General features: G+C 71.1%; 53 protein-coding genes, 1 tRNA gene and 2 riboswitches (1 of these 56 only partly in view). Of the genes, 25 read left to right on the top strand and 29 right to left on the bottom strand.

All coding sequences use genetic code 11. The features are described from left to right. Nucleotides 1–301: the 5' portion of an aminoacyl-tRNA deacylase gene (locus H576_RS0108865; protein WP_036320146.1), read on the bottom strand. 221 nt of this gene lie to the left of the window's left edge; the window shows 301 of its 522 coding nt (coding positions 1–301); its start codon is at nucleotides 299–301; its stop codon lies beyond the left edge, outside the window. Between the two features lie 64 nt (nucleotides 302–365). Beyond that, nucleotides 366–881, bottom strand: coding sequence for a hypothetical protein (locus H576_RS0108860; RefSeq protein WP_051172492.1), 516 nt, complete (start codon nucleotides 879–881; stop codon nucleotides 366–368). Nucleotides 882–998: 117 nt separating this feature from the next. On the opposite strand from H576_RS0108860, the gene H576_RS0108855 reads away from it, so the two are divergent. The 3 genes from H576_RS0108855 (at nucleotide 999) to H576_RS16885 (ending at nucleotide 6,713) form a co-directional block, all read left to right on the top strand. Next, nucleotides 999–1,553 carry a peptidylprolyl isomerase gene (locus H576_RS0108855; protein ID WP_029150641.1) on the top strand — a complete coding sequence of 185 codons (555 nt, stop codon included), beginning with the start codon at nucleotides 999–1,001 and terminating at the stop codon, nucleotides 1,551–1,553. A gap of 42 nt (nucleotides 1,554–1,595) precedes the next feature. Next, nucleotides 1,596–2,492 carry a rhomboid family intramembrane serine protease gene (locus H576_RS0108850; RefSeq protein ID WP_029150640.1) on the top strand — a complete coding sequence of 299 codons (897 nt, stop codon included), beginning with the start codon at nucleotides 1,596–1,598 and terminating at the stop codon, nucleotides 2,490–2,492. 399 nt (nucleotides 2,493–2,891) lie between these two features. Continuing rightward, complete coding sequence (locus tag H576_RS16885; RefSeq protein WP_036320144.1) at nucleotides 2,892–6,713, top strand: prealbumin-like fold domain-containing protein; 3,822 nt, start codon at nucleotides 2,892–2,894, stop codon at nucleotides 6,711–6,713. A 231-nt stretch (nucleotides 6,714–6,944) separates the two neighbouring features. Here the strand turns inward: H576_RS16885 and H576_RS0108840 are convergent, their stop codons facing one another. The 15 genes from H576_RS0108840 to H576_RS0108770 all read right to left on the bottom strand — a co-directional run bounded on the left by H576_RS0108840 (nucleotide 6,945) and on the right by H576_RS0108770 (nucleotide 22,916). Next, a complete protein-coding gene (locus tag H576_RS0108840) occupies nucleotides 6,945–7,847 on the bottom strand; it encodes an ABC transporter substrate-binding protein (RefSeq protein ID WP_029150639.1) in 903 nt (300 codons plus the stop codon). A gap of 74 nt (nucleotides 7,848–7,921) precedes the next feature. After that, a complete protein-coding gene (locus H576_RS15065) occupies nucleotides 7,922–9,289 on the bottom strand; it encodes a sodium/glutamate symporter (protein ID WP_036320141.1) in 1,368 nt (455 codons plus the stop codon). A 33-nt stretch (nucleotides 9,290–9,322) separates the two neighbouring features. Next, nucleotides 9,323–10,189 (bottom strand): LysR family transcriptional regulator, encoded by an 867-nt coding sequence (locus tag H576_RS15060; protein WP_036320138.1) that lies wholly within the window; start codon nucleotides 10,187–10,189, stop codon nucleotides 9,323–9,325. Continuing rightward, on the bottom strand, nucleotides 10,186–11,322 hold the full coding sequence (solA, locus tag H576_RS0108825) for an N-methyl-L-tryptophan oxidase (protein ID WP_029150638.1): 1,137 nt from the start codon (nucleotides 11,320–11,322) through the stop codon (nucleotides 10,186–10,188). The genes H576_RS15060 and solA overlap by 4 nt, the downstream gene beginning before the upstream one ends. Before the next feature lie 92 nt (nucleotides 11,323–11,414). After that, the gene (locus H576_RS0108820; RefSeq protein ID WP_029150637.1) at nucleotides 11,415–12,086 is read right to left on the bottom strand and encodes an ABC transporter permease; all 672 of its coding nucleotides are present in this window, start codon (nucleotides 12,084–12,086) and stop codon (nucleotides 11,415–11,417) included. After that, a complete protein-coding gene (locus H576_RS15055) occupies nucleotides 12,083–12,721 on the bottom strand; it encodes an ABC transporter permease (RefSeq protein ID WP_036320135.1) in 639 nt (212 codons plus the stop codon). The genes H576_RS0108820 and H576_RS15055 overlap by 4 nt, the downstream gene beginning before the upstream one ends. Continuing rightward, the gene (locus H576_RS0108810) at nucleotides 12,718–13,530 is read right to left on the bottom strand and encodes an ABC transporter ATP-binding protein (RefSeq protein WP_029150636.1); all 813 of its coding nucleotides are present in this window, start codon (nucleotides 13,528–13,530) and stop codon (nucleotides 12,718–12,720) included. The genes H576_RS15055 and H576_RS0108810 overlap by 4 nt, the downstream gene beginning before the upstream one ends. A gap of 17 nt (nucleotides 13,531–13,547) precedes the next feature. Then, nucleotides 13,548–13,790, bottom strand: coding sequence for a cell division protein CrgA (locus tag H576_RS0108805; RefSeq protein WP_029150635.1), 243 nt, complete (start codon nucleotides 13,788–13,790; stop codon nucleotides 13,548–13,550). Nucleotides 13,791–13,809: 19 nt separating this feature from the next. Beyond that, a complete protein-coding gene (pknB, locus tag H576_RS15050) occupies nucleotides 13,810–15,597 on the bottom strand; it encodes a Stk1 family PASTA domain-containing Ser/Thr kinase (protein WP_281167311.1) in 1,788 nt (595 codons plus the stop codon). Between the two features lie 89 nt (nucleotides 15,598–15,686). Next, a complete protein-coding gene (locus H576_RS15045) occupies nucleotides 15,687–17,543 on the bottom strand; it encodes a serine/threonine-protein kinase (protein ID WP_084502594.1) in 1,857 nt (618 codons plus the stop codon). Then, nucleotides 17,540–19,009 carry a peptidoglycan D,D-transpeptidase FtsI family protein gene (locus H576_RS0108790; protein ID WP_029150634.1) on the bottom strand — a complete coding sequence of 490 codons (1,470 nt, stop codon included), beginning with the start codon at nucleotides 19,007–19,009 and terminating at the stop codon, nucleotides 17,540–17,542. Before H576_RS0108790 ends, H576_RS15045 begins: the two co-directional genes overlap by 4 nt. After that, nucleotides 19,006–20,391 carry an FtsW/RodA/SpoVE family cell cycle protein gene (locus H576_RS0108785; RefSeq protein WP_029150633.1) on the bottom strand — a complete coding sequence of 462 codons (1,386 nt, stop codon included), beginning with the start codon at nucleotides 20,389–20,391 and terminating at the stop codon, nucleotides 19,006–19,008. Before H576_RS0108785 ends, H576_RS0108790 begins: the two co-directional genes overlap by 4 nt. Further along, nucleotides 20,388–21,638, bottom strand: coding sequence for a PP2C family protein-serine/threonine phosphatase (locus H576_RS0108780; RefSeq protein ID WP_029150632.1), 1,251 nt, complete (start codon nucleotides 21,636–21,638; stop codon nucleotides 20,388–20,390). The genes H576_RS0108785 and H576_RS0108780 overlap by 4 nt, the downstream gene beginning before the upstream one ends. Nucleotides 21,639–21,645: 7 nt before the next feature. After that, complete coding sequence (locus H576_RS0108775) at nucleotides 21,646–22,185, bottom strand: FHA domain-containing protein FhaB/FipA (RefSeq protein ID WP_029150631.1); 540 nt, start codon at nucleotides 22,183–22,185, stop codon at nucleotides 21,646–21,648. Continuing rightward, nucleotides 22,182–22,916, bottom strand: a complete 735-nt coding sequence (locus H576_RS0108770; RefSeq protein ID WP_029150630.1) for an FHA domain-containing protein — start codon at nucleotides 22,914–22,916, stop codon at nucleotides 22,182–22,184. The genes H576_RS0108775 and H576_RS0108770 overlap by 4 nt, the downstream gene beginning before the upstream one ends. Before the next feature lie 159 nt (nucleotides 22,917–23,075). On the opposite strand from H576_RS0108770, the gene H576_RS0108765 reads away from it, so the two are divergent. Continuing rightward, a tRNA-Leu gene (locus H576_RS0108765) sits at nucleotides 23,076–23,159 on the top strand. A 307-nt stretch (nucleotides 23,160–23,466) separates the two neighbouring features. After that, the gene (locus tag H576_RS0108760) at nucleotides 23,467–23,673 is read left to right on the top strand and encodes a cold-shock protein (RefSeq protein ID WP_029150629.1); all 207 of its coding nucleotides are present in this window, start codon (nucleotides 23,467–23,469) and stop codon (nucleotides 23,671–23,673) included. A gap of 64 nt (nucleotides 23,674–23,737) precedes the next feature. Here H576_RS0108760 and H576_RS0108755 read toward each other — a convergent pair whose 3' ends face one another. From H576_RS0108755 to H576_RS0108730, 6 genes are all read right to left on the bottom strand, one after another. After that, complete coding sequence (locus H576_RS0108755; RefSeq protein WP_029150628.1) at nucleotides 23,738–24,982, bottom strand: hypothetical protein; 1,245 nt, start codon at nucleotides 24,980–24,982, stop codon at nucleotides 23,738–23,740. 9 nt (nucleotides 24,983–24,991) lie between these two features. Then, the gene (locus H576_RS0108750) at nucleotides 24,992–25,660 is read right to left on the bottom strand and encodes an HAD hydrolase-like protein (RefSeq protein ID WP_036320131.1); all 669 of its coding nucleotides are present in this window, start codon (nucleotides 25,658–25,660) and stop codon (nucleotides 24,992–24,994) included. 51 nt (nucleotides 25,661–25,711) lie between these two features. Further along, nucleotides 25,712–26,407, bottom strand: coding sequence for an endonuclease NucS (nucS, locus tag H576_RS0108745; RefSeq protein ID WP_029150626.1), 696 nt, complete (start codon nucleotides 26,405–26,407; stop codon nucleotides 25,712–25,714). A 94-nt stretch (nucleotides 26,408–26,501) separates the two neighbouring features. Continuing rightward, nucleotides 26,502–27,521, bottom strand: coding sequence for a zinc-dependent alcohol dehydrogenase family protein (locus H576_RS0108740; RefSeq protein WP_029150625.1), 1,020 nt, complete (start codon nucleotides 27,519–27,521; stop codon nucleotides 26,502–26,504). Nucleotides 27,522–27,548: 27 nt separating this feature from the next. After that, on the bottom strand, nucleotides 27,549–28,283 hold the full coding sequence (gene pepE, locus H576_RS0108735; protein WP_029150624.1) for a dipeptidase PepE: 735 nt from the start codon (nucleotides 28,281–28,283) through the stop codon (nucleotides 27,549–27,551). A gap of 14 nt (nucleotides 28,284–28,297) precedes the next feature. Then, nucleotides 28,298–29,131, bottom strand: a complete 834-nt coding sequence (locus H576_RS0108730; protein WP_029150623.1) for an IclR family transcriptional regulator — start codon at nucleotides 29,129–29,131, stop codon at nucleotides 28,298–28,300. Nucleotides 29,132–29,319: 188 nt separating this feature from the next. Here H576_RS0108730 and H576_RS0108725 point away from each other — a divergent pair, with 188 nt between their 5' ends. The 7 genes from H576_RS0108725 to H576_RS0108695 all read left to right on the top strand — a co-directional run bounded on the left by H576_RS0108725 (nucleotide 29,320) and on the right by H576_RS0108695 (nucleotide 37,528). Continuing rightward, nucleotides 29,320–30,330 carry an ABC transporter permease gene (locus H576_RS0108725; protein WP_029150622.1) on the top strand — a complete coding sequence of 337 codons (1,011 nt, stop codon included), beginning with the start codon at nucleotides 29,320–29,322 and terminating at the stop codon, nucleotides 30,328–30,330. Beyond that, nucleotides 30,320–31,183, top strand: coding sequence for an ABC transporter permease (locus tag H576_RS0108720; RefSeq protein ID WP_051172488.1), 864 nt, complete (start codon nucleotides 30,320–30,322; stop codon nucleotides 31,181–31,183). Before H576_RS0108725 ends, H576_RS0108720 begins: the two co-directional genes overlap by 11 nt. Before the next feature lie 50 nt (nucleotides 31,184–31,233). Next, nucleotides 31,234–32,808 (top strand): ABC transporter substrate-binding protein, encoded by a 1,575-nt coding sequence (locus H576_RS0108715; protein ID WP_029150620.1) that lies wholly within the window; start codon nucleotides 31,234–31,236, stop codon nucleotides 32,806–32,808. 104 nt (nucleotides 32,809–32,912) lie between these two features. Further along, nucleotides 32,913–34,193, top strand: a complete 1,281-nt coding sequence (locus tag H576_RS0108710; protein WP_029150619.1) for a M20 family metallopeptidase — start codon at nucleotides 32,913–32,915, stop codon at nucleotides 34,191–34,193. A gap of 6 nt (nucleotides 34,194–34,199) precedes the next feature. Beyond that, nucleotides 34,200–35,870, top strand: coding sequence for an ABC transporter ATP-binding protein (locus tag H576_RS15040; protein ID WP_051172486.1), 1,671 nt, complete (start codon nucleotides 34,200–34,202; stop codon nucleotides 35,868–35,870). 8 nt (nucleotides 35,871–35,878) lie between these two features. Then, nucleotides 35,879–36,550: an AroM family protein gene (locus H576_RS0108700; protein WP_211215793.1), complete on the top strand. Its 672-nt coding sequence runs from the start codon at nucleotides 35,879–35,881 to the stop codon at nucleotides 36,548–36,550. A gap of 42 nt (nucleotides 36,551–36,592) precedes the next feature. Further along, a complete protein-coding gene (locus tag H576_RS0108695) occupies nucleotides 36,593–37,528 on the top strand; it encodes a DUF1177 domain-containing protein (RefSeq protein WP_029150617.1) in 936 nt (311 codons plus the stop codon). A gap of 36 nt (nucleotides 37,529–37,564) precedes the next feature. Here the strand turns inward: H576_RS0108695 and H576_RS15035 are convergent, their stop codons facing one another. After that, complete coding sequence (locus H576_RS15035; protein WP_156888186.1) at nucleotides 37,565–38,101, bottom strand: NADPH-dependent FMN reductase; 537 nt, start codon at nucleotides 38,099–38,101, stop codon at nucleotides 37,565–37,567. Between the two features lie 213 nt (nucleotides 38,102–38,314). Further along, nucleotides 38,315–39,694, bottom strand: a complete 1,380-nt coding sequence (locus H576_RS0108685; RefSeq protein ID WP_029150616.1) for an amidohydrolase family protein — start codon at nucleotides 39,692–39,694, stop codon at nucleotides 38,315–38,317. A 196-nt stretch (nucleotides 39,695–39,890) separates the two neighbouring features. On the opposite strand from H576_RS0108685, the gene H576_RS0108680 reads away from it, so the two are divergent. The 8 genes from H576_RS0108680 (at nucleotide 39,891) to H576_RS0108645 (ending at nucleotide 47,796) form a co-directional block, all read left to right on the top strand. Next, complete coding sequence (locus H576_RS0108680) at nucleotides 39,891–40,706, top strand: ABC transporter ATP-binding protein (protein ID WP_051172484.1); 816 nt, start codon at nucleotides 39,891–39,893, stop codon at nucleotides 40,704–40,706. Then, the gene (locus tag H576_RS0108675; RefSeq protein ID WP_029150614.1) at nucleotides 40,703–41,461 is read left to right on the top strand and encodes an ABC transporter permease; all 759 of its coding nucleotides are present in this window, start codon (nucleotides 40,703–40,705) and stop codon (nucleotides 41,459–41,461) included. The genes H576_RS0108680 and H576_RS0108675 overlap by 4 nt, the downstream gene beginning before the upstream one ends. Next, nucleotides 41,458–42,213, top strand: coding sequence for an ABC transporter permease (locus H576_RS0108670; RefSeq protein WP_051172482.1), 756 nt, complete (start codon nucleotides 41,458–41,460; stop codon nucleotides 42,211–42,213). The genes H576_RS0108675 and H576_RS0108670 overlap by 4 nt, the downstream gene beginning before the upstream one ends. A gap of 28 nt (nucleotides 42,214–42,241) precedes the next feature. Further along, complete coding sequence (locus H576_RS15030; RefSeq protein ID WP_036320124.1) at nucleotides 42,242–43,303, top strand: ABC transporter substrate-binding protein; 1,062 nt, start codon at nucleotides 42,242–42,244, stop codon at nucleotides 43,301–43,303. A gap of 30 nt (nucleotides 43,304–43,333) precedes the next feature. Continuing rightward, nucleotides 43,334–44,353 (top strand): adenosine deaminase, encoded by a 1,020-nt coding sequence (gene add, locus H576_RS0108660; protein ID WP_211215792.1) that lies wholly within the window; start codon nucleotides 43,334–43,336, stop codon nucleotides 44,351–44,353. Further along, on the top strand, nucleotides 44,350–45,741 hold the full coding sequence (locus tag H576_RS0108655) for an NtaA/DmoA family FMN-dependent monooxygenase (protein WP_036320121.1): 1,392 nt from the start codon (nucleotides 44,350–44,352) through the stop codon (nucleotides 45,739–45,741). Before add ends, H576_RS0108655 begins: the two co-directional genes overlap by 4 nt. Nucleotides 45,742–45,761: 20 nt before the next feature. Next, nucleotides 45,762–46,343, top strand: a complete 582-nt coding sequence (locus H576_RS0108650; protein WP_156888185.1) for a TetR/AcrR family transcriptional regulator — start codon at nucleotides 45,762–45,764, stop codon at nucleotides 46,341–46,343. An 88-nt stretch (nucleotides 46,344–46,431) separates the two neighbouring features. Further along, complete coding sequence (locus tag H576_RS0108645; RefSeq protein ID WP_029150609.1) at nucleotides 46,432–47,796, top strand: NtaA/DmoA family FMN-dependent monooxygenase; 1,365 nt, start codon at nucleotides 46,432–46,434, stop codon at nucleotides 47,794–47,796. Nucleotides 47,797–47,862: 66 nt separating this feature from the next. On the opposite strand, the gene H576_RS0108640 is transcribed toward H576_RS0108645, so the two are convergent. Continuing rightward, on the bottom strand, nucleotides 47,863–48,396 hold the full coding sequence (locus H576_RS0108640; protein WP_245559151.1) for a flavin reductase family protein: 534 nt from the start codon (nucleotides 48,394–48,396) through the stop codon (nucleotides 47,863–47,865). Between the two features lie 350 nt (nucleotides 48,397–48,746). After that, nucleotides 48,747–48,833, top strand: a riboswitch (glycine riboswitch). A 2-nt stretch (nucleotides 48,834–48,835) separates the two neighbouring features. Further along, a riboswitch (glycine riboswitch) is annotated at nucleotides 48,836–48,916 on the top strand. 44 nt (nucleotides 48,917–48,960) lie between these two features. Here H576_RS0108640 and H576_RS15025 point away from each other — a divergent pair. The 3 genes from H576_RS15025 to H576_RS0108625 are packed head-to-tail and all read left to right on the top strand — an operon-like array spanning nucleotide 48,961 to nucleotide 51,950. After that, a complete protein-coding gene (locus H576_RS15025; RefSeq protein ID WP_036320119.1) occupies nucleotides 48,961–49,701 on the top strand; it encodes a DUF5058 family protein in 741 nt (246 codons plus the stop codon). Between the two features lie 24 nt (nucleotides 49,702–49,725). Further along, entirely contained in the window at nucleotides 49,726–50,490 is a 765-nt protein-coding gene (locus H576_RS15020) for a hypothetical protein (protein ID WP_245559150.1), read from the top strand. Continuing rightward, nucleotides 50,487–51,950, top strand: coding sequence for an amidohydrolase (locus H576_RS0108625; RefSeq protein WP_051172479.1), 1,464 nt, complete (start codon nucleotides 50,487–50,489; stop codon nucleotides 51,948–51,950). Before H576_RS15020 ends, H576_RS0108625 begins: the two co-directional genes overlap by 4 nt. A gap of 33 nt (nucleotides 51,951–51,983) precedes the next feature. Here the strand turns inward: H576_RS0108625 and H576_RS0108620 are convergent, their stop codons facing one another. Further along, nucleotides 51,984–53,423 carry an amidohydrolase gene (locus H576_RS0108620; protein ID WP_029150606.1) on the bottom strand — a complete coding sequence of 480 codons (1,440 nt, stop codon included), beginning with the start codon at nucleotides 53,421–53,423 and terminating at the stop codon, nucleotides 51,984–51,986. Further along, on the bottom strand, nucleotides 53,420–54,037 hold the full coding sequence (locus tag H576_RS15015; RefSeq protein WP_036320117.1) for an FMN-binding negative transcriptional regulator: 618 nt from the start codon (nucleotides 54,035–54,037) through the stop codon (nucleotides 53,420–53,422). The genes H576_RS0108620 and H576_RS15015 overlap by 4 nt, the downstream gene beginning before the upstream one ends. A gap of 183 nt (nucleotides 54,038–54,220) precedes the next feature. Here H576_RS15015 and H576_RS0108610 point away from each other — a divergent pair, with 183 nt between their 5' ends. Further along, entirely contained in the window at nucleotides 54,221–55,840 is a 1,620-nt protein-coding gene (locus tag H576_RS0108610; RefSeq protein WP_036320115.1) for a peptide ABC transporter substrate-binding protein, read from the top strand. Beyond that, nucleotides 55,837–56,241, top strand: a complete 405-nt coding sequence (locus tag H576_RS0108605; protein ID WP_029150604.1) for a M14 family zinc carboxypeptidase — start codon at nucleotides 55,837–55,839, stop codon at nucleotides 56,239–56,241. The genes H576_RS0108610 and H576_RS0108605 overlap by 4 nt, the downstream gene beginning before the upstream one ends. Here the strand turns inward: H576_RS0108605 and H576_RS0108600 are convergent. Continuing rightward, nucleotides 56,238–56,565: IS5/IS1182 family transposase (locus tag H576_RS0108600; protein ID WP_029150603.1), on the bottom strand; the 328-nt coding region annotated here is incomplete at its 5' end. The two genes, H576_RS0108605 and H576_RS0108600, sit on opposite strands and share 4 nt — an antisense overlap.

Below are 56,565 nucleotides of genomic sequence, written 5' to 3'. Positions count from 1 at the left end.
GCGCGAGCGACGCCTCGGGAAGGCGCAGCTTGTTGACCCCGATGAGGGCGCGCAGCTTGCCCCACGCGATCGCCCGGTCACCCGGCACGAGGGCGAAGTAGTACTGCTCGCCCTTGCCCTTGACGACGAGCGTCTTCACGATGTCGCTCGGGTCGATGCCGCGCAGCGTCGCGGCCTCCTCGAGCGACCCCGCGCGCGGCGAGGTGCGGACCTCGACGTCGACGCCGAGCTCGGCCGCGTGGTCGCGCAGGCGGCGCGACGGATCCTCGGGGCCGGTGTCGGGTGCGATCTCGGTTGTCATGGATCCTCCGGGGGAGAGAAAAGAGGCGGGATCCGCATTTGCGGATCCCGCCTCGAAGGGGGTCTTACGCGTCGGGCGACGCGACCGGCTCGTCGGCGACCCAGAGCTCGTCGTCGGCGCTCAGCGCGCGATACGCGGCGACGAAGATGCCGACCGCGGCGGCGATGCCGAGAACCGCGGCGATGACCGCGCCGGCGTTCGACTTCTTCTTCGGCTCCTCGATCACGATCGTGCGCGCGCCGAGCTTCGTCGCCGTCGCGTCGTAGGCGCCGGCGAGGCGACCCACGACGCTGCCGGCGGCGGGGATCACGCGGCCATCGAAGAACTTCTTGCCCTTCGCGTAGCCGGCCTCGGCGTAGGGGCGGGCCCGGTTGACGGACGGCTCGACGTACTTCCTGTAGCGGGCGCGCGCCTCGGGGACGACGACCTCCTCGCCCAGGTGGCGGAGCTGCGAGCCCGTCGCGCGGGCCAGATCGGCGGCGTCTGCCGCGACGAGCCGCTGAGCCTCCAGCACCTTCTCGGCGGTGCCCTGCAGCTTGCGGAGCTCCTTCTTGCGCTTCTTGCTGAGGCTGACGCTCACGTTGTCCTCCCGCGTAGACAGTCGCCTCCCGAGGAGGGAGACATCGGTTGCTGTCATCCTGCCAGATCCCGCGGCGAACCCGCGAGACATCCCGGCTCCTCTGAGAGAATGGATCGCATGACTCAGCACACGGCCGTCGCGACGGTCCACACGAACCACGGCGACATCGTCATCAACCTCTTCGGCGACCACGCCCCCGAGACGGTCGCGAACTTCATCGGCCTGTCGACGGGCGAGAAGGAGTGGATCGACCCCCGCACCGGCGAGAAGGGCGAGGGCGCGCTCTACAAGGACGTCATCTTCCACCGCATCATCCCGGGCTTCATGATCCAGGGCGGCGACCCGCTCGGCCAGGGCATCGGCGGCCCCGGCTACAACTTCGACGACGAGATCCACCCCGAGCTCGACTTCAACGAGCCCTTCATCCTCGCGATGGCGAACGCGGGCAAGCGCCCCAACTCGTTCGGCAAGATGAGCGGCACGAACGGCTCGCAGTTCTTCATCACGACCGACCCGACGCCGTGGCTGCAGGGCAAGCACACGATCTTCGGCGCCGTCGCCGACGACGACTCGAAGAAGGTCGTCGCCGAGATCGCGGCGGTCCGCACCGGCGCGCAGGACAAGCCCGTCGACGACGTCGTGATCTCGTCGATCGACATCGCGAACGTCTGAGACCGACCCCGCCGAAGCTCTGCCGATCGGATCCGCGCCGCAGTGACGTCTGAAACCCGCAACCCCGACAACTACTGCTACCGCCACCCCGATCGGCAGAGCTTCGTGCTGTGCCAGCGGTGCATGCGCACCATCTGCCCCGAGTGCCAGACGCAGGCCGCCGTCGGCGTGATCTGCCCCGAGTGCCTCCGCGATCAGAAGAAGAACCGCACCCCCGCACAGAAGCGGGCGGCGCGGCGCTGGGGGCGCGGGGCCGGATCCGCGGTCTCCTTCGGTTCGGGCGGCACGCGCGGCATGATGGTGATCTTCGTGATCACGGCCGTCGCCTACCTGCTGCAGATGGCTGGATCCGTGATCCCCGGCCTCGACATCCAGAGCTGGTTCGCGTTCTGTGCCCCCTACGAGTATCCGAACCTCACGGGCACGTTCCAGCCCTGGCGTATTCTCACGGCGGCATTCGTCCACGGCGGCTTCTGGCACGTCGGCCTCAACATGCTGTCCCTGTGGATGGTGGGGCGCGTCCTCGAGCCGATGATCGGCACCGGGCGCTTCGTCGCCACCTATCTCCTGAGCGCGGCCGGCGGATCCGCGGCCGTCGCCGTCCTCGCGTTCTCGACCCCCGTCGTCGGCGCATCGGGCGCGATCTTCGGCCTGTTCGGCGCCCTCCTGGTCATCGGGCGCCACCTCGGTGCGAACGTCACCGGAATGTATGTCGTTCTCGGCATAAACCTCGTCATCGGCTTCATCCCCGGCATGGGCGTCTCCTGGCAGGCGCACGTCGGGGGTCTCGTGGTCGGCGCGCTCGTCGGCCTCGTCCTCACCCGCACGCGCCGGCCGAAGCAGCGCACGGCGCAGATCTGGCTGCTCGTCGCGGTCGGCGCCTTCGTCGCGGCGCTCTTCGTCGTGCCGGTTCTCACGGGGTACGTGACCCTCACCTAGCGGCAGGCCGCTCGCGCAGCGCGGCGTCGGGCGCATGACGACGGCAGATCTTCGCCCGGGCGGTCCGACACGCCGGCTCCCGGGATCCGGCGGCGATCTCCGCCGTCGTCGTGCGATCGCCGCCGCCTCGCGCGAAGGGGGTGAACAGCGGGGTGGGAACCGGGCCTCGCGCCAGATGTATTTGGAAGAATGGTGTGTGAGAGAGGAGGTTCCGCGCTCCGGCGCCGGAACCCCTGATCCCGTCTGCGCCTGAATCCTCGGGCGCGGGCGATCAGAGCCCGTGGGGGGATCTGGAACGCCGCGTACCCGAAACGCGGCGCTTCGTCATGCTCCCGCCGCGGCGCAGCCGCACGCGGTGCGGTCGTTCTGCATGCACCGAGAACCACACCCTGGGACGCAATGACCAACTCGACATCTCGGCCTGCCCGCAAGCAGGCATCCCCCTGGCGCGCGCTCGTCGCGGGCCTCCTCGCCGCGATGCTCGCGGTCTTCGGCCTGGCAGCGCCTGCGCAGGCCGCCGAGACGGGCGGCGTGACGCTCACCGTCGACTACGGCGGACAGAGCTACGACGGGACGACCGTCGTGACGCCCGGCACGAGCTACAGCGCGCGGATCCAGTACTACGTGCCCGACCTCACGCCCGGCGGGACCGCGACGATCGTCGTCCCCGACGGCGTCACGGTGCCCGAGTCGGCGCTCACGGTGCCGTCCGGCAACCGCAACGTGAAGTCCCTCGCGCTCGACGGCGACGGCAACGTCGTCGTGACGTTCGCGGATCCGCTCGACACCACGCAGAACCAGGGAGTGCTCGGGTTCGACTTCGTCTTCGACGAGCCCTCCGAGGGCACGGGCTACCGCGACATCACGTGGACGGCGGGCGGTCAGACGACGTCGACGCAGGTCATCGTCCGCGACCGCGACGACGAGCTGAAGCCGACGGATCTCGCCGACGCGCTCGCGAAGAGCGTCGTCGACGGCGGCGACCTCTCGCGCTACCTCTCGGCCGCCGACGGCGTCGTCACGGTCGACCCCGCGATCTCCGACGCGACCCTGCGCTACCAGGTCCGCATCGACTCGGCGAGCGCGCGCAGCGGCGCGATCGTCGTCGACACCCCGAGCGACTACCTCGCGATCGACGCCTCGAGCGTCACGGCGCGCATCACGACGTGGGACGAGGACGGGTTCCACGAGACCGTCTCCGACTTCGAGCTCCCCGCCGCGTCGTTCGACGGTGGGGTTCTGACGATCCCGGCGTTCGACATTCCCGCGGGGTCGCGGCTCGCGATCAGCTACGACGCACACGTCGCGGCCGACGAGGTCGAGGCGCTCCAAGCCGCGCTCCAGGCGAAGGTCGGCGCGAACGGCGGCTGGGCGAGCGTCGAGATCGGCAACAGCGTCGCGGTCGGCGGCGCGACGGCGCAGGCGAGCGTGTGGCCCGGCGTCAACGTCGCCGGCAAGCCGACGTTCGACGCGGGCGACGCGTTCCGCAAGCAGTCGAGCCTCTCGGGCAGCACCTCGATCCAGGTGGCCGACGACGGATCCCTCGTCGAGCCCGTCGACGTGACCTACACGCTGCGCGCCGACCTCACGGCGTTCGAGGACTTCCCCGAGCAGCTGACGCGCAACGTCGTCATCACCGACGAGCTGCCCGCGGGGATCCGCTGGGCCGACGACGTGCTCGCCGGCGCCGGCCTCACCCGGGTGTCGGGCGTCTCCGCCGACGCATTCGCGGGCGACGACCACGTCGGGACCTACCAGGTCGACGGCCAGACGCTCCTGATCAACGTCGGCCGCGACACCGCGACGAGCTGGACGCTGCAGGCGGCGGCCCAGATCATCAGCCCCGACGGGATGCCCGTCGACGCGAACTACTGGGACAACACGGTCGACCGCGCCTACACCGCGACCAACGCCGCGTCGTTCGCGTACCGCGACGGCGACGCCTACCGCGCGTCCGTCAGCGACACGCTGACGGTCCCCGTCGCGGGCGGCACCGAGGTCGACGACGCGCAGAAGTTCTCGAAGCGCACGAGCGACAGCCTCGTCCTACAGCCCGGCGAGTCCGCGGCGATGTCGTTCACCTTCACCGTCGGCTCGGGCGCCGTCCCCGACCTCGCGTCGACGCGGATCATCGATGAGATCGACCAGGCCGTGTTCGACACGAGCGACCTCGACGCCATCCGCGACTCGATCTCGGGCGCGTACGGCTGGGAGTCGGGCCTCCAGGCCGACGACTTCGACCTCGCGCTGAACGACGCGGGCGAGCTCGTCATCACGACGAGCGACACCTTCGGGTCCCATCTCACGTGGGCGAAGCCCGCGGCCGGCGCCGCTCTGACGGGGCAGCTGAGCTTCTCGATCAGCCTCCCCCTGCAGCCGATCGTCGGCAAGACGAGCATCGACGTCACGAACCGCGCTCGCGTGGAGGGCGACGGCCAGGAGCAGATCACCTGGGTTTCGGAGGCGACCGGATCCGCGACGAGCTGGGGCGACGAGCTCGAGCTGTCGAAGCAGATCTACGCCGGGGACGGCCAGTGGACGAAGAACCTGCGCGTCGACCGCGCCGACGACGGCACGGCGGCCCAGAAGCAGGTCGTGTACCGGATCCAGCTGATCCCGCACGGCGACTACCACGGCATCGCGATCCTGCCGATCGACGACGTGCTGCCGGACGGGGTGACCTTCGCGGGGTTCGTCTCGGACGGATCGCTCGACGCGGGTGACATCGCCTCGACCGACAGCATCCAGATGGGCGGCGGCGTCGTCGCGACCTGGAACGCGGCGGCCGGCACGATCGAGATCCGCCAGTCGAGCGGTACGGTCCTTCCGCAGAGCGCGGACAGCCACGTGAACTTCGCTGTCGCCCTCGACGACGATCTCGCGGACGACCAGGGCGTGACGAACGCCGTCGGCGGCGAGTCGGCGACGTTCACCGTGACCGACGGCTACCCGCTGTCGATCCTCAAGCGCGACTCGACGAACCCCGATGCCCTGATCACCGACCGCGATGCGCGGTTCACGATCACGGCCCCCGACGGGCACGTCGTGACCGACGACGCGTACGTCGTCGACGGGCAGCTGGTCGCCGCGGGCGACGCCGCGATCGCCGTTCCCGCGAACGCCGACGGATCCGCGCCGGCCGGCGACTACACCGTCACCGAGACCGTCGCGCCCGCGGGCTACGCGCTCGCGACCGCGCCGATCACGGTCACGATCGGGGCCGACGGAACCTCCGACGCCGTGGTGTTCTACAACACCCCGACCGACGAGCCCGCTCCGGTTCCGACCGAGACCCCGACGCCGGAGCCCACGGCCGACCCGACGGACGAGCCGACGCCCGCGCCCACGGTGGATCCGACTGCGGACCCGACGCCGACCCCGACGGCAGAGCCGACGGATGAGCCGACTCCCTCGCCGACGCTGGATCCGACGCCCACTCCGACGGCCGACCCGACTCCGACGGCGACGCCGGATCCGACCGAGGACCCGACGCCGACGGCAACGCCTACGGTGGATCCGACGCCGACCGTGACCCCGACGAAGGATCCGACGCCGACGCCGGCCCCGACGGTGGATCCGACCGAGGACCCGACGCCCACGCCGACGGATGAGCCGACGCCGACTCCGACGGTCGACCCGACGCCGACGGCGACGCCCACGGTGGACCCGACGCCGACCGTGACCCCGACGAAGGATCCGACTCCGGCCCCGACGGCCGACCCGACGCCGACGCCGACGGCGACGCCCACGTCGGACCCGACCCCGGCCCCCACGAAGTCTCCGACTCCGGCCCCGACAGCCGACCCGACCCCGCACCCCGGGCCCACGATCGATCCCACTCCGACGGCGGATCCGACCGAGGACCCGACGCCGACTCCGACGCCCACGTCGGACCCGACGCCGTCCGAGGAGCCGACGCCGACGCCGACGGTTAACCCGACCCCGACGACGGACCCGACCGTGACGCCGACGGCCGACCCGACCCCGGCGCCGCCGACGGATCCCACCGAGGACCCCACCGCGACGCCCGCTGCCTCGGCGACGGCCGCGACGCCCGGCACCCCCGCCGCGCCATCGGGTGACGACGAGACCCCGGCGCCCGGCGCCGACGGCCTCACCGCCACGGGAGGCGCGATGGGTACGGCGATCGCCGGGATCGGCGGTCTGCTGCTGATCGCGGGCCTCGCGCTCGTGCTCATGCGCCGCCGCACCCAGCGGTAGCCGATACGACAGAAGGGCCTGGCCCGCGCTTCGGCGCGGAGCCAGGCCCTTCTGCGTGCGACCCGTTATCCACGGATCGCCCGGAGTTCTCCCCGTGTTGTGCACGTGTTGTCCACGGGAATCAGGCGATTATCCCCGGAGTTATCCACAGATCTGTCCCCAGGTGGGGATAATCACACCGGTGTTATTCACACCTGGGGACGCCCCTGTGGAGGAGTTACACGCGTGTAATTAGGACAGCCCGTTGTCGCTCAGCCACTGCGTGGCGATGTCGGCGGCCGACATCTCGTCCTCGGTGCTCTGCACGTTCATCGCGACGAGGCCCTCGGGCGTGAGGGCCTCGCTGATCGGGTCGATGACCTCCCCGATCTCGTCGGCCTCGTCGGCCGCGACGATCGGGACGACGTTGGACGCGAGGATCAGGCCCTTCGGGTCTTCGAGCGTCACGAGGTCGTCGGTCTGGATCCGCGGGTCGGCCGTGAACACGTTGCCGACCTGGATCGATCCCGCGACGAGCTCGTCGACCGTCGTGTCGCCCGTCGCCGAGAACGCGAGGTCGAGGCCGTAGACCGACTTCGCGCCCTCGGGGCCGTACGGGCGCTCCTCGAGCTCGGCGGGGCCGCCGAGGGTGACGGTGCCGTCGACGTTCGCGAGGTCGGCGATCGACGTCAGCGAGTTCTGCTCGGCGTAGTCGGCCGTGACGGTGTAGGAGTCGCCGTCGGTCGCGCTCGCCTGCTCGAGGGCGGTGATCCCGTCGGGCAGCGCGTCCTGCAGTTCGGCGTAGACGTCGTCGGACGAGGTCGCCGTCGTGTCGGGCGAGTAGTACTGCAGCAGGTTGCCCGTGTACTCGGGGAAGAGCGTGATCTCGCCGCTCTCGATCGACGGCATGTAGGCGTCGCGCTGGCCGATGTTGAACTGGCGATCGACGTCGAAGCCGGCGCCCTCGAGCGCCTGGGCGTAGATCTCGGCGATGATCTCGTTCGAGTAGTACGCCTGCGAGCCGACGACGATCGTGCCGTCGGCCGCGGGCGTCGCGGAGGAGTCGGAGGCGAGCGGATCGCTCGAGCCGCAGCCCGCGAGCCCGAGAGCGAGGACGGCGGCGCCGGCGACGGCCGCGGTTGCGCGAATCTTCATGGGAGTACCGCCTTTGCTGAGGGTGACGGGGACAACCCGACCCTAATCGGAACTGCCGACACGCGGGCCGTTCGTCAGCGATCCGCCCCGACGGGCGCCGCGAGGGGATCGGGAGACCTCTTCCCGATCCTCACGACCGCGACGGCGGCGAGGACGGCGACGAGCGCGATCCCGCCCCAGATTCCCACGACGGCCCACGATGCGCCCGCGAGGACGAGGAGCGGAACGAAGCTGATCGCCGTGACCTCGACGGGCAGCACGGGGAGGTAGGCGATCGCGAAGTCCTCCATCGTGCGCGAGTTCATGCGCGGATCCACGATGCGCAGCAGCGCGATGCCCGTCGAGACCGCGCCGGTCGCCCAGCCCCAGGTGAACAGCTGACGCTCGAACCAGCCGTCGCCCATCATGCGGGGGGCGAGGACGAGGCCCATGACGAGGCAGAGCGCGAGGCCGACGATGAAGAGCACGAGCAGAGACGCCCAGTGGTTCGCGACGATGCTCGGGACGATCGAGACCATGCCGCAGACGACGAGCACGTCGGTCGCCGTCCCTGAGATCGACCGCAGCGAATCGGCGTCGACGAAGCGCTTCGTGCGGGTCGCGGTCAGCAGGCCCCGCGCGATGAGCCCGAGGATGAACGCGATCGAGAACATGGGGAAGGCGATGCCCGGCAGGAGCTGCCCGAGGAGGAGGTTGATCCCATAGGCGCCGGCCGAGAGGCCGATGACGATCCCGCCCTGGACGGCGAGCGACTCCACGGTTCCCCCCGAGAAGGTGTGGGTCCCGATGACGGGGCGCGGCGCCACCTGGTCGAGGACTCCCGTCCGCAGGTCGGCCGGGACGCTCTTCATCCCGGCGAACTCGCGGGCGTGGCCCCGTGTGGCGCCGATCTTCGCCTGGATCACGCCGCCGAGGATCCCGACGAGCATGCCGACGGTCGCGGCCGTGAAGGCGAGCGACTGGACCTCGGGGTCGCCGGCGTCGGCGAACACCGTGCCGATCGCGGCGGCGGATCCGAACCCTCCGGCCCAGCCGGCGAACAGGAGCATGCCGATGCTGTCGGGGGCGCCGAAGAGCGGTCCGAGGACGAGGAGCACGAGGAGCATCCCGACCGCCACTTGCACCGCGTACATCAGGACGCCGTAGCTCGCGAAGCCCGCGACGGATCGCCCGATCTTGAAGATGTTGAAGTCGTCCGTCAGGGCGAGGCAGGCGAACACGACGACGATCAGCAGCGACGAGTAGGTGCCGACCTGATCCGAGAACGGCAGCAAGCCCAGCATGTTCGGGCCGAGGACGAGCCCCAGGACGCCGGCGATGACGGAGGCGGGGATCATGGCCGCCTGGAGGGGCTTGAGCGTCGCGCGCAGGAGCGTGCCGAGGACGAGGAGCGCGCCGATGAGGCCCGCGTCGACGAGAAGGGATTGCGGCGTGAAGTCCATGGGTCTTCTCCGGGAGGTCGAGAGGAAAGGGGATCAGGCGAACGCGTCGGCGACGAGGTCGAGGAGGCCGAGCGGATCTCCGGGCGCGACGCGCGCGCACAGCGGATAGTCGGCTTCCGCGCCGGCGAGCGGCACGAACGCGACGCCGGGCCAGGGGCGCTCGGCGACGGACTCGGGGATGAGCGAGACGCCGAGACCGGCGCCGACGAGGCCGAGCATGGCCTGCTCGCTCGCGACCCGCGAGGCGATCCGCAGTGCGGACCCGGCTCGGAGGAACACCGACGTCGTGAGGTCGAAGGCGACGGGCGCACGCTCGCGGTCGAAGAGGACGAGCGGCTCGTCGGCGAGTTCCGCGACGGTGAGCGACTCGGCCGCGGCGAACGCGTGGCCCTCGGGGACCGCGACGCAGAAGCGCTCGCGGAGCACGATGCGTCGGTCGTCTGCGTCGTGCGTGACATCGCGGACGAGCACGAGGTCGAGGTCGCCGTTCTCGAGCGCGGCGGTGAGCTGCGCGCTGCCGCCGTCGACGACGTCGAGCGAGAAGCCGCTGAGCGCGGGGATGAGGCGCTGCCCGAGCGTCGGGAACACCGAGCTCGCGGCTCCCATCCGCAGGCGGCGGGCCCGGGGGAGGTCCTGCGCGGTCGCCGCGATGTGCAGGAGCGCCTCGACTCGCCGACGGATCTCGAGGGACTCCGGGTAGATCGCGTCGGCGGCCGGCGTCGGGGCGACGTCGCGCGGGCCGCGCTCGAAGAGCTGGGCGTCGAGGTGGGCCTCGAGTGATCCGACCGCCTGCGACACCGCCGACTGAGCCATGCCGAGAGCCTTCGCGGCGCGGGTGAAGCTGCGCTCGCTGTACACGGCGACGAAGCAGCGGAGCTGGCGGACGGTGACGTCGCTCATGCCGCGACCGGCGCGGTCGCGAACCGCGAGGGGGCGAACGGCGCGAGGTCGAACCGCGGCTCGCGGTCGAGTGCGAGGTCAGCGAGGGCGTCGCCGAACGCGGGGGTCAGCTTGAAGCCGTGCCCCGAGAACCCCGTTCCCACGACCACGCGCTCACTCAGTCGGCCGAGGAGGGCCGTCTTGTCGGCAGTGAACACGTCCATGTGCACCGAGCCGCGGGAGACGGCGGCGGGGAGGGTCGGCACGAGGCGGTGGACGTCGCGCGCGACGCGATCGCGCTGCTCGAGGGTCATCCGCCGGACGAGGGCATCCGGCTCGTCGACCGACTCCCACTTCGCGTCGTATCCGACCTTCACGAGAGATCCGTCGAGCGTCGGCACGCCGAAGAGGTGGGTCTCTCCGTGGTCGCGGATGAAGGCGGGGAACACCGCGGCGTCGAACGAACGGGGGTCGTCGGGGGCGAACCAGGTGAGGGCGAGCGGTTTGATCTCGAGGAGCGCGCCGAGGTCGGGGAGGAGCGCCGAGGTCCAGGCGCCGGCGGTCACGATCACCTGGGCCGCGTCGATCGTCCCGTCGGCCGTCGTGACCGTGACCCCGCTCGCCGTCTCGTCGATCGCGACGACGTCGGTGTGGTCGCGCAGCTCTGCGCCGGCCTCGAGCGCGCGGCGCTGGATCTCGGCGACGGCCGATTCGGGACGCAGGACGCCGCCGAGGCGGTCGAGCACGCCGATCTCGTCGGTGATGAGGCCGTGCTGCGGATAGCGGGCGCGGATCTCGTCGGCGTCCAGGACCTCGTGGTCGATCCCGGAGCCCGCGAGCGAGGCGCGCACCTGCTCGAGCTGAGGCGCATCGGGGCTGCCGATCGAGAGCACGCCGGTGTCGTGGAAGATCCTGCTGCACCCGCCGAGCTCGAGGTCGAGCCAGGACTCCCGCGACGAGAGGAGCATCGGAACGTAGTGCGCGCCCTCGTGGTACGCGGCGCGGAAGAGGCGGCTCTCGCCGGCGTACGCCCCGTCGTCGTGCAGGCGCGAGCGCGACTCGAGCCCGATCACTCGTGCGCCCTGCTGCGCTGCGCGCCAGGCGGCCCAGGACCCGGCCGCGCCGAGCCCGATGACGATCACATCTGCATCCATACCTGCAGAGCCTGCCGGGCGTCGCCTGACAAAGCAATCGGTTCGACCGATCGATCGAGATCGTTTACATCCGTGAAACCGATCGATAGGCGTCAGCGCGCCGCGACGCCCCGCGGGCGCGCGGCCCGCTGCAGGATCGCGAACACCCCGTCGAGCACGAGAGCGAGGGCCGCGACCGCCAGCGCGCCGCCGAGGACCTGGTCGAAGCGGCGCAGCGGGATTCCCTGGATGATCGCGTAGCCGAGCCCGCCGAGGTTCACGTACGCCGCGATCGTCACGGTCGCGACGACCTGCAGCACCGCCGAGCGGATCCCGCCGACGAGGAGCGGCAGCCCGAGAGGCGCCTCGATGCGCCAGAGGATCTGCCACTCGGTCATGCCCATCGCGCGGCCCGCGTCGATCGTGCGGCGGTCGATCGCGTCGAGGCCCGTGTAGGCGCCCGCGAGGATCGACGGGATCGCGAGGACGACGAACGCGATCATCGCCGCCTCGGGGCGGTGGGTCACGCCGAGGATCAGCACGAGCAGGAGGATGAGGCCGAAGGACGGGACCGCACGCGCGGCACCGGACAGCGCCACCGCGACGCCGCGCCCGCGCCCCGTGTGGCCGATCGCCCACCCGAGCGGGATCGCGATGACGGCGGCGATCGCGACCGCGAGGAAGGTGTAGGCGAGGTGCTCGGCGAAGGCGGCGGGGAGAGGGTGCGAGTCGGTCAGCCGATCGGGCGAGAAGAGCCAGGCGAGGGCATCGGCGATGAGGTTCACGCGCGCCCCCTGTTCCACGGCATCGCGAGGCGGCCCGCGATCTGCAGCAGGAGGTCGATCACGATCGCCACGACGGCGACCGCGATCACGCCGACGAGGATCTCCTCGGTGATCCGGCGCTGGAAGCCGTTCGTGAAGAGGTAGCCGAGGTTCGTGACGCCGATGAGGGCGCCGACGGTCGCGAGGGCGACGGTGCTCACGGCGGTGACGCGCAGCCCCGCGAGGATGACGGGGCCCGCGAGGGGCAGGTCGACCGCGAAGAACCGGCGCACGGATCCGTAGCCCATCGCGAGCGCGGCCTGCCGCACGTCGGCGTCGACGGCGTCGAACCCGTCGGCCGCCGAGCGCACCAGGAGGGCGACGGCGTAGATCGTGAGCGCGAGCACGAGGTTGAGCTCGCTGAGGGCGCTGATCCCGAAGATCACCGGAAGCAGCGGAAGCAGCGCGAGCGACGGCAGCGTGTACAGCAGGCCCGTGACCGTGAGGACGAAGCCCCGCACGGCGCGGAAGCGGTGCGCGACCCAGCCGAGCGGGATCGCGATGACCAGCCCGTAGAGGATCGGCGGCAGGCTCTGACGCAGGTGCTCGCCGATGAGCTGCGCGATGAGGCCGATGTTGTCGAGCGTCCAGGTCACGCGCCGAGCATCCCCTGCACGCGCCCCGTCGCGTCGACGACCGCGGTGCCGTTCGGCGTCTCGCGCAGGCTCAGCGCGCGCGGCCCGCCCGCGAGACCCACGAAGTCGCGCACGAAGTCGTCGGCCGGGTTCTCGAGGATCTCGTTCGGCGTGCCCTGCTGTGCGATCCGCCCGCCCTTCGCGAGGATCACGACCTCGTCGCCCAGGAGGAACGCCTCGTCGATGTCGTGCGTCACGAACACCGTCGTCTTGCCGAGCTCGGCCTGGAGGCGCAGGAGCTCGGCCTGCAGCTCGCGCCGCACGATGGGGTCGACGGCGCCGAACGGCTCGTCCATCAGGAGGATGTTGGGGTCGGCCGCGAGCGCCCGCGCGACACCGACGCGCTGCTGCTGGCCGCCCGAGAGCTGCGAGGGGTAGCGCTTCGCGAGCGCGCCGTCGAGGCCGACGGTGTCCATGAGGGCTCGGGCCCTCTCGCGCGCCGCCGGGCGCTTCGCCCCCGCGAGCACGGGGACCGTCGCGATGTTGTCGATGACCGTGACGTGCGGCAGCAGGCCCGAGCTCTGCATGACGTAGCCGATGCGGCGGCGCAGGGCGACGGGGTCCTCGTCGCGCACGTCGACGTCGTCGATGAGGACGGATCCGCCGGTCGGCTCGACCATGCGGTTCACCATGCGCAACAGCGTCGTCTTGCCCGACCCCGAGGATCCGACGAGGACGACGGTCCGGTGCGAGGGCACGACGAGGCTCACGTCGGCGACAGCGACCGTGCCGCCGGGGTACTCCTTGCGAACCGAGCGGAACTCGATCATGGGGAGCCGATCGATCCCTAGCGCCAGCGCGTGGCCATGATGAGGCCGATGAGGGCGAGGCCGCCGCCGATCGCGAGGTTCCACGCGCCGATGTCGGGGATCGGCCAGAGGGCGCCCGAGAGGTAGAAGACGAGGATCCACGCGAGCCCGACGAGGAAGAACGCCACCATCACGGGCAGGAACCACGCGGGGTTCGGCATCGGCTCGCCCGGGACGCGGGCGAAGTCGTCGTCTTCCTCTGTGGTCTTCTTGCGTGCCATGGTCGTCAGTCTACGTGGGTCAGTTCTCGTCGCCCGACTCGTCGGGCGCCGCGTCCTGGGCGTCGTCCTCGGTCGTCGCGCTGCAGGTGTAGAGCGTGACGGTGGATCCGACGGCGACGTCGCCGACGTGCGACTGCGTGTGCACCGTGGGCGGATCCTCGACGACGCACGTCGGGTCGTCGTCGGTCTTCACCGTGAGGTGCAGACCCTCGAGCTGGCTCGTCGCGAAGTCGACGGTCGATCCCGACAGGTCGACGACCGTGACGCGGCCCGACGCGACCGTGAGGTCGACGGTCGAACCCGCCGAGATCTCGTCGCCCTCGTCGAGGCCGTCTCCCTCGGCCGAGGCCGTGAGGACGGTGCCGGCGTCGGCCTCGGCGTCGTTCTCGGGAGTGATGCGGCCGACCTGCAGCCCCAGATCGGTGATCGCCGAGCGCGCGTCGTCCTCGCTCATGCCCGCGAGGGCCGGGACCTCGACGAGCTGCGGGCCCTCCGACACCGTGACGTCGACGGTGCTGCCGATCGCGACCGATGTGCCCGAGGCGGGATCCGTGCTGATCACGACCCCCTCCGGGACGGTGTCGCTCGGCTCGTCGACGCGGTTCGCCGTGAGGCCGTCGCCCTCGAGGTCGCTCTGCGCGCGGTCCCAGCTGCCGCCCACGACGTTCGACACGTCGACGGTGTCGGCGGCGCGCAGGTCGAGCGGATCCATGCGCACGACCCAGATCACGACGGCCGCGATGAGGGCGACGACGAGGATCACCCCGGCCCACACCCAGGCGACGGGTGGGCCGGCCTGCGTGCGCGCCGAGCCGTTCTCGGTCGCGAGCTGCGCGAGGGTGTGCTCGGTCTGCGCCTGCTGCTGCGTGCGTTCGCCGTAGAGCTCGTCGCTCAGGGCGGCGAGCTGGCGCTCGGAGAGCCGCTTGCCGTCGAGCGCGCGGTCGAGCGCCTCGCGGAACGAGGCCGCGTTGGAGAAGCGCTGGTTCGGATCCTTCGCGAGCGCCCGCAGCACGATCGGGTCGAGCTGAGCGGGGGAGTCGGGGTTCGTCTGCGACGGCGCGACGGGCGCCTCGCGCACGTGCTGGTACGCGACGGCGACGGGGGAGTCGCCGCGGAACGGGACCTGGCCCGTGAGCAGCTCGTAGAGCACGATGCCGGTCGAGTAGAGGTCGGCGCGGGCGTCGACGGGGTCGCCCTTGGCCTGCTCCGGCGAGAAGTACGCGGCCGTGCCGAGGATCGTCGTCGTCTCGGCGACGGTCGACGAGGTGTCGCTCACGGCGCGGGCGATGCCGAAGTCCATGACCTTCACCTGGCCGGCGTCGGTGATCATGACGTTGCCCGGCTTGATGTCGCGGTGCACGACGCCCGCGCGGTGCGAGTACTCGAGCGCCTCGAGGATCCCGTCGACGTAGCGCGCCGCGTCGTCGGCCCCGACGGCGCCGTCGTTCAGGACGTCCTTGAGAAGGGTGCCGCGCACGAGCTCCATCACGATGAACGGCGTGTGGGTCGTGCCGCCGAAGCCGTCGTCCTCGAGGTCCTCGCCCGCGTCGTAGACCCGCACGATCGAGGGGTGCGACATGCGGCTCGCGGCCTGGGCCTCGAGGCGGAAGCGCGTGCGGAACGTGTTGTCGCCGGACAGATCCTTGCGGAGGATCTTGATCGCGACCGTGCGGCCGAGGGTCAGGTCGTAGCCGCGGTAGACGCTCGCCATGCCGCCGCGGCCGATGAGCGAGTCGACTCGGTAGCGGCCCGACAGAATGCGTTGCTGGACCGGAGACTGAACGGCCTGCGTGGGCTCGTCTGCCACGTCATGCCCTCCCCGTGGAACTCGACTGCGTGAAGTGCCAGCCTAACCGGCGCGGTTCGGCCGGCACTTCACGATCACGTGACGGTCGGTCAGTTCTCGGATCCGTCGGACCCGTCGGATCCGCTCGCCGAGGTGCCCGCGTCGGATCCGCTCTGGCCGCGCCCGCCGGCATTGCCGGTGCCCTCGGTCGCCGTGGCCGTCGGGGTCGGCGTGGGCGTCGGGGTCTCGGTGGGCTCGGGCTCGGAGACCTCGGCCGTCGCGACCTCGCTGCCCGCCGAGACGCGGCGGTCGTCGCCGCAGTAGGCGCCGTAGGTCGCCTGCACGCTCGCGGTGCCGTCGTCGATCGTGATGGTCGCCGAGTAGGTGTTCGCGTCGAAGTCGCGCTGCGTGGATCCGTCGTCGAACGTCGCGCCGATGAGGGTCACGGCGTAGCCGGTCGTCGTCGTGTTGGGGCACGACGAGTAGGCGGGCCAGGTGACCGTCGCCTGCTCGCCCTGCACGAGCGTGCCCGAGAAGCTCGGGGTGCCGGTCGGCGCCGGGACGTCGGCCATCGCGGCGTAGCGCGTCGCCGTGATCTCGGTGCCGGCCTCGACGAAGCCGCCGGGGCTGATCTCGTAGATCACGCCGACCTGGTCTTCGCTCGTGGCGGCGTCGCCGTCCTGGCAGTTGAGGCTGATCTGCGCGCCCGCCTCGCTGATGGCCTGGTTCGCGGCGTCGCACGTGAGGCCCTCGAGGCCCAGCGCCGTGACGTCGACGCGGTCGGGCGTGGGCGTCTCGGTGGGCGTCGGAGTCGGCGTCGCGGTGCGCGTCGCGCTCGCGGTGGGCGTCGGCGAGGAGGCCGCGTCGGAGTCGCCCCCGCCGAACCAGCCGCCCACGAGGCCCCAGACCGTTCCCGCGGCCACGACGGCGAGCAGGATGATGAGGGCGATGAGCGGACCCGTCCACGGGCTGCGCTTCTTCTTCGGCTTGGCGGCCGCGTCGGAGCCGTCGGCGGCCGGCATCGCGGCTGTCGCGGGCATCATCGTCGTCGCGGCGCCCGTCGTGCCCATGAGGCGCGTCATGGCGTCGTCGCCCATCTCTCCGCCGGCCGCGATCATCGGCGCGGCCGCGATGGCCGCGTCGAGGTCGCCGCGGCGCAGGGCGTTGCATGCGCGCGAGACGGCGGCCGCCGAGGCGGGCCGCTCGTCGGGCTTCTTCGCGATCATCGACATCACGAGGCGCTGCACGGGCTCGGGGACCGAGTCGGGCAGGGGCGGCGGCGCGTCGTTGATCTGCGCCATCGCGATCGCGACCTGCGACTCGCCCGTGAAGGGGCGCTTCCCCGCGAGGGCCTCGTACGCGACGATGCCGAGCGAGTAGATGTCGGTCGCGGGGCTCGCCGGGTGGCCGGAGGCCTGCTCGGGCGACAGGTACTGGACGGTGCCCATGACCTGGCCCGTCGCGGTGAGCGGGACCTGGTCGGCGATGCGCGCGATGCCGAAGTCGGTGATCTTCACGCGACCGTCGGGCGTGATGAGCAGGTTGCCCGGCTTGATGTCGCGGTGCACGAGGCCCGCGGCGTGGGCCGCCTGCAGCGCCGACGCGGTCTGCGAGACGTAGTCGAGGGTCTGGTCGGGCGACAGCGTGGTGTCGCGCTCGAGGACGGACGACAGCGCCTCGCCGGGCACGAGCTCCATGACGAGGAACGCGGATCCGTTCTCCTCGCCGTAGTCGAAGACGCTCGCGATGCCCTCGTGGTTGACGAGCGCCGCGTGGCGGGCCTCGGCGCGGAAGCGCTCGAGGAAGCCCGGGTCGCCCATGTACTCGTCTTTGAGGATCTTGATCGCGACGGTCCGGCCGATGATGTGGTCGGTCGCCGACCACACCTCGCCCATGCCGCCGATCGCGATCCGCGAGTCGAGTTCGTAGCGGCTGCCGCCGAATGTCACACCCTGTGTTGGCCTCATTGTGCGAGCACCGCCTCCATGACTGTCTTCGCGATGGGAGCCGCGATGGTGTTTCCCGAGCCGTTGCGGCCCTGGCCTCCGCCGTTCTCGACGACGACCGCGACCGCGACCTCCGGATCGTCTGCAGGGGCGAACCCTGCGAACCAGAGGGTGTACGGGTCGTCGTCTCCGCCTTGTTCGGCGGTGCCGGTCTTGCCCGCGACGTCGACCCCGTCAATTCTTGCATTTGTGGCCGCGCCGTCATTGACCGACGACATCATCATCTCGGTCACGGTTTCGGCGGTATCCGACGAAACCGCCTGACCGAGCTCGCTGGGGGTCGTGCTCTCCTGCACCGAGAGGTCGTCGCCGACGACCTGGTCGATGAGGTACGGCTTCATCTCGACGCCGTCGTTCGCGATCGTCGCGGCCGTCATCGCGACCTCGAGGGGCGTCGCCGTGACCTGGCCCTGGCCGAAGCCCGTGAGGGCGGCCTGGTCGTCGGAGAGCGAGTCGCTCGGGTAGCTCGACGTCGCGACCGAGAGGGGGATCTCGAGGTCGTCGGCGTTGTACCCGTACTTCTCGGCCTGCGCGAGGATCGCGTCGCTCCCGAGCTCGACGGCGAGCTCGGCCATCGGCACGTTGCAGCTGAGCTTGATCGCGGTCGCGAGCGTCACCTGGTCGCCCGATCCGCAGGTCGTCTGCGTCGCGTTCGTGATCTCGTGGCTCGTGCCGGGCGGGGTGTAGCTCTGCAGGTTGTCGAAGGTGCTGTCGGCCGTGTAGTCGCCCGACTCGAGCGCCGCCGAGGCGACGACGAGCTTGAAGGTCGACCCCGGGGGGTAGACGCTCGACGTCGCGTTGTTGATCAGCGGATTCGGATCCTGCGCGTTGAGGTCGTCGTACGCGGCGTTGGCGGCGTCGGAGTCGTGCACCGCGATCGAGTTGGTGTCGTAGCCCGGGGTCGTGACCATCGCGAGGATCTCGCCGGTGTCGGGCTTGATCGCGACGACGGCGCCCGTGTACCCCGCGTCGACCATGGCGTTGTATGCCGCGGCCTGCACATCGGGGTCGACGGTGAGCTCGACGCTCGAGCCGGTCGGCTCCTTGCCCGTGAGGACCTGCTCGATGCGCGAGAGGAAGGCCGAACTGCTGAAGCCCGAGAGCTCCTGGTTCGCGGCCTGCTCGATACCCGTCGCCGAGCCGAGCACGGGGTTCAGGTACCCCGTGATGCCCGACCACATGGCCGGGTCCTCGTAGATGCGCTGATAGGCATACAGGTCGTCGGTCGACTGCGAACGGGCGATCTGCTCGCCGCCGGCGATGATCGGACCGCGCTGCACCTCGTACGAGTCGTACAGCGTGCGCCGGTTGTTCTGATCGCTCGCGAGGGTGTCCTGCTGGAACACCTGGATCACGCTCGTCGACGCGAACAGCGCCACGAACATGAAGGCGACGATGATGCTCAGCCGCCGGATCTCCTTGGTCATCCGATCACCGCCCGGGGTTGGCGCCGCACGGAGTCGCTCACGCGCAGCAGGATCGCGACGATGATCCAGTTCGCAAGGAGCGAGGATCCGCCCGCCGCGAGGAACGGCGTCGTGAGGCCCGTGAGCGGGATCACGCGGGTCACGCCGCCGACCATGATGAACACCTGCAGCGCGAGGGTGAACGAGAGGCCCACCGCGAGCAGCTTGCCGAAGTCGTCCTGGCCCGCGACGCCGATGCGGGCGCCGCGGCTGACGAACACGAGGTAGAGCGCGAAGATCGCGAACAGGCCCACGAGGCCGAGCTCCTCGCCGAGGCTCGGGATGATGAAGTCGCTGTTGGCGACGGGTGTGAGGCCCGGGCGGCCCTGGCCGAGACCCGTGCCGAACATGCCGCCGTGCGCGAGGCCGAAGATGCCGTTGACGAGCTGGAAGCTGCCGCCGGCCGGATCGTTGTACAGGCTGTCGTCGAACGCATCGAGCCACGTCGTGAAGCGGTTGTGCACGTAGGGCATGACGAAGCTCGCCGCGACGGCGCCGCCGATCGCGAGGATCACGCCGATCAGCACCCAGCCCGTCTTGCCCGTCGCGACGTAGAGCATCGCGACGAACATGCCGAAGATGAGGAGGCCGGTTCCGAGGTCGCGCTGCGCGACGATGACGACCATCGAGACGGCCCAGATCACGAGGAGCGGGCCGAATTCGCGGGCCCGCGGGAACGTGAAGCCGAGGATCTTCGTGCCCGTCGACGTCAGGCTCTCCCGGGTGCGGACGAGGTATCCGGCGAAGAAGATCGCGAGGCAGATCTTCGCGATCTCGCCCGGCTGGAAGTTGAAGCCGGCGATCGAGATCCACACCGTCGCGTTGCCGCCGCCGTTGAGGAACGGGATGAACGGCAGGACGAGGAGGACGAGCCCGACGAAGCCGAAGATGTACGTGTAGCGGAACAGCACGCGGTAGTTCGCGAGCGTCCAGACGACGACGCCGCAGAGAGCCATCGAGACGGCCGCATATGCCATCTGGTGCATACCCGCCGCCGTCGCGGGGGTCGAGTCGAGGTCGAGCCGGTAGATCATCGACGTGCCGACGCCCGTGAGCGTCAGCGCGATCGGCAGGAGGAACGGGTCGGCCTGCGAGGCGCGGATCCGGAGCACGACGTGCAGGGCGATCGCGAGGACGCAGATCGCGCCGATGATGGTCAGGGGGCCCATGTCGAGCGCGCCGAGCGCGCCGAACTGCACGAGCACGAAAGCCGAGATCGTGATGGCGATCGCGAAGATGAGGAGCATGAGCTCGCGGTTGCGCAGCTGCTGCGCCTTGCGCATGCGGCGCAGGTCGCGCTTCACGCCGCGTTCGACGCGGGCGTCGTTCGCCACGTCGGTCATGAGTCACCTCCGTCGTCGGGCAGGGAGCCCCGGACGTTCTCGACGATCTGCTGGGCCTGAGCGAGGTTGGACGCCGAGATCGTATCGAGCACGTTCGTGAGATACGGATCACGCAGCTCCGAAAGCGCTATGCCGGTGTCCTCGTAGGGGGTCGCGAGCGAGAACGGCCCGATCGACTGCTGGATGCCCTGGTAGATCACGACCGAGTCGTCGTCGGCCCCCACGAAGTAGCGCGTCTGCGTCCAGCTGTAGAAGCCGAGCAGGCCAGCCGCGATCGCGGCGGCGAGCAGCACGAGGGCCGCGATGCCCGTGGCCCGGCGGCGGCGCGTGCGGCGCCTGTCCTCGGCGATGAGCTCCTCGAGGTACTCGGTGTCGGGCTCGAAGTGGGTCGGCTCGTTGGCGGCCGCGCGCGTGGGGTGCAGCCAGCCGGTCGGCACGATCGAGCGCGACGCGGGCACGGCGACGCCGTCGGGGTTCGACGCCGAGCCGACGATCGTCGGGGTGCCCGTGTAGAGCGGGTGCTGGCCGCCGACGTCGACGATCACGACCGTCACGTTGTCGGGGGCGCCGCCGTCGAGCGCCTGCTTGAGGAGCGTGTCGGCTGTGCGCGCCGGGGGCAGCTGGCGGCCGAAGATCTTGCCGATGTGCTGCTCGTCGACGACGCCCGAGAGCCCGTCGGAGCAGAGGAGCCACCGGTCGCCCGGCTTCGTCGGCATGATGAAGGTGTCGATCGCCGGGTGGGCGTCCATGTCGCCGAGCACGCGCATGAGCACCGAGCGGCGCGGGTGGTAGCGCGCCTCCTCCGGCGTGATGCGGCCCGTCTCGACGAGGCGCTGCACGAAGGTGTGGTCGGTCGTGATCTGGGTCAGCGCGCCGTCGCGGTAGAGATAGATGCGGCTGTCGCCGATGTGGCCGATGACGGCGTAGTCGTCGACCATGATGATGCCGCTGACGGTCGTGCCGAGGCCCGCGAGCTCGGGGCGCTCGGTCGCGACCTCGATGAGGTCGCCCGCCGTCGACGAGATCGTGTCGCGCAGCGCGACCTGGGCCTGCGCGGGCGAGTCGTAGTGCGTGTCGAGGGGCCGCAGCCGGCTGATCGCGATAGCCGACGCCACGTCGCCGCCCGCGTGCCCGCCCATGCCGTCGGCCACGGCGAACATATTCGAGCCCGAGTAGCCCGAATCCTGGTTGTTCGACCGCACACGTCCCGTGTGCGAGATCGCGGCGCTGGATCCCTGGAAGACCACGGCCCGGTTACGTCCGCAGCTCGAAGGTCGTGGCGCCCACCTTGATCGGGGCGCCGGGGGTCACGGCGAGCGGGGTCGAGGGCGAGACCTTCTGGCCCGAGAGGAAGGTGCCGTTGGTCGAGTCGAGATCCTGGATCATCCACTGCCCGCGGTTGTTCACGAGGCGCGCGTGGTGGCTCGACGTGTAGTCGTCGCGGATCACGAGGCCCGCGTCGCTCGAGCGGCCGATCGTCAGCGACTCGGTGCCGAGCGGCACCTCGAGCCCCTGCTTGGGGCCGGAGGTGATGACGATCCGCGACGGGATCGCGGGAGCCGACGACGCGGGGGTCTGCGGCCGCTGGACGTCGGTCATCACGGTGCGGGCGTCGGGATCCACCGCGACCGCCGGGGCGGGCTGCCGCGTCACCTGCTGCGGAACCGGCTCGGGCAGCTTGCGCACGCGGCCGCCGAAGACGTCGGCCCGCAGCGCGAACACGATGACGAAGACGAAGACCCACATGAGCAGCAGGAAGCCGTACTGCAGGAAGAAGAGGGTGAGGGTGCTCATCGGAGGCCTCCCTGGAACGCGTCGATGATCTGCGTCGCGTCCTGCTGCTGCGGCAGCCGGACAGGCGCCGCGGAGGCGACGACGCGGAAGACCATGTTCGTGCGGCCGATCGTGATCATCTGGCCGTCGGCGAGGCCCGCCTGCTTGATGCGCTGGCCGTCGAGCTTCGATCCGTTCGTGGATCCGAGGTCGCGCACCATCGCGCGCTCGCCGTCCCACAGGACCTCGACGTGCTTGCGGCTCGTGCCCGGGTCGGCGATCGTGATGTCGGCGTCGCTGCCGCGGCCGATCACGGTGCGCGCCCGGGAGAGCGTGTGGCGCCGGCCGTCGATGTCGAGAGCGGCCTGCCAGGAGACCTGCCCGTCGACGGACGAGCTCGAGACGTCGATCGTGCCGACCGACACGGCGTCGTCTGCCTGCAGCGCGATCGTGAGGGGCCCGGAGAAGCTGTAGCCCTGCGCCGACGCGTGCTTCTGGGCGATCGACCGCAGTTCGGAGTCGAGCCCGGATCCCAGCGCGGTCATGCGCTCGGCGTCGGCGGGGGAGAGGCGCACGAGGAAGGAGTTGGGAGCGAGGATCCGCTCGCGGCTCACGACGGCGGCCTTGGTGTCCATCTCTCGGCGCAGAGCCGAGGCGATCTCGACCGGCTGGATGCCGCTGCGGAAGGTCTTGGCGAACGCGCCGTTGACGGCGCGCTCGAGACCTCGCTCGAAGCTGTCAAGCAGTCCCACGGTGCTCCTCGGGGGTTTCGGACACGGGTTGACGTCATGGTAACGGCGGCGTCTGACATTCCTCGTCGTGCCCAGGGTGGATCCTCAGGCGCCCTGATTCGCGTCTCCCGCGCGCACCGTGATAATGTCGTGAAGTTGAGTTCGTCTCGCACGTTCTCTGCGCAAGTGGCGGAATCGGTAGACGCGCTGGCTTCAGGTGCCAGTGTCCTTACGGACGTGGGGGTTCAAGTCCCCCCTTGCGCACATCGCATCGAAGGGCCCGGATCCGAGGATCCGGGCCCTTCGCGCATCCCGCGGGAGGCGTACCGGAATCCAATCGCCCGACCGGGCGAAACGGTGCGATCCCGAGGCGCGAGGCGTGTACCCTCGATCGGGACGTCCTCTCTCGGTCGTCCGGCCCTCACTGTTTCCCCCCGATGGTGAGGGCTGTTTTCTTGCCTTCTGCGGCGTCATCTTTCGTCCGGGGGCTGGTCACGGTCATGTTCGTCGGCTACGTTGTGAGCGTCGGCGTGAAACTACGCCGACATCCGCCCCAATAGAACGGCAGTACATGGCAACTCAGGGCACCGTCAAGTGGTTCAACTCGGAGAAGGGCTTCGGCTTCATCTCTCCGGACGAGGGCGGCCAGGACGTCTTCGCGCACTACAGTGCGATCCAGAGCAAGGGCTACCGTGCGCTGGAAGAGAACCAGCGCGTGGAGTTCGAGGTCGCCGAGGGCCCCAAGGGCCTGCAGGCTGAGAACATCATCCCGCTGTAAGCAGCGCTGATACACAAGGAGCCCCTCGCCATCGCGGCGAGGGGCTCCTGCTCTTTCCGGGCGCTCAGCGGCGGCGCTTGCGGTTCCGCGCGAGGACGGCGGCCTGCTCGGCGTCGGCGATCGCGGCGCGGGCGGCGGCCAGGGCCTCGACCGGGGCGTGCGACTGGCGGGCGGCGGCGAGCCCGCGGCGCGCGCTGTCGAGCCGCACGCGGGCGTCGACCTCGGCGTCGAGGACGACGGCCTCGGCCCGCGCGAGCGCGCTGCGCGCCGCGCTGAGGGTGCCGGGAAGCGCGCTGCGGGCCGAGCGCACCTCCTGCTGCTGCGTGCGGGATCCCGCGAGGGCATCGTCGAGCCGGTCGCGCAGGCGCGCGAGGCGCTCGTTCGCGGTGACGGGGCGGCGGTCCGCCATCTGCTGGGCGCCGTCGAGGGCCGCCGACGCGACGCGGATCGCCTCGGCGAGGCGCGGGGCCTCGCGCGGGTCGACCGCCTGGAGGGTCCCCGACGCGGCGCGGATCGCGCTCGCCGCCGCCGCGGCCTCGTCGACGACCGCGAGGCGCGCGCCCACGACGAGGCGGTGCGTCTCCTCGAGCAGCTGCGCGCTCTGCTCGGCGCGCGCGAGCGACTTCTCGGCGGCCGTGAGGTGCGCGCGGACGTTCTGCTCGTCGTCGCGCGCGGCCTGCCAGTGGGCCTCGGCTCCGGCGAGGGCGTCGCGTGCCTCGGCGTCGGCCTGCGCGGCGTCCTCCCACTCGGTGTCGTCGGCGATGCGCTCGAGCTCGGCGCGGAGCGCGGCGGGATCCCCCATGCGCTCGGCGAGCGCGTCGATCCGCTCGCGGGCGGCCGCGATCTGCTCGGCGGGGCTCGCGTGCTGCGCGATCCACGCCTCGTTGTCGGATCGGGCCGCCGCGATCACGCCCATGGCCTCGTCGATCCCCGTCGTGAGCCGCTTGGCCTCTGCGCGCTTCTGGGCGGGGAGCAGCGCGTCGGCGCTCGCCGCGCTGTACGCCGCGAACGCGTCGTCGCGCGTGTGCTGCGCCGTGAGGCGTGCGCGGCGCAGCGACGCCGGGGGCCGGCCGTCGTAGAGGGCGCTCGCCATGCCGATCTCGAGGTCGAGCTCGGTCGTCGCGTCGTCGAGTTCGACGAGGCGCTCGCCGAGCGACGCGAGGGCCGCGTCGGCCCGAGCTCGCGCCCCCTTCCCGCGCCGCACGCCGCGGACGACGAGGATCACGGCGATCACGACGACGACCGCCGCGACGAGGGCGACGGCGCCCGGGATCGCCCAGGAGAGGATCTGGTCGGTGGAGCTCGGCATGGTTGCGGGTCAGGCGCCTCGCAGCAGGAGCGGGATGAGGTCGGCGGGGGCGTCCGCCTGGGCGATCGTCCCCTCTTCTTCGTCGGCGCCGCCGAAGCCCCAGCGCGCGAAGATCACGGGGACGCCGTGCTCGTTCGCGCCCTCGACGTCATGGCTGCGGTCGCCGATCAGGACCGGCCGCGAGATGTCGACGCCGTGCGCCTTCATGTCGTCGAGCGCGCGGCCGAGGACGTGCGCCTTGGTGTCGAGCACGTCGGGGTCGGGGATGGATCCGTGGATCGTCGTGAACAGCGGCGCGAGGCCGTGGTTCTGGAGGATCGAGAGCACCTGGTTGCCGGGCTTCGTGCTCGCGGTCGACTGGGGCACGCCCGCGCGGTTGACCTGGCGGATCACGTCCTCGACGCCCGGGTAGATGCGCACGGCCGTCGAATAGCCCTCGCTCGAGGCGAGTTCGCGGTAGCGGCCCACGGCGGCGGTCGCGTCGGGGAGCGAGAGGCCCGCGAGCTTCTGGAACGACTCGAGCATCGGCGGACCGATCCAGAGGTTCACATGCTCGTCGGCGATCGGGGGCTTGCCCATCTCGTCGAGCACCTGGCCGACGCGCGGAAGGATGCCCGCCGACGCGTCCGCGATGGTTCCGTCAACGTCCCAGAAGATGCACGACCACGGCGATTCCATGGGTCCAGCCTAGGCCGTCGAATGTCGGCATCCGGCCCGCGCGGCTGTGAGTCAGAAGAGCGTGGGGACTCCGCTGTCGATGCCCTTCATCGCCTCGTAGTCGAGCGTGAGGCAGCGGATCCCGCGGTCCTCCGCGAGCGTGCGCGCCTGCGGCTTGATCTCCTGGGCCGCGAAGACGCCGCGGATCCCCGTGAGGAGCGGGTCGCGCCCGAGCAGGTCGAGGTAGCGGGTCAGCTGCTCGACGCCGTCGATGTCGCCGCGGCGCTTGATCTCGACGGCGATCGCGACGCCGTCGGGGTCGCGCACGAGCAGGTCGACGGGGCCGATCGCGGTCGGGTACTCGCGGCGGACGAGCCGCGCGCCCTCCGTGATGAGGTCGACCTGCTCGGCGAGGAGGCGCTGGAGGTCGGACTCGACGCCGTCCTTGATGAGGCCGGGGTCGACGCCGAGGTCGTGGGTCGAGTCGTGGATGATCTCGTGGATCCGCACCGTGAGCGCGTCGCCCGTCTTCTGGTGCGTGACCTTCCACAGCTCGACGACGCCCGCGGCGGCGAGCTCGTCGTCGATCTCGAGGTGGTCGAGGCGGCAGGGCGGGCTCATCCAGTTGAGGGGCTTGTAGCTGCCGCCGTCGGAGTGGATGAGGAGCGACCCGTCGCCCTTGTGCATGAGCACGCGCGTGGCGAGCGGCAGGTGCGCGTTGAGGCGCCCTGCGTAGTCGACGGAGCACCGGGCGATGACGAGACGCACCCGACTACGGTACCTGCCCCGTCCCCCCGCCAGTTCTCCTTTTCTCCGTGTTTTCCCCACGCCTCGCGTGGGGAAAACACGGAGAAAAGGAGACTCAGGGGCGGATCATCGTCATACCGGCCGGGGTGGCGGTGTCCATCGACGGGAGGGCGCGGGCGGCCTCGTCGAGGTCGATGATCCGCTCGATGAGACGCTCGGGGGCGAGGGATCCGTCGGCGATCATCGCGAGCATGCCCGGGTAGTCGCGCGCCGACATGCCGTGGCTGCCGAGCACGTCGATCTCCCACGCGATGACCCGGCCCATCGGCACGCGGGGCGTGCCGGGCATGAGCCCGATCTGGACGTGGCGCCCGCGGCGCCTGAGCGACAGGATCGCCGTCGCGCAGGTCGCGTCGAGCCCGACGGCGTCGACCGCGACGTGCGCGCCGCCTCCCGTGATCTCCGAGACCCGCCGGGTCGCGTCGTCGTCGCTCACGACCGTCTCGGCCCCGAGCTCGCGCGCGGCCGCGAGCGCCGTCTCGCTGCGGTCGATCGCGATGAGGCGCGCGCCGAGCGCCTGCGCGATCATCACGGCGCTGAGGCCGACCCCGCCGGCCCCGACGACCGCGACCCACTCGCCCGGCTCGACGCGCGCCCGCGCGACGAGGCCGCGGTAGGCCGTCGCGAACCGGCACCCGAGGGCGGCCGCGGCCTCGAAGGTGACGCCGTCCGGGATCCGCACGAGGTTCGCGTCTGCGGCGTGCAGCGCGACGAGTTCGGCGAAGGATCCGTCGTGCGTGAAGCCCGGCTGCGTCTGGTCCGGGCACACCTGGGCGTCGCCCCGCAGGCACCACTCGCACGACCCGCACCCGTTCACGAAGGGGACCGTGACCCGGTCGCCGACCGCCCACCTCTCGACGCCCGCGCCGACCTCGGCCACGACCCCGGCGAGCTCGTGCCCCGGCACGTGGGGGAGCGAGATGTCGTCGTCGTGACCCGCCCAGCCGTGCCAGTCGCTGCGGCAGAGGCCCGTGGCCTCGACCCGCACGACGACCCCGTGCGCAGGTGCCTCAGGGCGCGGTACCTCAGAGACCTCGACGGGGCCCGAGAAGGCGGCATAGGTGACGGCGCGCATGGCATCCATTGTCGCGCCGCGCGGGGCTCACACCGCGTCGAACGCGGGCACGCGCCCGAGGAGCTCCGACACGTCGCCCGACACCTCGCGCGGCGCCGCCCCGCGCTCGAACACCAGGGCGGGACCCGGCGCCGCCGGGGAGACGGCGGATCCCCCGACCGCGGCCGTCGATCCGTCGACGGAGAGCCAGGTGCCCTCGCGCAGCCCGAGGATCGCGGCGTCGTTCTGCTCGAGGAACTCGGCGAGCCGCTGCTCGCGCGTCTCTCCGTTGTGCGTCGACGCCGGGTCGGCGTCGAGGAAGTGCGGGTTGAGCTGGAAGGGCACGAGCCCCAGGGCCTCGAACGACGCGGGCTGGGCGATCGGCATGTCGTTCGTCGTCCGGATGGTCGGACCCGCGATGTTGGTCCCCGCGCTCGCGCCCATATAGGGCATGCCGTCGGCGGTGCGCTCCCGGATCGCGTCGAGCGCCCCCGTGCGCTGCAGCGCGTCGAGCAGCCGGAAGGTGTTGCCGCCCCCGACGAAGACCGCCTCGGCGTCGCGGATCGCCGCGGCGGGATCGGCGGCCGCGTGGGCGCCCGCGACCGAGATCCCGCGGGCGGCGAGCGCCGACGCGACCTTGCGCGTGTAGGCGTCGTGATCGGCCAGCGCGTACGGCACGAACGTCAGGGCGGCGCCGTCGAGGAATCCGGCGACGACGTCGAGCGCGTGCTCGAGGTAGGCGGATCCGTGGTTCGTCGAGTTCGACAGGAGCAGGAGGTTCACGGGGGTCCCTTCGGTCAGGAGGTGCGCCGCGATCGGCCGCGCCGCCAGTCGCGGTGCGGCGCGGACGGCGCGCGGTTCGAGAGCAGGTCGGCGAGCTGCCGCGCCGCGGCCTGCAGGTCGTCGAGGTGGTCGCGCAGGTCGTCGTCGTATTCGACGACCTTCGGCTCGACGAGCGACATGGATCCGGCCGGGGTGGATCCGATGAGCACCGGCACGGCGATCGCCCGCGTCGTGGGGTCGTACTCGCCCTCGGAGTACGCCGATCCCGCGCGGTACGTCTCGTCGAGCAGCCGCTCGAGCTTCGCCTCGTCGACCTCGGTCAGCTCGGAGAAGCGGGCGAAGGGGCGGCCGCTCAGCATGTTGCGCCGGACGAGCGGGTCGAGGAACGCGAAGTACGCGCGCGACGTCGCCCCCGCGTGGGCGGGGTAGAGGTCGCCGACGAGCGGATGGGATCGCACGGGGCCCTGGTCTCCGTCGACGGCGGCGATGCAGCGCACGTGGAACCCGTCGGGGATCGTGAACGAGGCGGTGCGCCCCGTCTTCTCGGCGAGGTCGGTGAGGACCTGCTCGGCGAGGCGCGCGAGACCGCCGCCCCGCTCCCACAGCGCCGCCATGTGCCACATGGCCGGGCCGAGGCTGTACCGGCGCGTATAGGGGTCGGCGATGAGGAACCCGCGGGCCGCGAGGGCCGCGAGAAGCCGTTGGCTCGTCGACTTGTTGAAGCCGAACTCCTCGGCGAGCTCGTGCACGCCCCAGTCGCGCCGCGACTCGCTGTACGACAGGAGGATCTGCAGCGCGCGGTCGACGGTCTGGAGGGGGGAGGACGTCCGGTCGTCGTCTGTCGCCACGCGTGGGGCTCCTTGTCAGAGGGGATCCGGCGGCCGACGGGCGGCGTCCGCACGAGCGTCACCGTAGCAGGACGTATCGAAATGTGGTTGTAACTTTCAAATAGTGGGATTGGCTTGCGTTCTCTGATCCACGCACGGGAGGCTCATCCGAACCGGGCACAGAGCCCACCCTCCCGAAAGTGAGTCCCATGCAGTTCGTCCTCCGTCGCGTCCTGGCGATGGTTCCCGCGTTGCTGGGCGTGATCGTGGCCGTGTTCCTCATCACGCGCGTCCTGCCCGGCGACCCCGCGCGCACGCTCGCCGGCGACCAGGCCGACGCCTCGACGGTCGAGAAGATCCGCGAGCAGATGGGCCTCGACCGCCCGCTGCCCCTGCAGTTCGTCGACTACGTCGTCGGCCTCTTCCGCGGCGACCTCGGCTACGCGTGGCACACGGGCCACACCGTCGCCCAGGATCTCGCGACGCGGATCCCCGCGACCGTCGAGCTCGCCCTCGCGGCGCTCGTCATCGCGGTCGTCATCGGCGTCCCGCTCGGCATCGCGAGCGCCGTCTTCCGCGGCAGGCTCATCGATCACGTCACGCGCGTCATCACGCTCGTGGGCGCGTCGATGCCGCTGTTCTGGCTCGGCCTGCTCGTGATCTTCGTGTTCTACTTCCAGCTCGACGTCGCGCCGGCGCCGACGGGTCGGATCGGTGACAGCGTCAACCCGCCGACGCACGCGACGGGTCTCTACATCGTCGACAGCATCCTGTCGGGCGACACCGTCGCCCTGGGGTCGAGCCTCGCGCACATCATCTGGCCCGCCCTCGTCCTCGCGACCGGCGCGACCGCGATGATCTCGCGCATGACCCGCTCGGCGACCCTCGAGGTCATCGGCCAGGACTACGTTCGCACCGCGACCTCGAAGGGCCTGCCTCCGCTCGTGGTCATCGGGAAGCACGCCTTCCGCAACGCCTCCCCGGCCGTCGTCACCGTCATCGGGCTCGAGTTCGGGCAGCTCATGGCCGGCGCGGTCCTGACCGAGACGATCTTCAGCTGGCCCGGCGTCGGCTCCTACGTGACGCAGTCGATCCTCGCGACCGACTACGCGCCGGTGCAGGCCTTCACGCTGCTGTCCGCCGCCGTGTATCTCGTCGTCAACCTCCTCGTGGACCTGGCACAGGCCGCGATCGACCCGAGGATCCGCCATGCCTCCTGAGATGAAGACCCGCGGGACCGGATTCGTCCGCCTCCTGCTCCGCAACCGCCTCGGTATGCTCGGGCTCGGCGTCGTCCTCGTCTGGACCCTCGGCGCTCTGCTCGTCGGCGTCGTGAGCCCCTACGGCGCGGCCGAGACCGCCGTCGGGCCGCTGCTGGATCCCCCGAGCTGGGCGCACCTCTTCGGCACCGACAACTTCGGACGCGACATCCTCACGCGCGTCCTGTCGGGCGCCCGGCTCTCGCTCTGGACCGGCCTCATCGCCGTCGCGATCTCGATCGTGATCGGCGTGCCGCTCGGCGGCGTCGCCGGCTACGTCGGCGGCTGGGTCGGATCGCTGATCATGCGCGTCATGGACGTCATGCTCGCGTTCCCCTCGCTCGTGCTCGCCCTCGCGATCGCCGCGTCGCTCGGCCCCGGCGTCGGAAGCGCGATGGTCGCGGTCGGCATCGTGGGCATCCCCGAGTTCGCCCGCATCACGTACGGTCAGACGACGGCGCTCCGCGAGAGAGAGTTCGTCGAGGCGGGCCGCGCGCTCGGTCTCTCGACGCCCGTGATCCTGCTGCGCCACATCGTGCCGAACGCGCTCGCGCCGATCGTCGTCCGCGCCGCTCTCGGCATGGGCTACGCGATCCTCACGGCCGCGTCCCTCAGCTTCATCGGCCTCGGGGCGCAGCCGCCGACCGCCGAGTGGGGCGTCATGATCAGCGACGGCCGCGGCTACATCATCAGCGGCGAGTGGTGGCTGACGGTCTTCCCCGGCCTCGCGATCGCGACCTCGATCCTCGGCTTCAACCTGTTCGGAGACGCGCTGCGCGACGTCCTCGACCCCCGGCTGCGCACCACGGCATGACGCGCCGCCTTCCCGTCCCGCACCACCCGACCCCTCGCACAGGAGAACGCATGAAGAAGTTCCGCGCCATCGTGGCGCTGACCGCGGCAGGTGCGCTGCTCGCCGGCTGCAGCGCCAACAGCAACGCCAACTCGGCCGACTCGGGAGACGACGCGCCCGTGTCGCTCACGGCCGCCTACTCGGAGGGCGGCACGACCCTCAACCCCTACGAGGCGAACGACGTCACGAGCGACACCTTCGTGCTCGCGGCGTACGACCAGCTCGTCACCTACGACACCGAGGTGGTCGACGGCCAGGCCACGGCGAAGACCGACTCGATCTCGCCCATGCTCGCCGAGTCGTGGGACGTCGACGACGACGCGACCGAGTACACGTTCCACCTGCGCGACGACGTGACCTTCCAGAGCGGCAACCCGCTCACTTCCGCCGACGTCGTCGGCTCGCTCGACCTCATCAAGGCCTCGTCGAGCGCGAGCTTCCTCTACGACATGGCGGGCATCGACTCCTACGAGGCGGTCGACGACCACACCGTGACGATCACCCTCACGGGGCCGAACCACCTCTTCCTGCAGATCCTGCCCATGTACTCGTTCTCGATCGTCGACACGGCGCTCGTCGACGAGAACGGCGGCGCGGACTGGCTCGCGCAGAACACGGCGGGAAGCGGCCCGTACGTGCTCGACTCGTGGGATCCCGCGACCGAGGCCGCGCTGACCCGCAACGACGACTACTGGGGCGCCGAGCCGCAGATCGACGACGTCACGGTGCGCTTCGTGAGCGAGGCGTCGAACCGCGTGCAGCTGCTGAGCCGCGGCGAGGTCGGCCTCGCGCTCGAGCTGCCGGCGAAGGACGTCGCGACGCTCGAGGACACCGACGGGGTCGTGATCGACTCGCGCGCCAGCAACAAAGAGCTCTTCTTCGCGATGAACAACGAGATCGCGCCCTTCGACGACCCCAAGGTCCGCCAGGCGATCAGCTACGCGATCCCGACCGACGCGCTCATCGACGACGTCATGCAGGGTCAGGCGAGCCCCATGACCTCCTCGGTCCCGAGCTCGATGCCCGGCTTCGACGACTCGACGTACGCGTACCACGAGGATCTCGACAAGGCGAAGGAGCTCCTCACGGAGGCCGGGTACCCCGACGGCTTCACCTTCGACTTCACCCTCGGCGGCGGATTCCAGGACTGGGCAGATGACGCCGTCCTGATCCAGGCCGAGCTCGCGAAGATCGGCGTGACCATGAACATCACGAACATGGCCCGCGCGCAGTTCCTCGACGCCCTCGACACCCGCCAGGTGCAGGCGTACATCTCGCGCTGGACCTCGTTCGTCAACGACCCCGGCTACCACCTGGGTCTGCTGCTCACGACCGACACCTCGAGCAACTACATGAACTACTCGAACGCCGAGGTCGACGCGCTCTGGGAGAAGGCCGCGGCCGAGCCCGACGTCGACGTGCGCAACGAGTACTACGCGCAGATGCAGGCACTGATCACCGAGGACGCGCCGTGGGCGTACCTCTACGAGTACAACATCGTGGTCGGCCTGCAGGAGGGCACCACGGGGTACACCTCGTACCCCGACGGGATCGTCCGCTTCGCGCAGCTGAGCGTCGAGGACTGACACCGACACCGGACGGCGCCCGCGACGCGGGGGCACGTCACCCGGAGGGGCGGGGATCCGCCCGCCCCTCCCGCATCACCCGCACGATCGAAAGGAACCACGCGATGAGCGCGGACAACTGGGAGGACCGGCTCGTACGGGCCATCGACGAGCGAGCCGACGAGCTGCTCGAGCTGGCCGGGGCCATGATCCGGATCCCGAGCGAGAACCCGTCGGGCGACTGCACGGAGATCGCCGCGTTCACCGCCGACTACCTCCGCTCGCGCGGCCTCGACGCGCAGGTCCTCGACGCCGGCGACGGGCGTGTCAACGTCCTCTCGCACAGCGGCGAGGCCGCGGACGACGAGCGGTACCTCGTGCTGTCGGGCCACTACGACGTCGTGCCCGTGGGCGACGTGTCGCGCTGGTCGTTCCCGCCCTTCGCGGGCGACGTCGTCGACGGCTGGCTGCGCGGGCGCGGCGCGAGCGACATGAAGGCCGGCCTCGCGGGAGCGCTGTTCGTGTACGGCCTGCTCGCGGAGCTCGAGGTCCCGATCCGCGGCAAGCTGAGCTTCCTCGGCGTCTGCGACGAGGAGGTCGGCGGCCGTCGCGGCGCCGACTGGGTCCTCGACCAGGGCCACATCGCGGGCGCGACGGCGGGGATCATCGCTGAGCCGGCCGAGCGCTCGCACCCGACGATCGGGCAGAAGGGCAGCAACTGGTTCCGCCTCACGATCGAGGGCCGGCCGGGCCACGGCAGCCTGCAGCCGCTCCACGGCGTGAACGCCAACCTCCTCGCCGCGAAGGCGATCGTCGCGCTCCAGGACCTCTGGAACATGGTCCCGAACGCTCCCGAGGACGTCCGCGGGCTGATCGAGGACTCGAAGGTCTACGCCGAGGAGCGCGAGGGCTACCAGCCCGGCATCGGCCAGGTGTTCGAGCACGTGACGGTCAACGTCGGCACGGTCTCGGGCGGCACGTCGACCAACGTCGTGGCCGACCGCGCCGTCGTCGAGATCGACACCCGCGTCCCCATCGGGCTCACGCGCGACGAGGTCAACGCCCGCGTGCGCGAGATCCTCGACGAGCAGGGGATCCCCGCCGAGATCGAGCCTCTCGGCTTCATGAGCGAGCCGAACTGGACCCTGCCGTCCGACCCGATCGTGCGCGAGCTGATCGGCGTCCTCCGCGACATCAGCGACCCCGAGGCCCAGGGCGTCCTGCAGTGGGCGTCGTCCGACGCGCGCACCTTCCGTTCGCACGGGATCCCCGTGCTGCAGTACGGTCCGGCGGAGCTCGCGACGATCCACGGCTTCGACGAGAAGGCCCCCGCGGCCGACGTCATCCTCGCCGCGAAGGTCTACGCGCTCACGACCCTGCGCTACCTCGGGCTCGCGGGGGAGTAGCCGACGATGTCCGCCCTGCTCACGATCGACGACCTGCGGGTCGAGATCCCCACCGCCCGCGGCGTCGTCACGCCCGTCGACGGCGTCAGCCTCGAGATCGGCGAGGGGGAGATGCTCGGCCTCGTCGGCGAGTCCGGCAGCGGCAAGAGCATGACCGCCATGTCGATCCTGCGGATGCTGCCGACGCCCGCCGCCCGGATCGTCGGCGGCAGCATCCGCTTCGACGGCGAGGATCTCGTCGGCGCCGCCCCGCGGCGGCTCCGGGAGATCCGGGGCGGCCGCGTCGGCACGATCTTCCAGGAGCCCATGACGGCCCTGAACCCCGTCTTCACGATCGGCGACCAGCTCACCGAGCCGCTGCGTCGCCACCGCGGGATGGGGCGCCGCGCCGCGTGGACGCGCGGCATCGAGCTGCTCGAGATGGTGGGGATCCGCCGCGCCGAGCGCGTGATGCGCGAGCACCCCTTCCAGCTGTCCGGCGGGATGCGCCAGCGCGTCATGATCGCGATCGCCATGTCGTGCGAGCCGCGTCTGCTGATCGCGGACGAGCCGACGACGGCGCTCGACGTGACGACCCAGGCGCAGATCCTCGACCTCATGGTCGGGCTCCAGCGCGACCACGGCACCGCGGTCCTCCTGATCACCCACGATCTCGGCGTCGTCGCGCAGACCTGCCAGCGCGCGTCGGTCATGTACGGCGGAGAGGTCGTCGAATCGGCCCCCGTGGACCGCCTGTTCGACGAGCCCGAGCATGCCTACACGCGGCGCCTCCTCGGGATGCGACCCCGTGCGCTCGACGACGCGCTCGACGCCCGCGAGCGCGTCGAGATCCCCGCCGGCAGTAGGCCGCTCGTCGAGGTCTCGGGCCTCGTGAAGCACTACAGCACGGGCCGTGGCCGCGAGCGCGAGATCGTGCGCGCGGTCGACGGCGTCGACTTCGCGCTGCACGCGGGCCGGACCCTCGCGGTCGTCGGCGAGTCGGGATCCGGCAAGTCGACCACGGGGCGCGCCGTCCTGCGGCTCATCGAGCCGAGCGAGGGGACGATCCGCTTCGAGGGCCGCGACGTGCGCGCCCTGCGCGGCGAGGCGCTGCGTTCGTGGCGCCGCGAGGCGCAGATCATCTTCCAGGACACCTACGCCTCGCTCGACCCGCGCTGGAAGGTCGGCGCATCGCTCGAGGAGCCCCTCGCGCGACACACGCGGCTCTCGGCCGCCGAACGCCGCGACCGCGTCGCCGAGTCGCTCGAGCTCGTGGGCCTCACGGCCGATCACGCGTCGCGCTTCCCCCACGAGTTCTCGGGCGGACAGCGCCAGCGCATCGGCATCGCCCGCGCGCTCGTCCTGCGGCCCAAGCTCGTCGTCGCCGACGAGCCCGTCTCGGCGCTCGACGTCTCGGTGCAGGCGCAGGTCCTCGACCTCATGCGCGATCTGCAGAAGCAGCTGGGCCTCGCGTACCTCTTCATCACCCACGACCTGTCGGTCGTGGCCGAGATCGCCGACGACGTGCTCGTGATGCGCACGGGCCAGGTCGTCGAGCAGGGCGGCGTCGACCAGGTGCTGCGCGATCCGCGGCATCCGTACACCCGCGCCCTCCTCGCCGCCGTGCCGCGGGCGGATCCCGGAGCGGGCGCCGACGCCGGCGAGCGCGCCCGTATCATCGAGCTGGGCCTGTCATGAGGCTCGGCGTGATCACGATCGGGCAGACGCCCCGGATCGATCTGACTCCCGAGCTCGAGGCGCTGCTCCCCGGCGTCGAGCTCATCGAGCGCGGTGTGCTCGACGGCTGCGACGACGTCGAGATCGCGGGCTTCGCCCCCGAGCCGGGCGACCACGTCCTCACGACGCGCCTGGCCGACGGCGGATCCGCGATCATCGGCGAGCGCACGGTCATGGAGCGTCTGCCGGCGATCATCGCGCGGCTCGAGCAGGAGACCGACGCGATCCTCCTGGCCTGCACGGGGGCATTCCCCGAGATGGACTCGAAGAAGCCGTTCTTCGTGCCCGACCGGATCATCGCGCACGCCGTCGCCGCCGCGGCGCCGAGCGGATCGCGCGTCGGCATCGTCTCGCCGCTCGCGGAGCAGCGTGAGGACGCCTTGCGCAAGTTCCAGGGCGTGCTGGGGGAGGGGCGCGAGGTCCTCGTCGCCGCGTCCTCGCCCTACACCGGGACGGAGGCCGAGCTGCGTGCCGCGTCGCGCGAGCTCGCCGAGTCCGGAGCCCGGCTCATCGCGCTCGACTGCTTCGGCTACACCGCCGCCATGCGCGCCGCCGTCGCCGACGAGACGGGTCTTCCCGTCGTCGTCGCCCGGTCGGTCGCGGCGCGCATCGCGGCCGAGGCCCTGGGCGCCGGCGCCTGAGGCCCGCGCTCCCGACTTCCACCCCCTGAAGGAGATACATCCATGTCCTGGTCACACCTTTCCGCCGCCTACGACCTGCTCGACGACCCGGGTGTGCGCGGCGACGCCGTCGCGGAGCACCTGCGCGCGATCGCGCCGTCGGCCGAGGTCGAAGTGACGGTCGTCGCGGGAGACGGCGGCGAGACCGACTTCGTCCGCGTCACGATCCCCGGATCCGACGGCAAGCGCGCCGGAGGATCCGCGCCGACGCTCGGGATCCTCGGCCGCCTCGGAGGTCTCGGGGCGCGCCCCGAGCAGATCGGCTTCGTGAGCGACGGCGACGGGGCGCTCGCCGCCGTGACGATCGCCGCGAAGCTCCTCGCGATGGCCGCGCGCGGCGAGCAGCTGCCCGGCGACGTCATCGTCGCGACGCACATCGACCCCGACGCCCCGACGCAGCCGCACGACCCCGTCCCGTTCATGGGATCCGTCGTCGAGCAGGACGTGAGCAACGAGCACGAGGTCTCGCCCGAGATGGACGCCATCATCTCGATCGACACGACCAAGGGAAACCGCGTGCTCAACCACAAGGGCATCGCGATCACGCCTACGATCGCCGACGGGTGGATCCTGCGCGTCTCGGAGACGCTTCTCGACATCGTGAGCCGCACGACGGGGCGCCTGCCCGCCGTCATGCCCATCACGATGCAGGACATCACGCCGTACGGCAACGACGTCTACCACGTGAACTCGATCGTGCAGCCGTGCACCGCGACGACCGCGCCGGTCGTGGGCGTCGCGATCGTCACGGAGTCGGCCGTGCCCGGATCCGCGACGGGCGCGACCGACCTGCACGACGTCGACCAGGCGGTGCGCTTCGCTATCGAGACGGCGAAGGACTTCGGCCGCGGCATCGCGTCGTTCCACGACGCCGACGAGCTCGCCCACATCAAGGGCCTCTACGGCGAGATGTCGCACCTGCGCACGCAGGGCGCATGATCCCGGGCCGGTGCCCCGCGGGGCACCGGCCGCACGTCACACCCCCGCAGGAACCGCCGCCGAGCCCGCGACCTTCGCGAGGGCCGCGAGGTTCGCGGCGTACTCGGCCGCCGCGGATCCGACGACGCTCTCGATGTCGTCCATCTGCGTCAGCGAGAAGTAGAACCCGCGGCCCGGGACGACGGCGCCGAGCTCGGCGAGCAGCGGCGCGAGCGTGAAGGTCGGCCCCATCTGGTGGCCGAAGTCGGCTCCCGTGTGCACGGGGATCGCGGGGACGCCCGAGAGGCCGCCCGCCGGGTAGCGGTCGAGGAACGCCTTCAGCAGACCCGTGTACGTGCCCTTGTACGTCGGCGAGGCGAAGACCGCGAGATCGGACGCCGCGACGGCGGCGTTCGCGGCGGCCAGCTTGTCTGACGGCCAGACGAGGACCTCGTCGGCGTAGTCGGCGAGGTCGAATACCCGCACGTCGTACGACCCCGGTTCGAGGAGCTTCGCGACCAGCAGCTCGGCGACCTTGCGCGTGCGCGAGGCGGCCTTGGGATTTCCGATGACGATCGAGACGGTCAGCGTCATGATGTTCCTGCTCTCATCGATTCCGAATGGTGGGAAAGACGGGAGGAGCGTGCGTCGCACGGGGACGTGGAGACGATGCTCCTCCACACTCCACCGGGATCTTGTGGCTCGGTGGGCCCGCGACGTCTCACATCGCACGCCCCAGTGTGCCCCACGCGTGTATCGCCGCGGAAGCCGGACGTTTCTTCTGCGTAACGCGGGATCCGCGCGCGGTCAGTGCGCCGCGTAGAGCCCCTGCAGCTCGCCGGCCTCCTCGAGGTACGCGCGGCGGCGGGCGAAGAGGTCGGGCGCGAGGGCGCGCACGCGGTCGACGACCTCGCCGAGGTCGGCCGTCAGGAGCCGCCCGTCGCGCACGACGATCTCGCCGTCGACCATCGTCATGTCGACGTCGGATCCGCGCACCGCGTGCACGAGGTTGTGGTGCAGGTTCGCGTACTCGCCGCCGTCGAAGAGCGGCGTCATGCGCGGGGTGTCGGTGCGCACCGCGATGAGGTCGGCCTTCTTCCCGACCTCGACTGATCCGAGCGCGTCGCCCTGCCCGATCGCGCGCGCCCCGCCCCGGGTCGCCATGCGGAGCACCTGCCACGAGTCCATCGCCGCGGCGTCCATGCGGCGCAGCTTCCCGAGCAGCGAGGCGACCTTCATCTCCTCGAACATGTCGAGGTTGTTGTTCTCCTTCTCGCCGTCGGTCCCGAGGCCCACGGCGACGCCCGCCTCGAGCATCTCGGCGACGGGCGCCATGCCGCTCGCGAGCTTCATGTTCGACACGGGGTTGTGCGAGACTCCGACGCCGCGCTCGGCGATGAGGTCCACCTCGCCCTGGTCGAGCCACACGGCGTGGGCGATCATGGCCCGCGGGGCATCGAAGAACCCGATCCGCTCGAGGGCGTGCATCGGTCGCATGCCGTAACGGGAATGGAAGTCGGCGAGCTCGACCTCCGACTCGCTGCAGTGGGTGTAGATCCCCGTGTCGTAGTGCTTCGCCATGTCGATCGCGCGCCGCTGGCCCGCCTCGTCGGCGTAGAAGAGGTGCTCGAGGCCGACCCACGGCATGACGCGACCGCCGGCGGCGCCCGTCCACTCACGGAGGATCCGCTCGTTGTCGTCGAGCGTGTCGAAGTAGTCGAAGTCGGGGTGCGCGCCGACGTAGTTCACCGTGACGACGCGGTTGCCGAGAGTGCTCGCGGCGCGCGCTGCGCCGTCCATGAAGCGCCACATGTCGACGACGGTCGTGGTGCCCGCGAGCAGCCCCTCGCTGTAGCAGAGCATCGCGGCGGCCTCCGCCTCGTCGGCGTTCAGCACCCTGTGCATGGGATCGATGTGCAGGCGTAGCCACTCCCACACGGGCAGGTGCTCGGCGGTCCCGCGCAGCAGGCCCGAGTGGTGGTGCGCGTTGACGAGTCCCGGCATCAGCAGGCGATCGGGCAGATCGACGCGTTCCGCCTCGGGGTGGCGCGCTGCGAGATCGGCGACGGGCCCGATCTCGACGATCGCCCCCGCCTCGACGAGGACGGCGGATCCGGCGAGGACCGAGAGCGCGTCGTCCATGGTGACGATCTGGTCGGGCACGAGGAGCGTGGAGCGGGGTGGCACGGGTCCAGTGTGCGGATCCGGCCCGCGCCCCGCACGCGACACGGCGGCCGGAAACAACCCTTTTACGTGCTCCCCGATCCCGGGCCCCGGCGACGTAACGCACCCCGCACGGCGGCGACACGGGGACGAAACAGGTGCTCCCTACCGTGTTGAACTGATCGATTCACTCGGCGGTTTCTCCCGGACGGAGCGCGTTATGACCTCGGCACCACCCCTCACGAAGCCCGTCGACGTCGCCGACCCGCGGGCGCAGGCCGCGGTGCGGATCGACGGCATCGACAAGGTGTTCCCGCTCGGGCGCGGCAAGGACCTGCGGGCCCTCGGCACCGTCGACCTCGAGGTCGCGGAGGGCGAGTTCGTCGCGATCATCGGCCCCTCGGGGTGCGGGAAGTCCACGGTGCTCCGCATGATGGCCGGCCTCGAGACCCCGAGCAGCGGATCCGTCGAGATCTTCGGCGACGACCCCCACCGGCTCGCGAAGCAGCACCGCCTCGGCGTCGCCTTCCAGGAGCACGCGCTCCTGCCGTGGGCATCCGTGCGCGGCAACATCGCGCTCCCCTTCAAGGTCGCGGGGCGGCCGCTCGACGCCGAGCGCGTCGACGGGCTCATCGACCTCGTCGGGCTCTCGGGCTTCGAGAAGGCGCGCCCGAAGCAGCTCTCGGGCGGCATGCGGCAGCGCGCGTCGATCGCACGGGCGCTCGCGCTCAGCCCGGACCTCCTCCTGCTCGACGAGCCCTTCGGCGCGCTCGACGCCGTGACGAGGCGCCGGATGAACGCCGAGCTCGCCCGCATCTGGGCCGAGGAGCGGATCACGACCGTCCTCGTGACGCACGACGTCGACGAGGCGCTGATCCTCGCCGACCGCGTCGTCGTCATGACCGGCCGCCCGGGCCAGGTCCGCACGATCCGCGACGTCGACTTCCCGCGCCCTCGCGGCGCCGACGTGACGCGCAGCCCCGAGTTCCACGACCTCGTCGACGAGCTCACGGCGCTGCTCGTGGAGGCCGAGTGAGCGCGCCCGCGCGCCGCGGGACGGCGATCGCGTACGTGGTGGCGGGCGCCGTCCTCCTCCTCGTCGCCGCCCAGCTGATCGGTCAGCTCCAGCTCGCGGGCCGCGCGTGGCCCCCTCTGACCGACGTCGTCGAGTACGTCGCGACCCCCGCAGGGGCGAGCCTCCTCTGGCGGAACCTCGTCGTGACGACCGCCTCCGCGGCGCGCGGCTTCGTCATCGGGGCCGGAGTCGCCCTCGTCGGCGCCGTCCTCGCGCTCGTGATCCCGGCGCTGCGACCCGGGCTCGACCGCTTCTCGGCGATCCTCCACGCCGTTCCCACGATCGCGCTCGCGCCGCTCCTCATCACGACCGTCGGGCGCGAGGACACCCCGGCCGTGATCGCGGCGCTGAGCGTCGGCTTCCTCATGTTCGTGACGATGACCTCGGCGTTCGCGAACCGCAGCGAACCGCACGAGGACGTCTTCACGGTCCTGGGGTCGAGCCGGATCCAGCGGCTCGTCCGCCTCGAGGCGCCGCGCGCCGTTCCCGCCTTCTTCGACGGCCTCGTCCTGAGCGCCCCTGCCGCGATCCTCGGCGCCACGATCGGCGAGTGGTTCGGCGCGCCCATGGGGCTCGGCCTGCTGATCGTGAGCGCGATGCAGAACTACCAGATGCAGCTGCTCTGGGCGGCGGCGCTCGCCGCGACGATCCTCTCGCTCGCGACCTACCTCGTGTTCACACTGCTCCAGCGCGCGGCCGTCAGGCGGTTCGCGTGACGGCGCTGCGCGCGGCGGCGCGCTTCGTCGTCCACCTCTGGCCCGTCGTGCTCGTCGTCGCGGCGTGGGATCTGTGGGTCGTCCTCAACGGCTACACCGCGACGGTCGCGCCGCGTCCCTGGGCCGTCTTCGCCGACGTCCTCACGTCGTTCGGCTCGTACCTGCCCTCCACGGCGTACACGCTGGGCGTCTCGCTCGTCGGCCTGCTCGGCGGCACGATGCTCGGCTTCGCCTGCGCCGTGCTCGTGTGGGCGTCGGCGGCGCTCTCCGGCATCGTCACGCCGGCGGCGCTCGTGATCCGGTCGGTGCCGCTGACGGCGATGATCCCGATCATCGCCCGCGTCGTCGGGTACGGGGACGCGGCCGTCGTGACGTCGACGGTCCTCATCTGCTTCTTCCCCGCCTTCGTCTTCACTCTGTCGGGCCTCGTGGCGATCCCCGACAGCGGGCGCGACCTCTTCCGCGTGCTCGGCGCGGGGCGGATCCAGGTCCTCGCCCGCCTCGGCGTCATGCACGCGTTGCCGAACCTCATGGTCTCGGTGCGCATCACGGCCCCCGCCGCGGTTCTCGGCGCGATGCTCGCCGAATACCTCATGGGGACGGAGGGCCTCGGCGCCCTGTTCTCCACCTCGCAGAGCTACTCCGACCAGGAGCGTGCCTGGGGTACGGCCCTCGTCGCGACCGTGGTCTCCGTCCTCGTCTTCACCGCCGCGCGCGGGCTCGAACGCCGAGTCGTCGCGCGCGTCGCCTGACTCCTCACCGAACCAAGGAGCACACCCTATGCGTCGACTTCCCCACCTCCGCCGCTCGCGCGCCGCGGCCGCGCTCGCCGCTGCCGCAGCCGTCGGCATCGCCCTCGCCGGCTGCTCGGGAACAGCGTCCGACGAATCGTCCGACGCGTCGGGCGACCTCGACACGCTGCGCGTCTCGCTCGGCTGGATCACGAACACCGAGTGGGCGGGCTTCTGGATCGCCGACCACGAGGGCTACTACGAGGACGCGGGCCTCGACATCGACTGGATCGGCGGCGGCCCCAATGCCCCGACGACGGCCCAGACCGTCGCGTCGGGCGAAGCCGACCTCGGCATCGAGCCGAGCCTGCAGCAGTGGCTCGGGACCTTCGCCGACGGCAACGACTGGACGGCGATCGGCGCGCTCTTCCAGAACAGCCCCGGAGCGCTCGTCTCGCTCGCCTCGGATCCCGTGGAGTCGGCGGAGGACCTCGTGGGCGCGACCGTCCTGGGGCAGGAGGGGACGCAGATCAACTACGACGCGATGTTCCACCTCGCGGGCCTCGAGCCCGACTACGACTTCATCCCCGTCGGCTTCGACATCGCGCCGCTCGTCGACGGCCAGGGCAAGGCGTACACGGCCTACTCGACGAACCAGCCGATCATGCTCGAGGAGCAGTACGGGATGTCGAGCGACGACTATGTCGTGACGATGTACTCCGACCTCGGGCTGCCGCTCTACGGAAACATCATGTACGGAGACTCGGACTTCGTGTCGGAGAACGGCGACCTGATCGAGCGGTTCCTCGCGGCCTCGATCCGGGGCTGGGAGGAGAACGGCGAGGATCCGGCGGTCGGCGCGGGCCTGGCCGTCGACGAGTACGGGGCCGACCTCGGCCTCGACCTCGCGCAGCAGACGCGCGAGAACGAACTGCAGCAGGACCTCGTCGTGGGCGACTACGGCGACCCGATGTTCACGATGAACACCGAGATCATGGACGGCGCGATGTACGACGGGCTCGCCGCGGCGGGCTTCGCCGACCTCCCGGCGCCCGAGGACTACGTCGACATGAGCTACCTCGAGGCCGCGTACGCGGACCTCGGCGAGTGACGTGACGGCGAGCGAGGAGACGACACGACGATGACGATCACCGAGACGCACAGCGTCCAGACGGCGCAGGGCATCCGCGAGCTGCGCGAGCTGCCCAAGGGGCACCTGCACATCCACATGGAGGCGTGCATGCGCCCCGCCACGCTCGCGGAGCTGGCGGCCGAGAAGGGGATCCCCGTTCCCGAGACGCAGGACTTCGAGGGCTTCGCGGCGTTCAGCGAGACGTACCGCACGCTCCTCGAGGTCCTGCGCACGCCCGAGGCGGTCGAGCGCCTGATCCACGAGATCTTCGAGGACAACGCGGCCGACGGCGCCGCGTGGCTGGAGCTCAACGTGAGCCCGCGCTTCTACGACACCGTCTTCGGATCGCAGGACGCGGCCCTCGAGGCGTTCCTCGCGTACTCCGAGGCGGCGTCCGTGAAGACCGGCGTCGCGTTCGGGTTCATGGTGACGATCGACCGCACGGCCGGCGTCGACGTCGCGATCGAGCTCGCCGAGCTGGCCGCCCGGTTCGCGGGGCGGGGGGTCGTCTCGCTCGGCCTCGCGGCGGAGGAGCGCGGCAACTCCTCGGCGCGCTTCGCCGAGGCCTTCGCGATCGGGAAGCGCGCGGGCCTGCAGATCACGCCGCATGCCGGCGAGCTCGTCGGCCCCGAGGAGGTGCGCGGGGCGCTGTCTGTCGGCGCCGACCGCATCCTGCACGGGATCCGTTCCGTCGAGGATCCCTCCCTCGTCGCCGAGCTCGCGGAGCGCGGCGTCTCGCTCGACGTCTGCCCGTCGTCGAACGTCATCCTCGTCGACTCGGTTCCGACGATCGCCGACCACCCGCTGCCGCATCTCCTCGAGGCGGGTGTCCGGTGCTCGATCAACGCCGACGACCCGATCCTGTTCGGCCCCGGCCTCCTCGACGAATACGAGATCTGCCGTTCCGGCCTCGGCCTGAGCGACGAGCAGCTCGCGGCGTGCGCGTGGACCTCGATCGAGACGACCCTCGCTCCTGAGGCCGTCAAGGCCGTCGCGCGCGAGCGCATCGACGCTTGGCTCGCGGCATGACTGGCGACGCCCGCACGCTGCACTTCGGGATCTTCGAGGTGATGGCGCCCCAGGTCGGCGGGACCTTCAGCTGGCCGCATGCCCCCGCCGCGAGCGTCGACTTCGCGAACGTCGACCACTGGATCCGCATCGCGAAGTCGATCGAGGAGTCGGGCTTCGACTTCCTCTTCTTCGCGGGCGGCTACGGGTACCCGATCATCGGCGACGACATCTCGCGCGTCTCGGTGGAGCGCGGCATCAACTTCTCGGGGCTCGACCCCGACTACCTGATCCCGATCCTCGTGCAGCACACGTCGACGCTCGGCTTCGTCGTGACGCAGACGACGGGCCTCGATCACCCCGCGCAGCTCGCGCGGCGCTTCTCGACGCTCGACCACCTGACGGGCGGACGCATCGGCTGGAACATCGTGACGGGGGCGTCGCAGAACGCCGTCGCCGAGGTGTTCGGCCACGACAGCCTCGTGCCGCACGACGTGCGCTACGACATGGCGGCCGAGTACGTGCGGCTCGCGAGCCGGCTGTGGGAGGAGGCGTGGGACGACGACGCGCTCGTCGCCGACCGCGAGACGGGCGTGTACGCCGACCCCGACGGCGTGCACCGCATCGTGTTCGACGGCGAGCACTACCGCTCGCGCGGGTACTACGGCGCCCCGCCCTCGCCGCAGCGCACGCCCGTGCTGTTCCAGGCGGGGACGTCGCCCAAGGGCCGCGCCTTCGCGGCGGGCACGGCCGAGTGCGTGTTCGTGCAGGCGACGACCGTCGAGCGCACGGCCGCGGCCGTCGCCGACATCCGCGAGCGCGCGGACGCCGCGGGGCGCGACGGATCCGCGCTGCGGCTCATGAGCGGCATGACGGTCTTCGTCGGCGAGACGGAGGAGGAGGCGAGGCGGATCGAGGCCGAATTCGACGCGATGCAGAGCGACGAGATCGTCGCGGCGCTGTACGCCGGCAACACGGGGATCGACCTGCTGTCGCTCGACCCGGATCAGACCCTCCACCAGGTGCTCGGAACGGGCGTCGTGGGGCAGATGGGGACGAGCAACATCGAGCGCTTCCTCGGCGACGACGCGCCGACCGTGCGCGAGATCCTCGACCAGCTGCGCGGGCTCGGCACCCGGGGGTTCCGGGTCACGGGCTCGGCCGAGCAGGTGGCCGACGAGATCGAGCGCATCGCCGAGGCGACGGGGCTCGACGGCTTCCTCATCGAGCCCTACTTCGAGCCGACCGACATCGAGGAGTTCGGGCGGCTCGTGATGCCGATCCTCCGCGAGCGCGGTCGCCTCGGCGACGCCGCGGGCAAGGACACGCTGCGGGCCCGCGTGACCGAGCGCGCGGGCAACGACCGCCTCGGCGCGGCGCACCCCGTGCTCAGGCGGGCCGCCGTCTGACTGCGGATATCGTGGGGCCCGTGAGCGACGCGGGCCCCACGACGAGTGCCGAGAAGGAACGTCTTCTGGAGCTCGTGGCCGACCTGATCCTGCGCGACGGGGTGATCGGGCTGAGCCTCAGCGGGATCGCGCGGGGGATCGGCTCCAACAACCGCATGCTGCTCTACTACTTCGGCTCGAAGCAGGAGCTGCTCGACGACGCATCGGTTCGCGCGTTCGAGCGCCACCCGCGGCTCCGCACGATGTTCGACCGCCTCCACGAGGAGGGCGATCTCGAGGACCTCCTGATCCGCGCGTGGGAGGACCTCTCGTCCGAGGAGAACATCCCGTATCTGCGGGTCTACTTCCAGAGCTTCGGCGTCGCGATGCGCGACGGCGACGAGTGGGAGAGCTTCACGCGGCGATCGCGGCTGCAGTGGGTCGACCTCGCGACGTCGGCGATCCGCCAGCACGGGCACGACGCCGAGCGCGCCCGGATCGCGGCGACGGCGATCGTCGCGCTGTGGCGCGGGCTGCAGATGGCGCTCATCTCGGGCGGCGACAGGGAGATCCTGCGTCGTTCCTACGCGGCGGGCGTCGCCGGCGCGGTCGCCGCCCTCTGAGCGCAGGCTTCTCGAGGCCGTGACGGCCCCGAAACACGGCGCTCCTAGCGTGTGAACTGATCAGTTCACTTTCGAGGGAGGAACGCGGATGGCGAAGCACTGGAAGATCGGTCTGTTTCAGAGCATGGGGCTCATGGGGTCGTGGCGGATGCCGGAGAGCACATCCACCGCGTTCCTCGATCTCGACCACTGGCTCACGATGGCGCGCCGCGGCGAGGAGGAGGGCGCCGACTTCTTCTTCCTCGCCGACGACTACGGATACCCGGTGGTCGGAGACGGGATCCCCGCGTCCGCCGTCCGGGCGGGCGTGCAGTTCCCGAAGGCCGATGTCTCGGCTCTGCTGCCGGCGCTCGCCGCCGTGACCGATCGGATGGGCCTCGTCACGACCCTGTCGACGCAGGTCGAGCTGCCGCCGATGGTCGCGCGGAAGCTCGCGACCCTCGACAACCTCACGAAGGGCCGCGTCGGCTGGAACATCGTCACGGGTGCGGGTCAGAACGCATCGGCCCGCCTGTTCGGGCGCGAGCTCACCGAACACGACCAGCGGTACGCGATCGCCGACGACCACGTCGACCTGACCCTCAAACTGTGGGAGGGTTCGTGGGACGACGGCGCCGTCGTCGCCGACCGGGAGCCGGGGGTCTATGCGGATCCCGACCGGGTCCGCGAGATCGAGCACGAGGGTCCGTTCTTCCGTTCGCACGGCGCGCTCTCGGTGCCGCCCGGGCCGCAGCGGACGCCCGTGCTCTTCCAGGCCGGGGCCTCGGAGCCGGGCCGCGCGCTCGCCGCGAAGTACGCCGAGGGGGTGTTCCTCGCGGCCGAGCCGGCGGCGATGAAGGCGCAGATCGCCGACATCCGGCGGAGGGCGGGGGAGAACGGCCGCGACCCGCGATCGATCTCCTGCCTCATCGCCGGCACCTTCTACGTCGCCGAGACCGAGGACGAGGCGCGCGCGATCCGCGAGAGGCAGCGCTCGATGCGCACGCTCGAGGAGGCCGCCGCGTCGTACGCGTTCTACACGGGCCTCGACCTGTCGCGGATGGATCCCGACAAGCCCCTCGACCCGAGCGCGGGCCTCACCCAGACGGGGCGCACGAACGTCGAGCGGTACCTCGGGCCGAACGCGCCGACCGTGCGGGAGATCCTCGAGGAGTTCCAGGCGAACAGCGTCATGGGCGCGCCCTATGTCGGGACGCCCGAGCAGGTCGTCGACGCCGCGCAGGAGGTGCTCGAGGAGACCGACGCCGACGGATTCCTCGTGCAGCCGGATCACGCGGGAGACTTCGACCGCTTCTTCGACCTCGTGATGCCCGAGATGCGCCGCCGCGGCCTCATCGCGCCGGCGGGCGAGCCGACGACGCTGCGTGAGCGTCTCGGCGGATCCGGCCCCCACCTCGACGCGAGCCACCCCGGGGCCGCGTACCGGCGCGCGACGGAGCCGGCCCGCGCCTGACGCGATCCTCCGACGCGAAGCGGCCGCCGGCGCCCCGTGAGGGCCGGCGGCCGCTTCGCGCGCCCGTCAGAGCGCCGACAGCGAGTGGAACCGGCGGCCGTGGTAGACGAGCGGGGAGCTGTCGGCGGCCTCGGCCATCGCGTGCACGCGCAGCAGGACGATCTCGTGGTCGCCGGCGGGCGTCGTGCTCTCGACCGAGCAGTCGAACCACATGGGCGATCCGTTGAGGAAGATCGATCCGTCGAACGACTCGGCGACGTCGAGGCCGGCGAAGCGGTCGCCGCTGCGCGACGCGAGGCGCATGCACGCGTCGGCCTGGCCGTCGCCGAGCACGCTGATCCCGATGCGCGGCGACCGGATGAGCCGGGGCCACGTCGACGACGATCTCTGGACCGAGAACATGACGAGCGGCGGGTCGTACGAGACGCCGACCGTGAAGGACGAGGCGACCATGCCGACGGGCTCGCCGTCGACGTTCGCGCAGAGGGCCGCGACGCCCGACGGGTAGCGGCCCATCATGGCTCGGACGCTGTCGAGATCCGCGCCGACGGGCTCCAGCTGGTGGGCGAGCTCGACGGGCGCTTCGGAGATGAGAGACAAGGCGGGTGCTCCTGACGTTCGCTGATCGGATGGTCAACGTCGGAGCGCTCACACCAGAGAGGCAGACCGCGGCCGACGCGTTCTCCCGCGAGGTGTTGTGTCTCGATGGGGCACGCAGCGGCTCACGCTGCGCCTTCCACTATGGTCGCGCGTCGTTTCCCTTCCGTCACCCCCGTGTTACGCCGGGTTGCGGTCCGCCGGCGTCACACCGCCGAAAAGCCGTCGCAAACTCCCCGCCCCGCGAACGTAACGGCCGCGCAAGACGGGGTCACGGCGGTGCAACCGGCGGTCGACATAGTGATCCGCATCGGTACACACCGATCCCGCGGCGCCTCATCGTCGCGGGACCTATGAACGGCAGGGGAGAGCTCCGCGCAGGCGGGCGCCGAAGGGGCAAGCACCCACAATCTCTCAGGCACCAGGACTCTGTCGCTCGGGAACCTTGGAGAGCGCTCGCGCGACGGGCCGCCGAAGGGGAACGCGCTCACCGGCGCGACACTCTCAGGCAACAGGACAAGGTGGGATCCGGAATCCGCTGCGGCGGAGCTCTCTCCAGGAGATGCAATGGATCCACAGTCACCGAACATCATGGGTGCCGCGATGCACCCGGTCCTCTGGATCGCCGCGATCGCCGTGTTCGCGATCATCGGCATCCAGACCGTCATCTACTTCCGCGCCGCCCGCGTCGCGGCGCCGGCCGCAGGGATGTCGCGGCAGGAGGTCAACAAGGCGTACCGCGCCGGCGTGATCTCGTCGATCGGCCCCTCGCTCGCCGTGTGCCTCATCGCCGTGACGCTCATCGGAGTCCTCGGCACGCCGGGCGTCCTCGTGCGCATCGGTCTCATCGGATCCGCCCCCTACGAGCTCACGAGCGCGGGGGTCGTCGCCTCGAGCGTCGGCGCCGAGCTCGGCGGCGAGGGATGGACGCAGCAGGTCTTCGCCGCGGCCCTCCTCGCGATGGGGATCGGAGGCGCGGGCTGGATGATCGTGACGCTCATCGTCACCCCGATCCTCAAGCGCGGCCAGAACAGGGTCGAGGCCTCGAGCAAGCGCGGCGCGGCGACGATGGCGATCGTCACGACCGCCGCGATGTTCGGGGCGTTCGGCGCATTCGGGATCCAGCAGCTGGCGGCCGGGGTCGTCCCGGCTCTCGTCGCGCTGTCGAGCGCCGTCGTCATGATCCTGGCGATGCTGCTCGCGCGCTCGCCGCGGTTCGCGTGGCTCAAGGAATGGGCGCTCGGCATCGCGCTCGTCATCGGGATCGGCGTCGCCATCCTGCTCACCCAGACCGGAATCGGCGCCTGACGCGCCGCCGAAAGGAGTCACATCATGTCGATCTCCCTCAAGAGCAAGACCGCCCCGACGATCCCCGACGGCGCGCCCCGTGACGACTGGGGATCCTTCGACCGCACGACGAGCAGGTGGGGCGCGATCACGATGCTCGCCGCCATGATCGTCATGATCGGCGGCCCCGCGATCGTCGCCGGAATGCTCGACGTCCCGCCCGGCTGGGTCATCGGGGGCGTCGCGCTCCTCGCGATCTCGTTCGGCACGATCTGGGTCATCGAGCCCCTCTCGTACTTCCCCGTCCTCGGCCCGGCCTCGATGTACCAGGCCTTCATGATCGGCAACATCTCGAACAAGCTGCTGCCGGCGGCGATCGTCGCGCAGTCCGCCGTCGACGCGCGTGCCGGCACGCGCAAGGGCCAGCTCGCGGCGTCCCTCGCGATCTGCGGCGCCGCGACGACGCACCTCGCGGCCCTCCTGGTGTTCGTCGGGATCCTCGGAACCTGGGTCGTCGGGATGGTGCCCGACAGCATCGTGCTCGTGATCCAGACCTACGCGCTGCCCGCGATCATGGGCGCGGTCATCGTGCAGATGGTCGTCTCGAACCCGAACTGGACGATCCTCGCCACGGCGATCGTCATGGGCGCCGTCGCGGTCATCGTCCTGCCGCTCATCGTCCCGGCGCTCGGCGCGTTCGCCGTCGCGATCTCGGTCGTCCTCACGATCGCCGCGGCCGTGGTGATCACGCGGAACCGGAAGTCCGCATCAGCAGAAGAACCAGAAGCACCGAAGGAGCACATCGCATGAGCAGCTCGACCCTCGACTCCACGACGACCCGGCCCACGACGGCCGACGTGACCGACCTCGCGGGGGAGTTCATCGCCCTCTCGCGGTCGATCTGGGACGAACCCGAGCTGCGCTGGGAGGAGCATGTCTCGGCGGGCAAGCAGATCGCAGTCGCCGAGAAGCATGGCGCACGCATCGTGCGCGGCATCGCCGACATCCCGACCGCGTTCTCCGCGGAGTGGGGGAGTGGAGGCCCCGTGATCGCGGTGCTCGGTGAGTTCGACGCGCTCGCGGGCCTCAGCCAGGAGAACGGCGCGACCGAGCGCCGCCCCGCTGACGGCAACACGTCGGGCAACGGCCACGGCTGCGGGCACAACCTGCTCGGATCCGGCTCGCTCCTCGCGGCGGTCGCGCTGGCGCAGACCCTCGAGCGCGAGGGCGTCGAGGCCACGATCCGCTACTACGGATGCCCTGCGGAAGAGGGAGCCGCGGGCAAGTCGTTCATGGTCGCGGGCGGCGCATTCGCCGACGTCGACGCCGCGGTGTCGTGGCACCCGGGGCCCGGCCTCGGCACGGCCCAACAGCACTCGCTCGCCTACACGCAGGCGTACTTCCGCTTCACGGGCCTCGCGGCGCACGCGGGCGCGAACCCGCAGCACGGGCGCAGCGCGCTCGACGCCGCCGAGCTCATGAACGTCGGCGTCAATTTCCTGCGCGAGCACATGGAGGACACGGACCGCGTGCACTACGCGTTCACCGACGCGGGCGGCGCGTCGCCGAACGTCGTGCAGTCGTCGTCCGAGCTCTACTACCTGGTGCGTTCGGCCAAGACGGCGTCGATGCGCACGCTGTACGAGCGGGTGTGCAAGATCGCCCGCGGCGCGGCGATGATGACCGAGACTGAGGTCGAGATCGAGTTCGACGGCGCGAGCGCCGAGATCCTGCCCAGCACCGTCCTGGAGCAGCACCTGCACGCGGTGGTCGAGGAGATGGGCGGGGTGCCGTACGACGGCGCGGACATCGAGTACGGCCGCGTCCTGCAGACGACCGTCCCCCAGCCCGCGATCGCGGCGACGAAGGCCATGCTCGGGCTGCCCGTCGACGACGACTCCCCGTACTTCCTCGGGGTGCCGCCGAAGCCGGATCCCCTCCACCGCCCGCAGATGACCGGATCCACCGACGTGGGCGACGTGAGCTGGGTCGTCCCGACCGTCCAGATCTGGGGTGGGACCGCCGTGCTCGGGACGCCGGGGCACTCGTGGCAGATGGTCGCACAGGGCAAGACCCCCGCCGCGGAGAAGGGCATGGTCTACTGCGCCGAGGCGATGGCCGCCGTCGCGTACGACCTCGTGACCGACGCCGACCTGCTCGCGAAGGCGAAGGCGGAACACGAGGCGACCATGGCGGTCACGCCGTACGACTGCCCGATTCCGGAGGGGATCGTGGCGCCTCCCGCCCGACCGGGGTACACCGCGAGGTGAGGTGACGGGGTAGGCGGGGCGTGAGGCGGGGCCTCACGCCCCGCTGTGCGCCACCCGTCCGCCGAGCACCGTCGCGCTGACCGGCATCGCGCGCAGCTCGTCCGGCGTCGCCGCGTAGGGGTCGAGATCGGTGAGCACGAGGTCGGCCGCCTCGCCGACGGCCACGCGGGTGCGAGTGCTCGCCGCGATCGCGTCGGCGATGGAGATCCGTTCGTCGGGGTGCCATGGATCGCGCCCGTCGCGTGACCTCGACACCGCGGCTGCGATCGAGATCCACGGGTCGAGGGGCGCGACGGGGGCGTCCGAGCCGAGGCGCAGACGGGCGCCCGCCCGGCGGAGGGATCCGAAGGCGAAGGCCCGCTCGGAGCGCCCCGGCCAGTGCCGCTCGGCGACGTCGCGGTCGTCCATCGCGTGCTCGGGCTGCACGCCGGCCACGATCCCGAGCTCGGCGAAGCGTGCGAAGTCGCCGGGGTCGACGAGCTGGGCGTGCTCGATCGCCCCGGTGATGCCGAGCTCGGCGAACGCGTCCAGAGCTTCGGCGTTGGCGCGATCGCCGATCGCGTGCACCGCGAGGTCGAAGCCGTTGGCGCTCGCGCGCTGCATCAGCGACCGCAGGTCGTCGGGGCCGACCGATGCGACCCCGGCGGAGGAGGTGCCGGGGTACGGATGCCAGCACCACGCCGTCCGGGTGTTGAGCGAGCCGTCGACCACGATCTTGAGCGGCCCCACGGTCACGAGACCGTCGTCCGTGAGCGGGCCGCCGCTCCGCAGACCATCGTCGATCGCCTGGTCGAGCCGGTCGGGCCACACAGCCGCCTCGACGCGAAGGAGCTCGGATCCCCGATCCGCCCACTCGCGCGGGTTGTCGGCATGCTCGAGATCGATGATCCCCACGACCCCGCGCGCGGAGGCGTTCCGCGCGGCGCCGCGGAAGGCGTCGTCCGAGAGCGGCGCGATCTCCGTGAGGCGTCCGTGCACCGCGAAGAACGCCGACTCTCGGACGACGCCGTCGGGCTCGCGGGTCACGCCGAGGAGCTGCTCGGCGGCGCGGGAGATCCACGCGCAGTGCAGGTCGCCGCTCACGAGGACGACGGGCGCCTCGCCGGCGACGGCGTCGATCGCCGCGGCGGACGGTGCGTCGGCCCAGAGCGCGTCCCGGAACCCGTACCCGACGACCGGCGCCGAGCAGGGTTGCACCGCGACGGCGGCGGCCGCAACCCGCAGCGCATCGGCGGCGCTCGCGGCGAGGGACAGGTCGACGCGCGAACGCGTCGTGGTCCACTGCGTGAAGTGCACGTGCGAGTCCCAGAGGCCGGGGCCGATGTGCCGGCCGTCGGCGGCGATCACCTGGTCCGCCCCGGGAATCGCGCCGGCGGGCTCGATCCGGGCGATGCGCCCGGCCCCCGCGAGTACGTCGACGGGCGCATCCGAGGACCCCCAGATCCGCGCCCCGCGGATCAGCAGCGAGCTCACGACGCGTGCTCCATTGCGGCGGCGAGAGCGGGGTTCCGATACGGCCCGTCGGCGCGCAGCGCGGCGATGATCCGCTCCCGAACCTCGTCGGGCTTGTCCTGGCTGAGCTTGCTCTTGGCCTCGAACCGCGTGATGCGCATGCGGAACCCGATGGTCCCGCCGACGATTCGGGCCGCGTACGCGTTCGTCGCCTCGTCGAGGTCGAGGCGATGCGGCTCGGGAAGGACGTCCTCGAATCGCGCGACGAGCCGCGCGAGGACGGCGAGGTTCTCGTCGTCGGAGAGGATCTCGGGCACGCCGTGCAGGTGGGCGGTGACGAAGTTCCATGTCGGCACGGCGGGGGAGACGCCGTACCAGCTGGGCGAGACGTACCCGCTCGGCCCCTCGACGATCACGAGCAGCTCTCCCGATCCGAGGCCGTGCAGCCGCTCGTCGGGCCGCCCGACGTGGCTCGTGATCCACACGCCGTCCTCGTCCTCGTCGACGAGCACGGGATAGTGCGATGCGACGAGGCCCTCACCGGTCGAGCTGACGATCGTGGCCCACGGATTCACGCGGACGAGATCGGCGACCTCGCGGGGATCGGTCAGAGCGTAATCGGGGTTCTCGCGCATCGGAGGCCTCCTCTTCGCGGGCAGACGGGTTCAGTCTCCGACGCTACGAGGGCACCCATCGCCGCGTGTTTCGAGCGTGTGAAAGTTTCAGGGATTAATGAAACAAGTGAGCAGATCCCCTTGCGTGCGACACCTGTCTGGGAGTTGTCTCGTCTGCACCCGACCCCGCAGAGGAGACAACCCATGGGAATCCTGCGCTCCACCACGTCACGTCGCCGCCGGCTGACGCTCGCCGCGACCGCCGCAGTCGTCGCCTCGGGCATCGCCCTCAGCGGCTGCTCGGCCTCGTCCGGGTCCTCAGCGGCCAGCTCGGACGGCACTGCCATCCGCGTCGCCGAGACGGACCCGGGGATCCTGATCCCCTCCCGCCAGACGATCGCCTTCGACTTCTCCGGAGTCGTCTGGGCACCCCTCACCTTCATCAACGACGACGGCACGCTCGACGACGTGCAGGCCGAGTCGGTCGAGAGCGACGACCAGCAGACCTGGACGATCACACTGCGCGACGGCTGGACCTTCCACGACGGCACACCCGTCACAGCGCAGGACTACGTCGACTCGTGGAACTGGGCCGCGTACGGCCCCAACGTCGCCGAGAACTCCGGTCAGCTCGCGGCGATCGAGGGCTTCGACGACCTCAACCCGGCGGACGGAAGCGACCCGACGACCGATGAGATGTCGGGCCTCGAGGTCATCGACGATCTGACCTTCCGGGTGACGCTCGTGACGCCCGACAGCCAGTTTCCTGTGCAGCTCAGCCAGGCGCAGACCGCGACCTTCCCCATGCCGCAGAGCGCGTTCGACGACATGGACGCGTACAACGCGCACCCCATCGGCAACGGGCCGTTCGAGATGACCGACGACTACGTCGAGAGCGAGACCATCACGGTCGCCGCCTACGACGACTACGCGGGCGAGGAGCCGACCGTCGACGAGATCGACTTCGTGCCCTACGTCGACACGACGACCGCCTACACAGACGTCCAGGCCGGCAACCTCGACATCGTCAACGTCCCCGCGAGCCGGCTCGCCCAAGCCGGGACCGATTTCGGCGACCGCTTCTACAGCTTCCAGGCCCCGGGCATCTCGTTCCTCGGCCTCTCGCTCTGGGAGGACCGCTTCTCGGATGTCCGCGTGCGCCAGGCGATCTCGATGGCGATCGACCGCGACGCGATCAACGAGCAGCTCTACGCCGGGACGTACGAGCCCGCCACGGCATGGACCCCGATCGTCGAGGCGGGAACCCCCGAGGGGATCTGCGGCGAATACTGCGAGTACCACCCCGACGAGGCCAAGGCCCTGCTCGACGAAGCGGGCGGCTTCGAGGGCGACCTCGAGATCGTCTACCCGGGCGGCGGCGGGCTCGACGAGCTCTACACGGCCATCGCCAACAGCATCCGCCAGACCCTGGGCATCGAGGCTGTCGCCTCGCCTACGTCCGACTGGGCCGAGTTCGCCGACCGCCGTACGGCGCAGGACATCTCGGGCGCGTTCTTCTCGCGATGGGGCGCGCTCTACCCGAGCCAGCAGGCGACCATGCGCGAGCTGTACCTCGAGACCGGATCCTGCGAGAACTGCGTCGCGATGTACTCCGACGACGTCGCCGCGGCGATGACCGAGGCCGACCAGAATCCATCGACCGACGGCAGCGCATACGTCGCCGTGCAGGAGATCCTGCAGGAGGAGTTCCCCGTCCCTCCGCTGTTCAGCGAGTCGTACAGCTACGCGACGACCGAGCGGATCGCCGAGCTCCCCGCCGCGAGCGGCAGCCCGATCCTGCAGGAAGTCGTGGTCGGCGAGTGACGGAGAGCACCACCTGGGGCGAGCGCGTCGCGAAGCGCGCGCTCGCCCTGCCCCCGATCAGCGACTTCCCGCTCGTCGACGAGCTGCGGCGGGTGGCGGACGCGCTCGTCGCGGAGTTCCCCGACGCGATCGAGCGGGCGATCATCGGCTCGAGCCGCCTCGGGGAGGAGATCGTGTCGTACGCGGTCGGCGAGGGGCCCGCGATCGTCGTGCTCGGCGGCGTGCATCCCAACGAGCCGATCGGGTTCCACACGGCGCTGGAGCTGCTGCGCGACGTGGCCGCGGGCGAAGGACCGGCGGCCGAGTTCGGCGCGCGCTGGCACATCGTGCCGTGCATCGACCCCGATGGCGCCCGGCTCAACGAGTCGTGGTTCGCAGATCCAGGCGACCGAGTCACCTAGGGTGTGTCTGACAATTGTTTGGTCCAGGCGATGACGGCGTTGAGGATCACGGCGGCGCGGTAGATGATCGCGTGCTTGTCGTAGCGGGTGGCGAGTCCTCGCCATTGCTTGATGTGGCAGTAGCGGCGCTCGATGACGTTCCGGTTCTTGTAGTCGGCGGTATCGAGGCCGACGGGGCGGCCGCCGCGTGAGCCGCGCCGTTTGCGGTGTCCTTGCTGATCGGCGGGTTCGGGGATCACGGCCTTGATCCCGCGGGAGCGGAGGTGTCCGCGGATCGCGCGGGACGAGTACGCCTTGTCGCCCCGGACTGCGGCGGGCCTGGTG

This window comes from Microbacterium indicum DSM 19969 (assembly GCF_000422385.1).
Classification (GTDB): Bacteria; Actinomycetota; Actinomycetes; order Actinomycetales; family Microbacteriaceae; genus Microbacterium; species Microbacterium indicum.
Note: the sequence above shows the minus strand (reverse complement) of the source record. Positions and strands in the feature narration are given on the sequence as shown.

Excerpts from the sequence above, each read along its gene's own strand:
- H576_RS0108855 (WP_029150641.1), top strand. The coding sequence starts at position 999 with ATGACTCAGCACACGGCCGTCGCGACGGTCCACACGAACCACGGCGAC.
- H576_RS16885 (WP_036320144.1), top strand. The coding sequence starts at position 2,892 with ATGACCAACTCGACATCTCGGCCTGCCCGCAAGCAGGCATCCCCCTGG.
- H576_RS0108840 (WP_029150639.1), bottom strand. The coding sequence starts at position 7,847 with ATGAAGATTCGCGCAACCGCGGCCGTCGCCGGCGCCGCCGTCCTCGCT.
- H576_RS15065 (WP_036320141.1), bottom strand. The coding sequence starts at position 9,289 with ATGGACTTCACGCCGCAATCCCTTCTCGTCGACGCGGGCCTCATCGGC.
- H576_RS15060 (WP_036320138.1), bottom strand. The coding sequence starts at position 10,189 with ATGAGCGACGTCACCGTCCGCCAGCTCCGCTGCTTCGTCGCCGTGTAC.
- solA (WP_029150638.1), bottom strand. The coding sequence starts at position 11,322 with ATGGATGCAGATGTGATCGTCATCGGGCTCGGCGCGGCCGGGTCCTGG.
- H576_RS0108810 (WP_029150636.1), bottom strand. The coding sequence starts at position 13,530 with ATGATCGAGTTCCGCTCGGTTCGCAAGGAGTACCCCGGCGGCACGGTC.
- H576_RS0108805 (WP_029150635.1), bottom strand. The coding sequence starts at position 13,790 with ATGGCACGCAAGAAGACCACAGAGGAAGACGACGACTTCGCCCGCGTC.
- H576_RS15045 (WP_084502594.1), bottom strand. The coding sequence starts at position 17,543 with ATGAGGCCAACACAGGGTGTGACATTCGGCGGCAGCCGCTACGAACTC.
- H576_RS0108790 (WP_029150634.1), bottom strand. The coding sequence starts at position 19,009 with ATGACCAAGGAGATCCGGCGGCTGAGCATCATCGTCGCCTTCATGTTC.
- H576_RS0108785 (WP_029150633.1), bottom strand. The coding sequence starts at position 20,391 with ATGACCGACGTGGCGAACGACGCCCGCGTCGAACGCGGCGTGAAGCGC.
- H576_RS0108775 (WP_029150631.1), bottom strand. The coding sequence starts at position 22,185 with ATGAGCACCCTCACCCTCTTCTTCCTGCAGTACGGCTTCCTGCTGCTC.
- H576_RS0108760 (WP_029150629.1), top strand. The coding sequence starts at position 23,467 with ATGGCAACTCAGGGCACCGTCAAGTGGTTCAACTCGGAGAAGGGCTTC.
- H576_RS0108755 (WP_029150628.1), bottom strand. The coding sequence starts at position 24,982 with ATGCCGAGCTCCACCGACCAGATCCTCTCCTGGGCGATCCCGGGCGCC.
- H576_RS0108750 (WP_036320131.1), bottom strand. The coding sequence starts at position 25,660 with ATGGAATCGCCGTGGTCGTGCATCTTCTGGGACGTTGACGGAACCATC.
- H576_RS0108740 (WP_029150625.1), bottom strand. The coding sequence starts at position 27,521 with ATGCGCGCCGTCACCTATGCCGCCTTCTCGGGCCCCGTCGAGGTCTCT.
- H576_RS0108725 (WP_029150622.1), top strand. The coding sequence starts at position 29,320 with ATGCAGTTCGTCCTCCGTCGCGTCCTGGCGATGGTTCCCGCGTTGCTG.
- H576_RS0108720 (WP_051172488.1), top strand. The coding sequence starts at position 30,320 with ATGCCTCCTGAGATGAAGACCCGCGGGACCGGATTCGTCCGCCTCCTG.
- H576_RS0108715 (WP_029150620.1), top strand. The coding sequence starts at position 31,234 with ATGAAGAAGTTCCGCGCCATCGTGGCGCTGACCGCGGCAGGTGCGCTG.
- H576_RS0108710 (WP_029150619.1), top strand. The coding sequence starts at position 32,913 with ATGAGCGCGGACAACTGGGAGGACCGGCTCGTACGGGCCATCGACGAG.
- H576_RS15040 (WP_051172486.1), top strand. The coding sequence starts at position 34,200 with ATGTCCGCCCTGCTCACGATCGACGACCTGCGGGTCGAGATCCCCACC.
- H576_RS0108695 (WP_029150617.1), top strand. The coding sequence starts at position 36,593 with ATGTCCTGGTCACACCTTTCCGCCGCCTACGACCTGCTCGACGACCCG.
- H576_RS15035 (WP_156888186.1), bottom strand. The coding sequence starts at position 38,101 with ATGACGCTGACCGTCTCGATCGTCATCGGAAATCCCAAGGCCGCCTCG.
- H576_RS0108680 (WP_051172484.1), top strand. The coding sequence starts at position 39,891 with ATGACCTCGGCACCACCCCTCACGAAGCCCGTCGACGTCGCCGACCCG.
- H576_RS15030 (WP_036320124.1), top strand. The coding sequence starts at position 42,242 with ATGCGTCGACTTCCCCACCTCCGCCGCTCGCGCGCCGCGGCCGCGCTC.
- add (WP_211215792.1), top strand. The coding sequence starts at position 43,334 with ATGACGATCACCGAGACGCACAGCGTCCAGACGGCGCAGGGCATCCGC.
- H576_RS0108655 (WP_036320121.1), top strand. The coding sequence starts at position 44,350 with ATGACTGGCGACGCCCGCACGCTGCACTTCGGGATCTTCGAGGTGATG.
- H576_RS0108645 (WP_029150609.1), top strand. The coding sequence starts at position 46,432 with ATGGCGAAGCACTGGAAGATCGGTCTGTTTCAGAGCATGGGGCTCATG.
- H576_RS15025 (WP_036320119.1), top strand. The coding sequence starts at position 48,961 with ATGGATCCACAGTCACCGAACATCATGGGTGCCGCGATGCACCCGGTC.
- H576_RS15020 (WP_245559150.1), top strand. The coding sequence starts at position 49,726 with ATGTCGATCTCCCTCAAGAGCAAGACCGCCCCGACGATCCCCGACGGC.
- H576_RS0108625 (WP_051172479.1), top strand. The coding sequence starts at position 50,487 with ATGAGCAGCTCGACCCTCGACTCCACGACGACCCGGCCCACGACGGCC.
- H576_RS15015 (WP_036320117.1), bottom strand. The coding sequence starts at position 54,037 with ATGCGCGAGAACCCCGATTACGCTCTGACCGATCCCCGCGAGGTCGCC.
- H576_RS0108610 (WP_036320115.1), top strand. The coding sequence starts at position 54,221 with ATGGGAATCCTGCGCTCCACCACGTCACGTCGCCGCCGGCTGACGCTC.